46 protein-coding genes and 2 pseudogenes (1 of these 48 running past the window's edge) are annotated in these 57,671 nt (G+C 65.0%); 28 read left to right on the top strand and 20 right to left on the bottom strand.

All coding sequences use genetic code 11. The annotated features are described in order from the left end of the window. The 4 genes in view from BFL43_RS09050 to BFL43_RS09035 are tightly spaced (at most 11 nt apart) and all read right to left on the bottom strand, a layout consistent with a single transcriptional unit that may run on beyond the window. Window positions 1–242, bottom strand: partial view of an ABC transporter ATP-binding protein gene (locus BFL43_RS09050; protein WP_084835918.1) — the 5' end (the start) only. Its footprint begins 580 nt before the window's first position; the window shows 242 of its 822 coding nt (coding positions 1–242); the start codon lies at window positions 240–242; its stop codon lies off the left edge, out of view. Window positions 243–253: 11 nt separating this feature from the next. Further along, the gene (locus BFL43_RS09045) at window positions 254–1,369 is read right to left on the bottom strand and encodes an ABC transporter ATP-binding protein (RefSeq protein ID WP_084892224.1); all 1,116 of its coding nucleotides are present in this window, start codon (window positions 1,367–1,369) and stop codon (window positions 254–256) included. Beyond that, window positions 1,362–2,351 carry a branched-chain amino acid ABC transporter permease gene (locus BFL43_RS09040; protein WP_084835867.1) on the bottom strand — a complete coding sequence of 330 codons (990 nt, stop codon included), beginning with the start codon at window positions 2,349–2,351 and terminating at the stop codon, window positions 1,362–1,364. Before BFL43_RS09040 ends, BFL43_RS09045 begins: the two co-directional genes overlap by 8 nt. A gap of 3 nt (window positions 2,352–2,354) precedes the next feature. Further along, window positions 2,355–3,677, bottom strand: coding sequence for a branched-chain amino acid ABC transporter permease (locus tag BFL43_RS09035; protein WP_084892223.1), 1,323 nt, complete (start codon window positions 3,675–3,677; stop codon window positions 2,355–2,357). A gap of 226 nt (window positions 3,678–3,903) precedes the next feature. On the opposite strand from BFL43_RS09035, the gene polA reads away from it, so the two are divergent. The 9 genes and pseudogenes from polA (at window position 3,904) to BFL43_RS08990 (ending at window position 15,693) form a co-directional block, all read left to right on the top strand. Beyond that, window positions 3,904–6,648 carry a DNA polymerase I gene (gene polA, locus BFL43_RS09030; RefSeq protein WP_084892222.1) on the top strand — a complete coding sequence of 915 codons (2,745 nt, stop codon included), beginning with the start codon at window positions 3,904–3,906 and terminating at the stop codon, window positions 6,646–6,648. A gap of 113 nt (window positions 6,649–6,761) precedes the next feature. Further along, complete coding sequence (locus tag BFL43_RS09025) at window positions 6,762–7,184, top strand: YciI family protein (protein ID WP_084892242.1); 423 nt, start codon at window positions 6,762–6,764, stop codon at window positions 7,182–7,184. A gap of 7 nt (window positions 7,185–7,191) precedes the next feature. Further along, a pseudogene (locus BFL43_RS09020) lies at window positions 7,192–8,462 on the top strand (RNA polymerase sigma factor). A gap of 57 nt (window positions 8,463–8,519) precedes the next feature. Next, complete coding sequence (locus tag BFL43_RS09015; protein WP_084835862.1) at window positions 8,520–8,813, top strand: hypothetical protein; 294 nt, start codon at window positions 8,520–8,522, stop codon at window positions 8,811–8,813. Continuing rightward, window positions 8,810–9,634 carry a hypothetical protein gene (locus BFL43_RS09010; protein WP_084892221.1) on the top strand — a complete coding sequence of 275 codons (825 nt, stop codon included), beginning with the start codon at window positions 8,810–8,812 and terminating at the stop codon, window positions 9,632–9,634. Before BFL43_RS09015 ends, BFL43_RS09010 begins: the two co-directional genes overlap by 4 nt. A 65-nt stretch (window positions 9,635–9,699) precedes the next feature. Continuing rightward, window positions 9,700–11,628, top strand: coding sequence for a fumarate reductase/succinate dehydrogenase flavoprotein subunit (locus BFL43_RS09005; RefSeq protein WP_084892220.1), 1,929 nt, complete (start codon window positions 9,700–9,702; stop codon window positions 11,626–11,628). Window position 11,629: 1 nt separating this feature from the next. Beyond that, entirely contained in the window at window positions 11,630–12,376 is a 747-nt protein-coding gene (locus BFL43_RS09000) for a succinate dehydrogenase/fumarate reductase iron-sulfur subunit (RefSeq protein WP_084892219.1), read from the top strand. Between the two features lie 114 nt (window positions 12,377–12,490). Further along, window positions 12,491–14,317 (top strand): maltose alpha-D-glucosyltransferase, encoded by a 1,827-nt coding sequence (treS, locus tag BFL43_RS08995; protein WP_084892240.1) that lies wholly within the window; start codon window positions 12,491–12,493, stop codon window positions 14,315–14,317. Continuing rightward, on the top strand, window positions 14,314–15,693 hold the full coding sequence (locus BFL43_RS08990; protein ID WP_143695204.1) for a phosphotransferase: 1,380 nt from the start codon (window positions 14,314–14,316) through the stop codon (window positions 15,691–15,693). Before treS ends, BFL43_RS08990 begins: the two co-directional genes overlap by 4 nt. Here BFL43_RS08990 and BFL43_RS08985 read toward each other — a convergent pair. Together BFL43_RS08985 and BFL43_RS08980 are read right to left on the bottom strand one after the other, a co-directional pair. Continuing rightward, window positions 15,685–16,209 carry a 2'-5' RNA ligase family protein gene (locus tag BFL43_RS08985; protein ID WP_084892218.1) on the bottom strand — a complete coding sequence of 175 codons (525 nt, stop codon included), beginning with the start codon at window positions 16,207–16,209 and terminating at the stop codon, window positions 15,685–15,687. The two genes, BFL43_RS08990 and BFL43_RS08985, sit on opposite strands and share 9 nt — an antisense overlap. 43 nt (window positions 16,210–16,252) lie before the next feature. After that, the gene (locus BFL43_RS08980) at window positions 16,253–18,550 is read right to left on the bottom strand and encodes a molybdopterin-dependent oxidoreductase (protein WP_084892217.1); all 2,298 of its coding nucleotides are present in this window, start codon (window positions 18,548–18,550) and stop codon (window positions 16,253–16,255) included. Window positions 18,551–18,618: 68 nt separating this feature from the next. On the opposite strand from BFL43_RS08980, the gene BFL43_RS08975 reads away from it, so the two are divergent. Together BFL43_RS08975 and BFL43_RS08970 are read left to right on the top strand one after the other, a co-directional pair. Then, a complete protein-coding gene (locus BFL43_RS08975) occupies window positions 18,619–19,698 on the top strand; it encodes an isocitrate/isopropylmalate family dehydrogenase (protein ID WP_143695203.1) in 1,080 nt (359 codons plus the stop codon). Window positions 19,699–19,734: 36 nt separating this feature from the next. After that, entirely contained in the window at window positions 19,735–20,604 is an 870-nt protein-coding gene (locus tag BFL43_RS08970) for an alpha/beta fold hydrolase (protein ID WP_240498153.1), read from the top strand. A 50-nt stretch (window positions 20,605–20,654) separates the two neighbouring features. Here BFL43_RS08970 and BFL43_RS08965 read toward each other — a convergent pair whose 3' ends face one another. Continuing rightward, entirely contained in the window at window positions 20,655–21,464 is an 810-nt protein-coding gene (locus tag BFL43_RS08965; RefSeq protein WP_240498154.1) for a class I SAM-dependent methyltransferase, read from the bottom strand. A gap of 153 nt (window positions 21,465–21,617) precedes the next feature. Between BFL43_RS08965 and rpsA the strand changes: the two genes are divergently transcribed. From rpsA to coaE, 3 genes are all read left to right on the top strand, one after another. Continuing rightward, the gene (gene rpsA / locus BFL43_RS08960) at window positions 21,618–23,108 is read left to right on the top strand and encodes a 30S ribosomal protein S1 (protein ID WP_084892215.1); all 1,491 of its coding nucleotides are present in this window, start codon (window positions 21,618–21,620) and stop codon (window positions 23,106–23,108) included. Window positions 23,109–23,241: 133 nt separating this feature from the next. After that, the gene (aztD, locus tag BFL43_RS08955; protein ID WP_240498152.1) at window positions 23,242–24,495 is read left to right on the top strand and encodes a zinc metallochaperone AztD; all 1,254 of its coding nucleotides are present in this window, start codon (window positions 23,242–23,244) and stop codon (window positions 24,493–24,495) included. Window positions 24,496–24,565: 70 nt separating this feature from the next. Next, complete coding sequence (gene coaE / locus BFL43_RS08950) at window positions 24,566–25,483, top strand: dephospho-CoA kinase (RefSeq protein ID WP_084892213.1); 918 nt, start codon at window positions 24,566–24,568, stop codon at window positions 25,481–25,483. 5 nt (window positions 25,484–25,488) lie between these two features. Here the strand turns inward: coaE and BFL43_RS08945 are convergent, their stop codons facing one another. Continuing rightward, window positions 25,489–26,007 carry a DUF402 domain-containing protein gene (locus BFL43_RS08945; RefSeq protein WP_084892212.1) on the bottom strand — a complete coding sequence of 173 codons (519 nt, stop codon included), beginning with the start codon at window positions 26,005–26,007 and terminating at the stop codon, window positions 25,489–25,491. Window positions 26,008–26,083: 76 nt separating this feature from the next. Between BFL43_RS08945 and uvrB the strand changes: the two genes are divergently transcribed. Further along, window positions 26,084–28,243 carry an excinuclease ABC subunit UvrB gene (uvrB, locus tag BFL43_RS08940; protein ID WP_084892211.1) on the top strand — a complete coding sequence of 720 codons (2,160 nt, stop codon included), beginning with the start codon at window positions 26,084–26,086 and terminating at the stop codon, window positions 28,241–28,243. Between the two features lie 211 nt (window positions 28,244–28,454). Continuing rightward, entirely contained in the window at window positions 28,455–28,901 is a 447-nt protein-coding gene (locus BFL43_RS08935; RefSeq protein WP_084835914.1) for a universal stress protein, read from the top strand. Here BFL43_RS08935 and BFL43_RS08930 read toward each other — a convergent pair. From BFL43_RS08930 to BFL43_RS08910, 5 genes are all read right to left on the bottom strand, one after another. Beyond that, window positions 28,889–31,087, bottom strand: a complete 2,199-nt coding sequence (locus BFL43_RS08930; RefSeq protein WP_168176580.1) for a PhoH family protein — start codon at window positions 31,085–31,087, stop codon at window positions 28,889–28,891. The genes BFL43_RS08935 and BFL43_RS08930 overlap by 13 nt on opposite strands. 211 nt (window positions 31,088–31,298) lie before the next feature. Further along, window positions 31,299–31,556 (bottom strand): HPr family phosphocarrier protein, encoded by a 258-nt coding sequence (locus BFL43_RS08925; protein ID WP_084892209.1) that lies wholly within the window; start codon window positions 31,554–31,556, stop codon window positions 31,299–31,301. Window positions 31,557–31,602: 46 nt separating this feature from the next. After that, window positions 31,603–33,648, bottom strand: a complete 2,046-nt coding sequence (locus tag BFL43_RS08920; protein WP_084892208.1) for a fructose-specific PTS transporter subunit EIIC — start codon at window positions 33,646–33,648, stop codon at window positions 31,603–31,605. Window positions 33,649–33,728: 80 nt separating this feature from the next. Then, on the bottom strand, window positions 33,729–34,709 hold the full coding sequence (locus tag BFL43_RS08915) for a 1-phosphofructokinase family hexose kinase (RefSeq protein WP_084892207.1): 981 nt from the start codon (window positions 34,707–34,709) through the stop codon (window positions 33,729–33,731). Further along, window positions 34,706–35,473: a DeoR/GlpR family DNA-binding transcription regulator gene (locus BFL43_RS08910; protein WP_084892206.1), complete on the bottom strand. Its 768-nt coding sequence runs from the start codon at window positions 35,471–35,473 to the stop codon at window positions 34,706–34,708. The genes BFL43_RS08915 and BFL43_RS08910 overlap by 4 nt, the downstream gene beginning before the upstream one ends. Before the next feature lie 161 nt (window positions 35,474–35,634). On the opposite strand from BFL43_RS08910, the gene BFL43_RS08905 reads away from it, so the two are divergent. Further along, on the top strand, window positions 35,635–37,320 hold the full coding sequence (locus BFL43_RS08905; RefSeq protein WP_084892205.1) for a putative PEP-binding protein: 1,686 nt from the start codon (window positions 35,635–35,637) through the stop codon (window positions 37,318–37,320). Between the two features lie 54 nt (window positions 37,321–37,374). Here the strand turns inward: BFL43_RS08905 and BFL43_RS28510 are convergent, their stop codons facing one another. Next, window positions 37,375–38,679, bottom strand: coding sequence for a DoxX family protein (locus tag BFL43_RS28510; protein WP_084892204.1), 1,305 nt, complete (start codon window positions 38,677–38,679; stop codon window positions 37,375–37,377). 135 nt (window positions 38,680–38,814) lie between these two features. Between BFL43_RS28510 and BFL43_RS08895 the strand changes: the two genes are divergently transcribed. Then, complete coding sequence (locus BFL43_RS08895) at window positions 38,815–39,348, top strand: hypothetical protein (RefSeq protein WP_143695202.1); 534 nt, start codon at window positions 38,815–38,817, stop codon at window positions 39,346–39,348. A gap of 3 nt (window positions 39,349–39,351) precedes the next feature. On the opposite strand, the gene BFL43_RS08890 is transcribed toward BFL43_RS08895, so the two are convergent. Beyond that, window positions 39,352–40,026 carry an MBL fold metallo-hydrolase gene (locus BFL43_RS08890; RefSeq protein WP_084892202.1) on the bottom strand — a complete coding sequence of 225 codons (675 nt, stop codon included), beginning with the start codon at window positions 40,024–40,026 and terminating at the stop codon, window positions 39,352–39,354. A 37-nt stretch (window positions 40,027–40,063) separates the two neighbouring features. Then, window positions 40,064–41,032 (bottom strand): helix-turn-helix domain-containing protein, encoded by a 969-nt coding sequence (locus BFL43_RS08885; RefSeq protein ID WP_084892201.1) that lies wholly within the window; start codon window positions 41,030–41,032, stop codon window positions 40,064–40,066. 70 nt (window positions 41,033–41,102) lie between these two features. Between BFL43_RS08885 and BFL43_RS08880 the strand changes: the two are divergent. The 4 genes and pseudogenes from BFL43_RS08880 (at window position 41,103) to ilvD (ending at window position 47,958) form a co-directional block, all read left to right on the top strand. Beyond that, window positions 41,103–42,411, top strand: a pseudogene (locus BFL43_RS08880) (MFS transporter). Window positions 42,412–42,443: 32 nt separating this feature from the next. Continuing rightward, a complete protein-coding gene (locus tag BFL43_RS08875; RefSeq protein ID WP_084892200.1) occupies window positions 42,444–43,103 on the top strand; it encodes a YoaK family protein in 660 nt (219 codons plus the stop codon). A 170-nt stretch (window positions 43,104–43,273) separates the two neighbouring features. Then, entirely contained in the window at window positions 43,274–46,228 is a 2,955-nt protein-coding gene (gene uvrA, locus BFL43_RS08870; protein WP_084892199.1) for an excinuclease ABC subunit UvrA, read from the top strand. Window positions 46,229–46,269: 41 nt separating this feature from the next. Then, the gene (gene ilvD, locus BFL43_RS08865) at window positions 46,270–47,958 is read left to right on the top strand and encodes a dihydroxy-acid dehydratase (RefSeq protein ID WP_084892198.1); all 1,689 of its coding nucleotides are present in this window, start codon (window positions 46,270–46,272) and stop codon (window positions 47,956–47,958) included. A gap of 24 nt (window positions 47,959–47,982) precedes the next feature. Here the strand turns inward: ilvD and BFL43_RS08860 are convergent, their stop codons facing one another. Beyond that, complete coding sequence (locus BFL43_RS08860) at window positions 47,983–48,327, bottom strand: DUF1844 domain-containing protein (protein ID WP_084892197.1); 345 nt, start codon at window positions 48,325–48,327, stop codon at window positions 47,983–47,985. Between the two features lie 355 nt (window positions 48,328–48,682). Between BFL43_RS08860 and infC the strand changes: the two genes are divergently transcribed. From infC to pheT, 6 genes are all read left to right on the top strand, one after another. Then, complete coding sequence (gene infC, locus BFL43_RS08855) at window positions 48,683–49,318, top strand: translation initiation factor IF-3 (RefSeq protein WP_084892196.1); 636 nt, start codon at window positions 48,683–48,685, stop codon at window positions 49,316–49,318. Between the two features lie 37 nt (window positions 49,319–49,355). Further along, a complete protein-coding gene (gene rpmI, locus BFL43_RS08850) occupies window positions 49,356–49,550 on the top strand; it encodes a 50S ribosomal protein L35 (protein WP_084835834.1) in 195 nt (64 codons plus the stop codon). A 68-nt stretch (window positions 49,551–49,618) separates the two neighbouring features. Next, window positions 49,619–49,999, top strand: coding sequence for a 50S ribosomal protein L20 (gene rplT, locus BFL43_RS08845; protein ID WP_084835833.1), 381 nt, complete (start codon window positions 49,619–49,621; stop codon window positions 49,997–49,999). Between the two features lie 17 nt (window positions 50,000–50,016). Next, a complete protein-coding gene (locus BFL43_RS08840) occupies window positions 50,017–50,856 on the top strand; it encodes an RNA methyltransferase (RefSeq protein ID WP_084892238.1) in 840 nt (279 codons plus the stop codon). Between the two features lie 48 nt (window positions 50,857–50,904). Continuing rightward, window positions 50,905–51,936 carry a phenylalanine--tRNA ligase subunit alpha gene (gene pheS, locus BFL43_RS08835; RefSeq protein WP_084892195.1) on the top strand — a complete coding sequence of 344 codons (1,032 nt, stop codon included), beginning with the start codon at window positions 50,905–50,907 and terminating at the stop codon, window positions 51,934–51,936. A gap of 51 nt (window positions 51,937–51,987) precedes the next feature. Then, window positions 51,988–54,465 carry a phenylalanine--tRNA ligase subunit beta gene (pheT, locus tag BFL43_RS08830; protein ID WP_084892194.1) on the top strand — a complete coding sequence of 826 codons (2,478 nt, stop codon included), beginning with the start codon at window positions 51,988–51,990 and terminating at the stop codon, window positions 54,463–54,465. Here the strand turns inward: pheT and BFL43_RS08825 are convergent. The 3 genes from BFL43_RS08825 to BFL43_RS08815 all read right to left on the bottom strand — a co-directional run bounded on the left by BFL43_RS08825 (window position 54,450) and on the right by BFL43_RS08815 (window position 57,547). Further along, window positions 54,450–55,880, bottom strand: a complete 1,431-nt coding sequence (locus tag BFL43_RS08825) for an MFS transporter (RefSeq protein WP_240498151.1) — start codon at window positions 55,878–55,880, stop codon at window positions 54,450–54,452. The genes pheT and BFL43_RS08825 overlap by 16 nt on opposite strands. A 195-nt stretch (window positions 55,881–56,075) precedes the next feature. After that, window positions 56,076–56,831, bottom strand: a complete 756-nt coding sequence (locus BFL43_RS08820) for an ABC transporter permease (RefSeq protein WP_084892193.1) — start codon at window positions 56,829–56,831, stop codon at window positions 56,076–56,078. Beyond that, window positions 56,831–57,547, bottom strand: a complete 717-nt coding sequence (locus tag BFL43_RS08815; RefSeq protein WP_084892192.1) for an ABC transporter ATP-binding protein — start codon at window positions 57,545–57,547, stop codon at window positions 56,831–56,833. Before BFL43_RS08815 ends, BFL43_RS08820 begins: the two co-directional genes overlap by 1 nt. Window positions 57,548–57,671 lie beyond the last annotated feature (124 nt).

Genomic DNA, 57,671 nt, shown 5'->3' with positions numbered 1-57,671 from the left:
AACAGCGTCTTGAGCAACGTCGACTTGCCGGCACCGTTGGGACCGATGATGCCGACGATCTCGCCGTCGTCGAGGTAGAAGTTGCACTCCTCGAGGATGTTGATCCCGGGAAGGTAGCCGGCCGTGATGTCGTCGGCACGCAGCAGCGCGTTGACGGCCTGCTCACGATGCACCTCGGGAGTCGCGGCCAGTTCGGCGTGCGTCAGTTCTTTGTCGGGTTGTGCTGTGGTCGATTTGGACATGTCGGGACCGCTCATGCCTTGTCCTTTCTGTCCGTGGTGCCCTGGGATGTGTCCCGGGTGGGGACGATCGGTTCCGACAGGTCGCCGCCTGCCTTCAGGGTCTGTTCCATGGCTGCTTCGACCTCTTCGGCCAGCGCTGCCGTTTCGCCGACGGGGTTGCCGTCGGCGTCGAATTCGAGCGCCTGATCGTGATGGCCACCGAGGTATGCGTCCACGACCGCTTCGTTGTCTCCGAGCCGTTCGGGGAGTGACTCGGCGATCACCTTGCCCTGTGCCATCACCACCACCCAGTCGCTGATGTCGCGGATGACGTCCATGTCGTGTTCGACGAACACCACACTCATGCCTTCGTCGCGCAACGACTTGATGTGTTCGAGCAGGCTCTGGGTCAGCGCGGGGTTCACGCCGGCCATGGGCTCGTCGAGCATGACGACCTCGGGATTGGTCATCAGCGCACGTGCCATCTCCAGGAGCTTGCGCTGACCACCCGACAGCGAACCGGCATAGTCGTCGGCCTTGGTGTCGAGCTTGAACCGCTTGAGCAATTCGTACGCGCGCTCGGTCGTTTCGGCCTCCTGCTTACGCCAGACCCAGGGTGCGAGCGCCGCGAACATGTGCTCACCCTTCTGGTGGCGGGCGCCGAGCCGAACGTTGTCGAGCACTGAGAGCTTCGACAGCGCCTTCGTCAACTGGAACGTCCGAACCATCCCGTTGCGCGCAACCTTGTGCGGCACAACCCGTCCCATCGGGTGACCATTCAATTCCCATGTCCCGGTATCGGGTTTGTCGAAACCGGTGATGAGGTTGAAGAACGTGGTCTTGCCGGCACCGTTGGGTCCGATCAGACCGGTGATGCATCCGCGCTGGATTTCCAGGTGGTGCACATCGACGGCCTTGAGACCACCGAAGGTACGGGTGATCCCGTCGACGGTGATGATCGGGTCGGGCTTACTGGATCCGGCTTCCGGGCTCACGTCGGCGAAGATCGCCGCACGTTCTTCGGCGCCGAGCACCTTCAACTCCGCCAGCGTAGCCGGAGCCGCCGCTGTGGTGAGGGTGGTTTTGTCGACGCTCAGGTCGGGCTCGCCGGAGCTGTCTCCGTCTTTCACATGACGTCCGTCAGGCATCGAGCTGCACCTCCCGCTTGTTGCCCAGAATTCCTTGCGGTCTGAAGACCATCATCAGGGCTATCGCCAATCCCAACAAGACGTAGCGGATGGCGCCGACCTGCTGCTGGCTTAGATCGAACCACGCGTCGGGACCGGACGTGACCTGCCGCAGCAGGGCATCGGGGATCGCCAGCAGGAACCAGAAGAGCATGGCTCCGACCACCGGACCGAAGACTGTTGCCGCGCCGCCGAGGATGAGTGCTCCGTAGGCGAAGAACGTCTGGGCCGTCGAATAGAAGTCGGGGTTGATCGACTGCGTCTGCAGTGCGTTGTAGACGCCGGCGATACCGCCGATGCAGCCACCGAGGATCAGGGCCTGCATCTTGTAGAAATAGGCGTTCTTACCAAGCGAGCGGGCGGCGTCCTCGTCCTCGCGGACGGCCTTGAGTACGCGACCCCACGGGCTGCGGACCAGGAGCCAGACCAGCAGGCAGAGCAACAGCACGATCGCCCAGCCGACCACCATCGCCCACAAGTCGGTGCCCTGGAACTTGACTCCGAAGAAGTCGTACTGCTTACCGTTGTCGAACGGGCTGTACTCGAAGAAGCCCGAGGCGTATCCGAAGATGCCGTTGGTGGAGTGGGTCAGATCGTCAGCGGCGGTCGACCGGAACACCAGACGCAGGATCTCCGAGGCGGCGATCGTCACGATCGCCAGATAGTCCGCCCGCAGTCGCAGGGTGGGGAAGCCGAGTACCAGGGCCAAGACCCCGGCCGCGACGATGCCGACGATGGCGCCTATCCACAGAGGTTGGTCGTAGTTGTCGGCCATGATGCCCACGCCGTACGCACCGAGCAGGGCGAAGCCGATCTGACCGAAGTTGAGCAGTCCGGCGTAGCCGAAGTGCAGGTTGAGGCCGATGGCCAGCAGCGCGTAGAAGATCGCTGACGGACCGACCAGCTGGGCGATCGAGATCTGAAGTGCGGAAATGATGTCCATGTGTCAGCCGATCCTCGCTTTGGACCCGAGAATGCCCTGCGGTCTGATGGTGAGAATGATGATCAGGACCAGCAGGCCACCGATGTACTTGAGATCGGGATCGATCCAGTACGTCGACAGCTGCACCAGCAGACCGACGATCACACAGCCGAGGAGCGCACCGTAGGCGGTACCGAGTCCGCCGAGCGTGATGCCCGCGAACATGAGCAGCAGGAGTTTGAAACCCATCTCCCATTGAACGCGTCCGCCGAGTTCGGACATGGCGAACAGCACGCCACCGAGTGTCGCGAGCCCGCCGGCCATGGCCCAGACGAACAAGATGACACGGTCCACGTTGATACCTGACGATGCCGCGAGGTCGCGGTTGTCTGCGACGGCGCGCATGGCCTTGCCGATTCGCGTCTTCTGCAACATGACGGCCACCGCGACCAGCACGACGAGGCTGATGATGATGCACCAGAGGTTGACCGGCGTGATGGCGAAGGCGCCCGAACCGATCTGCTTCTGCACCTGGTAGTCGTCGAAGGGTTCGGCGCGATCGGAGAAGAAGATCAGGATCAGGTAGCGCATGACCAGCGCGAGACCGATCGAGACGACCAGCATGGCGATGAGCCCGGATCGGCGTCGTCGCAACGGTCGCCAGATCCCGAGTTCGTTCAGGATGCCGATGCCGATGCCGACCACGATCGCGAGGATCGTCGCGGGTATCAGCTGGATGCCCATCTTCACGTTGAAGAACCAGGCGACCACGGCGCCGAGTGTCACCAGTTCGCCGTGGGCGAAGTTGGTGAGGCCGGTGGTACCGAAGATCAGGCTCAGCCCGACGCCACAGATGGCGATGATGAGACCGAACCGTAGACCGTCGATCGTCAGTCGCGTCAGTTCCTCTGCAGCGGACACCTCGTTGGCGGTCCGTTCGGCACCGAACAAGAAGATGACCGGTCGCGGTGAGCCCTCGACGACCACGACGGCGACCGTGTCCTTCTGGATGTCGACACCGTCCGGAATGGTGGTCTTGTCGATTACGACCGAGTAGTTGCCCGGCGGGACGTTCACCTCCCAGGTGCCGGTATTCGACGAGGTGGCCGATTCGACGATCGCGCCGGCCCCGTCTTTCGCGTCGACCTTGACGCCGGCAACGGGTTCGGAACCATTACGCAGGGTTCCGAAGACGCGCACGGTGTCGTCGGTGGTGGGGGCCGGTGCCGCGGCTGCGATACCTGAGCCCATGAGTCCGGCGAACATGAGTGACGCAAGCAGGGTGAGCAGAGCGCCCGCCCCCAGCCTGGCTCCTATTACCCGTGCTCGTTGAGCAGGACGGGGCATCACGCTTGAATCCTCCCGAAGGTGGTCGTCGCCCGGCGGTGGTGCCGGACATCAATAAGTCGTCTGGGCGGACTCTATAACCCGTAACCGCACTCGGCAGGCTTTCTAAGTTTCCGCCCAGTTACTGTTGAGTTACCGGACCTGTGACCTCGAAAAACGCTGTGCGATCTCACCTTTTTGGGCCGTACCGGCGGGCCTGTCACCCCCGCTCCATACACTTGGCACCGTGAGTCCTGCACAGACAAGTCAGCCCGGCCGTTCCACGGCGAAGTCCTCGACGAAAGCGGCGGAGCCGCCGACGCTGATGTTGCTCGACGGGCACTCGCTGGCGTTCAGGGCGTTCTTTGCCTTGCCCGCCGAGAACTTCAAGACGGCGTCGGGGCAGACCACCAACGCGGTGTACGGGTTCACCTCGATGCTGATCAATCTGCTGCGCGACGAGAACCCTTCACACATCGCTGCGGCGTTCGACGTCTCGCGCCAGACCTTCCGCGCCGAGGTCTTCCCGGAGTACAAGGCGCAGCGCAGCTCGGCCCCGGATGAATTCCGTGGCCAGGTCGACCTGACCAAAGATGTGTTGGGCGCGATGGGGATTCCGGTGCTCTTCCGCGAAGGTTATGAAGCCGATGACATCATCGCCACGCTGACCACGCGCGCGGAGGAACAGGGGTTCCGCGTTCTGGTGGTCACCGGCGACCGGGATTCTCTGCAGCTGGTGACGGACAACGTCACCGTGCTCTACCCGAAAAAGGGTGTTTCCGAGCTGACCCGGTTCACCCCGGAGGCGGTCGAGACGAAGTACGGGCTGACGCCTTCGCAGTACCCCGATTTTGCCGCCCTGCGCGGCGACCCCTCCGACAACCTCCCCGGTATCCCGGGGGTGGGGGAGAAGACGGCGACCAAGTGGATCCGCGAATACGGATCGCTCTCTGGTCTCGTCGACAACGCAGATCAGGTCAAAGGCAAAGTGGGAGAAGCATTCCGCGCCCACATCGCCAGTGTTCAGATGAACCGCCAACTCACCGAACTCGTGCGCGACATGGACCTGCCGTTACAGCCCGATGAGCTCGCGCTGGCCCCCTGGGACCGCGACAAGATCCACCAGTTGTTCGACGACCTCGAGTTCCGGGTGTTGCGCGACCGGCTGTTCACCACCCTGACCTCGGCCGCGCCCGAGGCCGAATCCGGGTTCGATCTCCGGGGCAGCCTGCTCGGCGCCGGGGAGGTGGCCGCCTGGCTCTCTGCGCATGCTGCGCCCGGGACCGGTCGCAGTGGACTGACGATCCTCGGGCCGCGGCAGGTATACGGCTCGGATGTCACCGGTATCGCGATCGCGGCGGCCGATGGCGAGTCGGGATACCTCGATCCTGCGGAGATCGGTCCCGAGGACGAGACGGCACTCGCCGACTGGTTGGCCGATGTCAACGTTCCGAAGGCGATCCACGAGGCCAAGTGGGCCTTTCACGCGTTGCGGGGTCGGGGATGGCACCTCGGTGGCGTCACCAGCGACACCACCCTGGCGGCCTACCTGATCCTTCCAGGGCAGCGGTCGTTCAATCTCGACGATCTCGCGTTGCGATACCTGCGCCGGGAACTGCGCGCCGACGCCGTCACCGACGACGGACAGATGTCACTCCTCGACGAGGACTCCGGCGCGCAGGCCGCGGCCGATCAGGCGATGTTGCAGGCACAGGCCGTCGCCGAACTGGCCGACCGGTTCGATGAGGAACTGGCCAAGATCGATTCCGGTTCACTGCTGACCGACATGGAGTTGCCGCTGCTGTTCGTGCTGGCCGAACTCGAGGCTGCCGGTATCGGGATCGACGTCCCGCACCTCGAGGACCTCGAATCGGGGTTTGCTGCACGCGTCCGGGAATCGGCCGAACTCGCCTACGAGGTGATCGGTAAACAGATCAACCTGGGCTCGCCCAAGCAGCTGCAGGTCGTGCTGTTCGACGAGCTCGAGATGCCGAAGACCAAGAAGACCAAGACCGGCTACACCACCGACGCCGACGCACTGGCCGGATTGTTCGAGAAGACCGGACATCCGTTCCTCGAGCACATGCTGGCCCATCGCGATGCGACCAGGCTCAAGGTCACCGTCGCGGGGCTGCTCAAGACGGTCGCCGACGACGCCCGGATCCACACGACGTTCAACCAGACGGTCGCTGCGACTGGGCGGCTGTCGTCGACCGAACCGAACCTGCAGAACATCCCGGTCCGCACCGATGCCGGACGTCAGATTCGTCAGGGATTCGTCGTCGCCGACGGGTACGACTCCCTGATGACCGCCGACTACAGCCAGATCGAGATGCGGATCATGGCGCACCTGTCCAAGGACACCGGGCTGATCGAAGCGTTCAACACCGGCGAAGACCTGCATAGTTTCGTGGGGTCGCGGGCGTTCGGCGTTCCGATCGAAGAGGTCACGCCGGACATGCGTCGCCGGGTGAAAGCAATGAGCTATGGCCTTGCCTACGGCCTGAGCGCGTTCGGTTTGTCGGCTCAGCTCAAGATCAGCACCAGCGAGGCAAAGGAGCAGATGGAGGCGTACTTCACCCGTTTCGGTGGGGTGCGTGACTATCTCCGCGAGACCGTCGAGGAAGCGCGTCGAAACGAATACACCTCCACGTTGTTCGGGCGTCGCCGCTACCTCCCCGATCTCAACAGCGACAACCGGCAGCGTCGCGATGTCGCCGAGCGGGCGGCCCTCAACGCGCCCATCCAGGGCACCGCTGCCGACATCATCAAAGTCGCGATGATCGACGTTCAGCGATCGCTGGCCGAGGAGAAGCTGTCTTCGCGCATGTTGCTGCAGGTGCACGACGAACTCGTCTTCGAGGTGGCCACGGGTGAGCAGGAGCGCCTCGAAGCACTCGTGCGCGCCAAGATGGGCGGCGCGATCGAACTGTCCGTGCCTCTCGATGTGTCCATCGGCTACGGCAGATCGTGGGATGACGCCGCTCACTGACAGTCCCTGAAAAGTTTTTTCGAAACCGTGTCGATCTGGTCGATGCTCGTTCGACGAATGGGTGAGGACCACAAACGGAACCTCGGATGCACCTACCGAATGAGGAGAAGACCATGCGTTACATGCTGATCATGCGGGACACCCAGGAAGCCATCGACGCGAGCAAGGAGGTTCCCTTCGAAGAGATCATCGCCGCGATGGGGGCCTACAACGAATCGCTGATGAAGGCCGGCGTCCTGCTGTCCGCGGAAGGGCTGGCAGACGCCTCCGAGGGATTTGTCGTCGACTTCGACTCCGACCCGCCGGTGGTGACAGACGGACCGTACGCCGAGGTGAAAGAACTCTTCAACGGGTTCTGGATCCTCGAGGTCTCGGGCAAAGAAGAAGCTGCGCAATGGGCATCGCGGTGTCCGCTGGGGCCGGGTTCGAAGCTCGAGGTGCGCCGCGTGGCCTCCATCCACGACTTCCCGAAGGACAACGAATGGATCCAGAAGGAAGAGCAGTGGCGCGAGAGGCAAGAGAGTACTTCCAACTGAAGCATCGATGAGCACGCCGGAGGCGATCGGTCGCACGATCGACGCGGTCTGGAGGATCGAGGCCGCCAAGATCGTCGCCACGCTCAGCCGGATGGTCGGAGAGGTGGCCTGGCCGAAGATCTCGCGCAGGAAGCACTGGTCGAGGCAATGTCGGCGTGGCCGACCTCCGGGGTGCCGCGTAACCCGGGCGCATGGCTCACCACGGTCGCCAAGCGCCGGGCGGTCGATGGCTGGCGGCGCCAGGAACGACTCGATCAGAAGTACGTCGCCATTGCCCGCGATCTCGAGACGCGGCCTGACGCAGAACTCGGCTGGGATCCCGACCACATCGACGACGACGTGCTGCGGCTGGTGTTCGTCTCGGCGCACCCGGTGCTGGCACGCGAAGGGCAGATCGCACTCACGCTGCGGGTCGTCGGAGGCCTGACGACAGACGAGATCGCGCAGGCATTCCTGACCTCGACGGCCACGATCCAGCAGCGGATCGTCCGAGCGAAGAAGACACTCAAAGCGGCAGACGTGCCCTTCGAGGTGCCGCCCCGCGAGGAGTACCCGAAGCGGCTGTCGGCGGTGCTCAGTGTTCTCTATCTCATCTTCAACGAGGGGTATTCGGCCTCCTCAGGGGATCGCTGGATCCGGTCGGAGCTGTGCGGCGAGGCGCTTCGGCTCGGCAGGATCCTGACCGGGCTCGTATCGGACGAACCGGAGGTGCACGCGCTAGTCGCGTTGATGGAGTTCCAGGCGTCGCGGTTCGGTGCGCGGACCACCAAGGACGGGACCCCCATCCTGCTCTCCGATCAGGATCGCAGTCGCTGGGATCAGGCGCAGATCCGCCGCGGTGTGCAGGCCCTGGCCCGCGCCGACGATTGCGGGCGGGGCAGAGGCCCGTACGGCCTGCAGGCGGCACTTGCCCAGTGTCAGGCCACCGCGCCTACCGCGCAGGACACCGATTGGCAGCGCATCGTGATCCTCTACGAGGCGCTGGGCCGGATCGCGCCGTCGCCTGTCGTCGACCTCAATCGCGCTGTCGCGGTGTCGATGGCGTCTGGGCCTGGGCCGGCGTTGCAGATCGTGGACGAGTTGGTCGCGGCGGGTGCCTTATCGCGTTCCCATCTGCTGCCTGCGGTCCGGGGCGAGCTGCTGGCCCGGTTGCATCGCGACACGGAGGCGCGGGCGGAGTTGTTGGTGGCGGCCGAGATGGCCGGAAACCAAAGGGAGAGCATGGTTCTGCGCGCCAAGGCGGCCGCGTTGGGCGACACGTTCGGTGAAAACCGTTGACTGAGGTGACCCGAGCAGTAATGTGGTGTGAGTCACATAGCCCTCGGAGGTAACGCCATGGCATCTGCCGGAATGAACGAACTCCATCGCAGCATCGGAGCTCTGCGGCACCACATCGTCGCACTGAAGTTGCAATATGGGGACGTCGACTCCGTGCGACGCATGACCAACGATCTCGACCGCCTCGAGATCGATCTGCACGACTTCGAGAAGTCGCCGCCCCCGCTGATGCGCCCACCGGTGAACAAGAACGACGTCGTCTATGTCCCCGACAGCAAGTCCGACGAGTCGGCCTGGCTCGGCGCGCAGGATGAGGGGTTGGGGTTCCACTCGCGTGAGCGGACGAAGTGAGCGCCCCCGCAACTGAGCGGGAAAAAACTGGGGTCTTCTCACCCGGCCGAGCACGAATACTCGTACGCACACTGCGCAAGGACCGCTGGTGGTTGTCTCCGCTGCTGACCGCGGTGGGTCTTTCCGCGTTCGTCATTTACGCGACGGTGAGATCATTTGTCCGCACCGCCTATTGGGTCGAGGACTACCACTACCTGACGCCGTTCTACTCACCCTGTCTGAGCGAGTCCTGCGTTCCCGGGTCCAGTCACTTCGGGACGCCCTTCCCGGAACTGCCGATGATCATCCCCCTCGGGTTCGTGGTCCTACCGTTCCTGCTGGGGTTCCGGCTGACCTGCTACTACTACCGCAAGGCCTACTACCGCTCGTTCTGGTTCTCCCCTCCGGCCTGCGCCGTCGCCGAGCCGCACAGCAAGTACTCCGGCGAGACCAAACTGCCGCTCATCATCCAGAATGCGCACCGGTACTTCTTCTACGCCGCGGTCATCGTGTCGCTGATCAACACCTACGACGCAGTGACGGCCTTCCATGCCAAGGGGGGCGGGTTCGGAATCGGGCTCGGGAACGTGATCTTGATCGGCAACGTGATTCTGCTGTGGGTTTACACCATCTCCTGCCACTCGTGCCGTCACGTCACCGGTGGCCGCCTCAAACACTTTTCGGCGCACCCCGTCCGCTATCGGATCTGGACGCAGGTGTCCAAGCTCAACGCCCGGCACATGCAGTACGCGTGGATCACCTTGGGGACCCTGGTGCTCACCGATTTCTACATCATGCTGGTGTCCAGCGGGACCGTCTCCGACCTGCGATTCATCGGTTGACGATCATCCCGGAAGTCTTGCTGCGCTGCTGAATTCATTGCTATCTGCGAGGAGTCGATCAATATATGACCGAAGTCGAACGCCACCGGTACGACGTCGTCGTGATCGGTGCCGGCGGTGCCGGCTTACGTGCGGTGATCGAGGCCAGGGAACGCGGTCACTCGGTGGCGGTGGTGTGCAAATCGCTGTTCGGCAAGGCGCACACCGTGATGGCCGAGGGTGGTTGTGCGGCGTCGATGGGCAATGCGACCTCCAAGGACAACTGGCAGACCCACTTCAAAGACACCATGCGCGGCGGAAAGTTCCTCAACAACTGGCGCATGGCCGAACTCCACGCCAAAGAGGCCCCGGACCGGGTCTGGGAACTGGAAACCTACGGCGCCCTGTTCGATCGGACCGAGGACGGCAGGATCGCGCAGCGAAACTTCGGTGGCCACACCTACGCCAGACTTGCCCACGTCGGCGACCGCACCGGTCTGGAACTGATCCGGACGATGCAGCAGAGGATCGTCGCGCTGCAGCAAGAAGACTTCGCCGCGACCGGGGATTACGAGGCCCGGATCAAGGTGTTCGCCGAATGCACCATCACCGAACTGCTCAAGGATGGCGACGCGATCTCGGGAGCTTTCGGCTACTGGCGCGAATCCGGCCGTTTCGTGCTGTTCGAGGCGCCGGCGGTGGTGCTGGCCACCGGTGGTATCGGCAAATCGTTCAAGGTGACGTCGAATTCGTGGGAGTACACCGGGGACGGCCACGCGCTGGCGTTGCGCGCCGGTGCGAGTTTGATCAACATGGAGTTCATCCAGTTCCATCCGACCGGGATGGTCTGGCCGCCCAGCGTGAAGGGGATCCTCGTCACCGAGGGCGTTCGCGGCGACGGCGGGGTCTTGAAGAACACCGACGGAAAACGCTTCATGTTCGACTACATCCCACCCGTCTTCAAAGGCCAGTACGCCGAGACCGAAGAAGAAGCGGACAAGTGGCTGGCGGACAACGACAGTGCCCGGCGGACCCCGGATCTGCTTCCGCGCGACGAGGTCGCCCGGGCCATCAACGAAGAGGTCAAGGCCGGCCGCGGCACCGATCACGGCGGCGTCTACCTCGACATCGCGTCGCGGATGCCCGCCGACGAGATCATCCGCCGGCTGCCGTCGATGCACCATCAGTTCAAAGAGCTCGCGGACGTCGACATCACCGCCGAACCGATGGAGGTCGGGCCCACCTGTCACTACGTGATGGGCGGCATCGAGGTCGACCCGGACACCGCGGCCGCGCGAGTTCCGGGGCTGTTCGCGGCCGGGGAGTGCTCGGGCGGCATGCACGGATCAAACCGATTGGGCGGCAACTCGTTGTCGGATCTGCTGGTGTTCGGCCGCCGCGCCGGACTGGGTGCGGCGGCCTACGTCGAGGGCTTGGAGAAGCGGCCTGAAGTCGCAGCCGAGGACATCGATCGAGCCGCGACGTTCGCACTCTCACCGTTCGACCCGCCGGCCGAGGGCAGAGCGGAGAACCCCTACACGCTGCACACGGACCTGCAACAGTCGATGAACGACCTCGTGGGGATCATCCGCAAAGCCGAGGAGGTCGAGGAGGCGATCGAGGTGCTCTCAGGTATCCGCGACCGTCTCGCAGGCATGCAGGTCGAGGGCCACCGGCAGTTCAACCCCGGCTGGCACCTCGCGGTGGACCTACGGAACATGCTGCTGGTCTGTGAGTGCGTGGCGAAGGCCGCGCTCCTGCGGACAGAGAGCCGGGGCGGTCACACCCGAGATGACCACCCGGGAATGGACTCGGACTGGCGTAACACCCTGCTGGTCTGCACTGCGGACGGAAACGACGACTCGCCGGTGCCCGAGGTGACGGTGGTCAAGGAAGAGCAGACACCGATGCGTCCGGAGTTGCTGGAACTCTTCGACTTCTCCGAAATCGAAAAGTACTACACAGCAGGGGAAATCGCAGGGCACCCTGACGCCGGCGGGACCAAGGAGAACTGAGATGGGCTACGACGCGAAGTTCAGGGTATGGCGCGGCGACACCGACGGTGGCGATCTGCAGGACTACACCGTGCAGGCCAACGACGGTGAAGTCGTCCTCGACATCATCCACCGACTGCAGGCCACCCAGACGCCTGATCTCGCCGTCCGCTGGAACTGCAAGGCAGGCAAATGCGGCTCGTGCTCGGCGGAGGTGAACGGCAGGCCCAAGCTGCTGTGCATGACCCGGATGTCCACGTTCACCGAGGACGAGGTCATCACGGTCACCCCGATGCGAACGTTCCCGGTGATCCGAGACCTCGTCACCGATGTTTCCTTCAACTACCAGAAAGCTCGCAAGATCCAGTCGTTCACTCCACCCGAAGGGCTGAAGGCGGGGGAGTACCGCATGAAGCAGGTCGATGTGCAGCGGTCGCAGGAGTTCCGCAAGTGCATCGAGTGTTTCCTGTGCCAGGACACCTGCCATGTCGTGCGTGATCACGAGGAGAACAAAGAAGCCTTCGCCGGCCCGCGGTACCTGATGCGGGTGGCCGAGCTGGACATGCATCCGCTCGACGTCGCCGAACGTCGGAATTCAGCCCAAGAAGAGCACGGCCTGGGGATGTGCAACATCACCAAGTGCTGCACCGACGTATGTCCCGAGCACATCAAGATCACCGACAACGCCCTCATCCCGATGAAGGAACGTGTTGCGGACCGGAAGTACGACCCGCTGGTCTGGTTGGGCGACAAGCTCTTTCGACGCTGACGGAGCCATGCGTTAGTTTCGGCTCGAACTGGGTACTCGCGCCCGCAGGACCAACTACGTCCCTGGCACGTAGGGTTGATCGAGTACACCGTAGAGCCGACAGTCGAGGTGCGCATGCCGTTGGAGAACCCGCAGGACGAAGCCGAACACACCGCCGACGGCCATCTGGTCGAGGCGCAATCGGAGGACTTCGACCACGCCAAACCGCTGCGGGTCGACAACGACTGGTTCAAGAAGGCCGTCTTCTACGAGGTTCTCGTGCGGGCGTTCAACGACTCCAACAACGACGGCGTGGGCGATCTGCGGGGACTCACCGACAAACTCGACTACCTGTCGTGGCTCGGCGTCGACTGCCTGTGGTTGCCACCGTTCTACGACTCCCCGCTTCGTGACGGCGGATACGACATCAGGGACTTCCGGACGGTGCTGCCGGAGTTCGGCACCGTCGACGACTTCGTCGAACTGATCGATCAGGCTCACCGGCGTGGGATCCGCATCATCACCGACCTGGTCATGAATCACACGTCCGACAGTCACCAGTGGTTCCAGGAGTCGCGGTCCGACCCGGACGGACCCTACGGCGACTACTACGTCTGGGCCGACGACGACACCGGCTATCCCGAAGCGCGCATCATCTTCGTCGACACGGAGATCTCCAACTGGACGTGGGATCCCGTTCGCGGTCAATACTATTGGCACCGGTTCTTCTCGCACCAACCCGATCTGAACTACGACAATCCTGAAGTCGCCGACGCGATGATCGACGTGTTGCGGTTCTGGCTCGACCTCGGCATCGACGGGTTCCGACTCGACGCGGTGCCCTATCTGTTCGAGCGCGACCAGACCAACTGCGAGAATCTCGGGGAGACCCACGTCTTCCTCAAACGCTGCCGCAAGGTGGTCGACGAGGAGTATCCCGGCCGAGTCCTGCTCGCCGAGGCGAATCAGTGGCCTGCCGACGTGGTGGCGTACTTCGGCGAACCCGATGTCGGCGACGAGTGCCACATGGCCTTCCACTTTCCCCTGATGCCCCGCATCTTCATGGCGGTGCGCCGGCAGAACCGCTTCCCGATCTCGGAGATCCTGGAGCAGACGCCGCCGATCCCGAAGTCTGCGCAGTGGGCGATCTTCCTGCGCAACCACGACGAGCTCACGCTGGAGATGGTGACCGACGAGGAACGCGACTACATGTACGCCGAGTACGCGAAGGATCCGCGCATGAAGGCGAACATCGGCATCCGGCGCCGACTCGCGCCGCTGCTCGACAATGATCGCAACCAGCTCGAACTGTTCACCGCGTTGCTGCTGAGCCTCCCGGGGTCGCCTATGCTGTACTACGGCGACGAGATCGGGATGGGCGACAACATCTGGCTGGGCGATCGGGATTCGGTGCGCACGCCGATGCAGTGGACTCCCGATCGCAACGCCGGCTTCTCGCGGACCGATCCCGGCCGGATGTACCTGCCGGTGATCATGGATCCCACCTACGGATTTCAGTCCGTGAACGTCGAGGCACAGATGAACGCGACGAACACATTGCTGCACTGGACCAGACGCATGATCGAGGTCCGCAAACAGCACCCCGCATTCGGTCTGGGCACGTTCACCGAGCTGGGTAACAGCAACCCGTCGGTGCTGACATACCTGCGGGAGTTGGCACCGTCGAACCAGGAGCGCCGCACCAGCGACGTCATATTGTGCGTGAACAACCTGTCGCGTTTTCCGCAGGGCGTGATCCTGGACCTGTCGGCGTTTGAGGGCCGGATCCCCGTCGAGCTGACCGGATCGATCCCGTTCCCGAAGATCGGACCCGATGGCTACATGATCACCCTGCCCGGCCACGGCTTCTACTGGTTCGCGCTACAGCCCGACCCATCTGATTCGAATGTGGCCCAGGGATATCCACTCAGCAGTGAGGCCGAGGCGGCGGTTCGACCATGAGCATCGACGTACCCAGCGACCAGCAGCTCGCCGAGGCGCTCCAGGAGTGGCTTCCTCATCAACGATGGTTCTCGGCCAAGGACCGTGGCATCACGCAGGTATCGATCTCGACGCGTGTGCCGCTGACGGCCGACGACGGATTCGCCGGCGAGCACGTCCTCGTCGAGGTCGAGTTCGAGAGCGGGCCGTCGGTTCGTTATCAGGTTCCGCTGGGTTTTCGCACGCATCTGTCCGAGCCGCTGCTGTCCTGGGCTCTGCCCGAATCGGCGACCGGCGGTGTGGCCGCATACGACGGCCTGCACGATCCTGACGTGATTGCTCGCTATCTGACGGCGCTGGGTGCGCAGGAGCACATCGGGGACCTGCGTTTCGAGACCATTCCGGGCGTGACGATCGATACCGCTGAAGCTGGTCATGTGCTCGGTGCCGAGCAGTCGAACACGTCGTTGGTGTTCGGCGAATCGTTGTTGTTCAAGGTTTTCCGGCAGCTCGAGGCCGGGATCAACCCCGACGTCGAACTCCACCGCGCGCTCAGTGAGGTGGGCTGTGAATACGTCGCCGACCTTCGCGGGTGGGTCGAGGCAGACGTCGATGGGGAGCCGACGACCCTGGCGATGGCTCAGGACTTCATCGAAAACGCCGCGGACGGCTGGAGTATGGCCATGATCAGCGTGCGCGACCTGTTCACCGAGGCAGACCTGCACGCGGCGGAGCTCGGTAGTGATTTCGCCGGTGATGCCGAACGACTCGGCGTCGCTGTCGCGCACGTGCATGCCGACCTGGCCCGAAGTCTGGGCACCGAGGAGCGCGCGCCGGGGGAGAGTGCGATCGACGACATGCGGTCGCGACTCGACGTCGCGTCCGAAGCGATTCCCGAACTCGCAGAACACCGTGCCGCGATCGCGGCCGTGTACGACGAGGCAGCGCAATCCGGGCCCGACACGGTGCAACGCATCCACGGAGATCTGCACCTCGGTCAGGTGCTGAGGACCCCGTCGACCTGGTTGCTCATCGACTTCGAAGGTGAACCCATCAAGTCGGTCGCTGAGCGCCGTAAGCCCGACAGTCCGCTCCGTGACGTCGCCGGAATGCTTCGTTCCTTCGACTATGCAGGTCAGCATCTGTTGGGCCAGGGTGCACCGAATGTGACTGCGCAGCGAGCATTTCGAGCGGTCGAATGGGTGGACCGGAACGCCTCGGCGTTCTGTGAGGGATACGCCTCGGTGACCGGGGCAGATCCGCGCGACCGGTCAGCACTCCTGCGTGCCTATGAACTCGACAAGGCCGTCTACGAGGCGGGGTACGAGGCCAGGCATCGGCCGAGTTGGCTGCCGCTGCCCCTCAACGCCATCGGTCGGCTCACCGCGTCACAGTAGGTAGAACTCCTCGCGGGTGTCGCTGTTCCACCGCCGGAGTCCTGTCACGGTGGCGGTGAGGATCTCCGGTGCAAAGCTCAAAGTGGTGAGGGCGTAACCGATCTGGTCGTCCGCCAGGCGGCGTGCAAGCGTTACGTGGGGCGTCCAGGCCCCGGGTTGGATATGCGGCAGTGGCTCGCCGCTGATGTGACCACGCGACAACTCGAAGATGTGGGCGTGTAGATCGCACAATTCGCGGGACGGGACCACCAGCCGGGCTGCCGTCGCGCGGCGACCACGGAACAGGAGCATCGCGCCGATGTTCACCTCCATGCCGGGCACGTCGGTGAGGGCGGCCAGATCACGATCGATGGCACCGTCGATGGAGTCGGCGGCGACGAGCGTGACATGTGGCCGGTTCGACTCCGAGCGCGTGCGGCCCTGGCTCGGCAAACCGGCCGCTGCCAGGGCGTCCCACTGCGAGATGATGGCCGCATCCGTCGCCGCGTCGAAGATGAGTTCTATCGAATGTGCCACGGGTTCACCCTAAAACATTCCCACGGTCGACGGCGGCTACGGATCAGGTCGGGGACATCCAGCGGTGCTGATCATGGACCACGACGTCGGGAACCTCACCGCGGTAGACCTCGACCTCGACACGTACCAACTGCCCGGTTGATCCCTGCGCGAGTTTCGACGAGCCGGTGTCTCGGGTCAGCACGTTCGGATTGCCGTGAATGCAAGCGGCGACGTCCGGTGAGCTGTAGTCGAACCAGGCGCCCGTAGAGATCTGTACGACGTTGCCGGAAACGCGGTCGTCGACGACTGCGCCGGCCAGCATGTCACCGGTGTCGCTGCGTACCAGCACGATGTCACCTGTGGTGATCCGACGGGCTGCCGCGTCCACCGGGTTCAGCCGGATCGGCTCGCGTCCCAGGACTTTGGACTCGACACTGACTGCGCCGTTGTCGAGCTGGCTGTGCAAACGCGAGGCAGGGTTGTTGGCCACAAGGCACAACGGGTACGGGCCTGATCCCACATCGACGGTCTCGGCAGGTGCGAGCCACGTCGGATGGGGCGGGCAGTCGTCGTAGCCGAAGCCGGCGATCGTCGACGACGAGATCTCGATCCGGCCGCTCGGTGTCGCGAGCCGATACTTCTCGGGATCGCTTCGGAAATCTTCGAACAGAACATGTTTCGCGTCTGCGCCCGGCAGGTCGAGGTGACGTGATGCCCAGAACTCGCCGAAGTCCTGGGCGGGGGTGAACCGGTCGGGGATCGCCTCGCGCCAGCGCTCGTAGATGTGCTCGAGCCAACCCCACTCGTCGCGGCCCTCGGTGAACTGTTCCTCGACGCCGAGCCGCTTGCTCAGTTCGGTGAGAATTGCGTAGTCGCTCAACGACTCACCGACAGGCGGAGAGATCTGCTGCATCGCGGTCATGATCTCGTCGTACCGTCCGCAGCCGATGTCGTTGCGTTCCAGCGTCGTCGTGACCGGGAGGACGATGTCGGCGTGCCGTGCCGTCGCAGTCCAGAACGGTTCGTGTACGACAACCGTGTCGGGCTGCTGAAATCCGGCGCGCAACCGCACGAGATCCTGATGGTGATGGAACGGGTTGCCGCCCGCCCAATAGATCAGCTTGGTGTCGGGGTAGACCCGCGACTGGCCGTTGTACTCATAGCCGGCACCGGGTTCGAGCAACATATCCGAGATGCGGGCGACCGGAATGAAGTCGCTGACGGAATTTACGCCCTGATGGAATGTCGGCAACGGATAGGGGAGTTTGCCTGCACCCATGCCGCCGGTCGAGCCGTATCCGTGACCGAATCCCCCTCCGGGGAGACCGATTTGACCCAGGAACGCGGCCAGCGCGATCGACGCCCACAGGGGCTGTTCGCCGAACCGCGCCCGCTGCAACGACCACGAGGTGGTCACCAGGGTCCGCCCGGCAGCCATTCGGCGGGCGAGGTCACCGATGGTCGAGGCGTCGATCCCGCAGATGTTCGCTGCCCAGCCCGGGGTTTTCGCGATCCCATCTGTTTGTCCGCGTAGGTAGCGGGCGAACTCCTCGAATCCGACGGTGTATCTGTCGACGAACTCGAGGTCGCAGAGCCCTTCGTTGAGCAAGACCCAGCACAGGGCCAGCATGAGCGCGGTGTCGGTGGCCGGGTTGACGGGGATCCACTGGGCGTCAGTCACCGTCGCCAGATCGTCGGCAAGAGGACTGATGGTCACGAACTCGGCGCCTCGGGCGCGGGCACGCTCCAGCGATTCCCGCACCGTGTGCCGACTGATACCGCCGGCGTTGATCTGGACGTTCTTGGCCGGTATCCCTCCGAAACACACGAACAGGTCAGTGTGTTCGCTCAGCACGTTCCAGGTTGTGGGTCGATACAGCGGCGCCTCGTCGCCGACGATGTGCGGCAGCAGCACGCTCGACGCTCCGTGACTGTAACTGTGCACCGATCGGGTGTAACCCCCGATGGTATTCAGGAATCGGTGAATCTGGCTCTGTGCGTGATGAAACCGGCCTGCACTTGCCCACCCGTAGGATCCGCCGAAGATCGCAGGGTTGCCGTACGTGCTGCGGACCCGCTCGAGTTCGCCTGCGAGGAGGTCGAGAGCGCGGTCCCAGCTCACTTCGACGTACTCGTCGGATCCGCGGCGAGCCGACGGCCCCGGACCGTCCTCGAGCCAGCCCCGTCGAACAGACGGATGTAGCACGCGGACACCTTTGTCGAGTGATGCCGGAATGTTGCGGAGGAGCTCCGACGGGTCGGGATCGGCAGGGTCGGGCGTCACAGACAGTCCCTGCTCGTCGAGCGATGCCGTGAACGCACCCCAGTGCGAGCTGTTGACCAGTTCTTCTGCAGCCATGCCCTAATTCTTTCACCGGTGCTGATCAGATTCTTTCACCGGTGCTGATGAATGGAACGATCACGGTCATGGCGAACAGATATCCCATCGGGCTCATCGACGGCGACGGGATCGGCCCGGAGATCGTTCCTGCGGCGGCGCGGGTGGTTGAACAGGCGCTGACCAGCGTAGGACGCTCGGTCGACTGGGTGTCGCTCGAGATCGGGCGCGCGTCCATCGAGAAAAACGGCACGGCGATCCCCACGGCCACCCTGGCCGCTCTCGACGATCTGGACCTCTGGATCCTCGGACCACACGACTCGGCGGGCTACCCACCGGAGCATCGCACCGGGCTGACGCCGGGTGGGGTGATCCGCAAACGCTACGACCTCTACGCGAACATTCGTCCCGCCTTGGCGCATGTCGGGGTGAGCGCCGTCAACCCTGATCTCGACCTCGTCATCGTGCGGGAGAACAGCGAGGGGCTGTACGCCGACCGGAACATGGCCCGCGGCACGGGGGAGTTCATGCCCACCCCCGACGTCGCGCTCTCGGTCGGCGTGATCACCCGCACAGCCACGGAACGAATCGCGGTGTCCGCGTTCGAGCTTGCGCGCTCCCGCCGCAAGCACGTCACCATCGTCCACAAGGCGAACGTCCTGTCGATGACCACAGGGTTGTTCCGCGACGTCTGCCTCGAGGTCGCGGAACGTTATCCCGACGTGCGGGTCGACGACGAACACGTCGACGCCATGGCCGCGCATCTGGTGCGTCGAGGCCGGCAGTTCGATATCGTCGTCACCGAGAACCTGTTCGGCGACATCCTCTCGGACCTGGCAGCTGAACTGGCCGGGTCTCTGGGCATTGCGGCGTCGATCAACACCTCGGCCACCAAGGCGATGGCGCAAGCGGCCCACGGTGCCGCACCCGACATCGCCGGTCGCGGGGTCGCGAATCCTGTCGGCATCATCGGATCGGCCGCGATGCTGCTCGAGTGGCAGGCGCTGCGGAGCGGGGACGAGGCGCTGGTTACTGCGGCCGGCAACATCCGCGGCGGGATCGGCGCGGCATTGGCCGCCGGGATCGCGACCGCCGACCTGGGCGGAACCGCCACCACCGACGGTTTCACCGGCGCGGTGCTCAGTGCGCTGGAAGACCCCGAGCGCTAATCTGCCAACGAACATTGACATGACGAGGGGGCACGGGTGACCGAACGAGAAGATGTGGTTTTCGCGTCCGGGCAGGGGAGTGCGCGGGCACAGTGCGCAGCATGGCTGTACCGGCCGGCGGGCGGCCTTTCCGGGCGCACGCCGCTCATCGTGCTGGCGCATGGTCTCGGGGCGGTGCGCACCATGCGTCTCGACGCGTATGCCGAGCGATTCGTGGCAGCCGGATATGGGGCGCTCGTCTTCGACTACCGGCACTTCGGCGACAGTGAGGGTTCCCCCAGTCAGCTGCTGAGTATCGGGAGGCAACGCCAGGATTGGCACGCGGCGATCGCCTACGCGCGCACGCTCGACGGCATCGACCCGGACAAGATCTGCATATTCGGGACATCCTTCGGCGGTGGGCACGTACTCGCCGTCGCCGCCGATGACGCCCGGTTGGCCGCCGTCATATCGCAGTGCCCGTTCACCGAAGGCCCCGCCTCAGCGCTCACCCTCGGGCCTCGCGCGACCATCGGGGTCACCCTTGCCGCCGTCCGTGACCTGGTGGCAGCAGCACGTGGGCGGGACCCGGTGCTCGTACCCCTCGCCGGTGATCCCGGTGAGACGGCGCTGATGAATGCCCCGGACGTCGTCGACGGCTACCTCGGACTGGTTCCCGAGTCCGAGACCATCGTCAACGGCGTCGCCGCACGGGTCGGTCTTGCCATCCCGTTGGCGCGACCGGGACGTGCGGTGAAGAAGATCTCGGCGCCGGTGCTGTTCTGTGTCTGTGACACCGACACCGTCGCACCCCCCCGGTCCGACATTGAAATATGCCGCCACGGCCCCGAACGGCACCGTCCGGCGGTATCCGTTCGGACACTTCGACATCTACGTCGGCCAGGCCTTCGAACTGGCCATCGCTGATCAGATCGAGTTCCTGCACCGCGAGGTGTCTGTCTGACCCTTCGGAGGGGCTAGGTGGGCTTGCGCGTGCAGAAGATCGCTGTACCAGGGAAGTAGTGACCACGGAGCGGGCTCCATTGGCCCCACTCGCGGTCGAAACCCTCGGGCCACTCGGGTTCGATGAGGTCGTCGAGGATCAGGCCGGCGGCACGGATCTCCCTGATCCGGTCGCCGAGGGTGCGGTGGTGCTCGACGTAACTGACCGTCCCGTCGTCCTCGGTTTCGACGTAGGGCGTGCGGTCGAAGTACGGCAGGATCACTGTCAAACCCGTGGGCCCGGGGTCGTCGGGGAAGGCCCACCGCATCGGGTGATTGACCGAGAACACCCAGCGACCTCCCGGCCGTAGTACCCGGGCCACCTCGCTTATCACCCGTGCCGAGTCGGAGACGAATGGCACCGCACCGAACGCCGAGCACGCGAGGTCGAAGACCTCGTCGCCGAACGGGAGGTCCTCCGCTCCGGCTTGCACCAATCCGGGCTGCGGCCCACCCCGCGCCATCGCCTGCTGGCCGCGCCGGAGCATCTCCCGAGACAGGTCCAATCCGACCGCATGTGCGCCGTGTCCGCTGAGCCACCGACTGCATGGCGCGGAGCCGCATCCGATCTCCAATACGGCCTTGCCTGCGACGTCACCGAGCAGTTCGACATCGTCTTCGCGCAGCCCTTCAGGGCACCACACGAAGTCTCCGTCGACGCTGTCGGCGCCGAGGAAGTCGCCGTGCGAACCGTGGTAAGAGTCGGCGTCGGCGTCCCACCAGCGACGATTCGCCGAAACGCTGGTTTTCGAGTCGACGCCCGAGCGCAGATACGGGTACGACACGGAGGTATTTGCCCAGTCCAGCGGGGCTGGCGTATCCTCAGACACGCGCGTGCCTGAGCTCGCGTGGTTCTTCATGCCGGTCACTCATCTGTGGCCCCTGTTGATCCCGCATTACTGTCCCTACAACCCAACCTGTCCGGAGCCATCTAACATATGCCGTCCACGACCATTACCTCACCACAAGTAGCCGTTAACGATATCGGCTCGGCTGAGGATTTTCTTGCCGCCATCGATGCCACTATCAAGTACTTCAATGATGGCGACATCGTCGAGGGCACCATCGTCAAGGTTGACCGCGACGAAGTGCTGCTCGACATCGGTTACAAAACCGAGGGAGTGATCCCGTCCCGCGAACTGTCCATCAAGCACGATGTCGACCCCAGCGAGGTTGTCAGCGTCGGCGATGAGGTGGAAGCACTCGTCCTCACCAAGGAGGACAAAGAGGGTCGGTTGATCCTGTCCAAGAAGCGCGCTCAGTACGAGCGTGCGTGGGGCACCATCGAAGAGCTCAAGGAAAAGGACGAGGCCGTCAAGGGCACCGTCATCGAGGTCGTCAAGGGCGGCCTGATCCTGGACATCGGTCTGCGCGGATTCCTCCCCGCATCGCTGGTGGAGATGCGTCGCGTGCGCGATCTGCAGCCGTACATCGGCAAGGAGATCGAAGCCAAGATCATCGAGCTCGACAAGAACCGCAACAACGTCGTGCTCTCGCGTCGTGCGTGGCTCGAGCAGACCCAGTCCGAGGTGCGTAGCGAGTTCCTGCACCAGCTCCAGAAGGGCCAGGTCCGCAAGGGCGTCGTGTCCTCGATCGTCAACTTCGGCGCATTCGTCGATCTCGGCGGCGTCGACGGTCTGGTGCACGTCTCCGAGCTGTCTTGGAAGCACATCGATCACCCCTCCGAGGTTGTCGCCGTGGGCGACGAGGTCACTGTCGAGGTCCTCGACGTCGATCTGGACCGCGAGCGCGTGTCGTTGTCGCTCAAGGCCACTCAGGAAGATCCGTGGCGCCAGTTCGCTCGTACCCACGCCATCGGCCAGATCGTGCCCGGCAAGGTCACGAAGCTGGTTCCGTTCGGTGCATTCGTGCGGGTCGAAGAGGGCATCGAAGGCCTCGTCCACATCTCGGAGCTGGCCGAGCGCCACGTCGAGGTGCCGGATCAGGTTGTCGCCGTCGGTGACGACGCGATGGTCAAGGTCATCGACATCGACCTCGAGCGTCGCCGGATCTCGCTGAGCCTCAAGCAGGCCAACGAGGACTACACCGAAGAGTTCGATCCGTCGAAGTACGGCATGGCCGACAGCTACGACGAGCAGGGCAACTACATCTTCCCCGAGGGCTTCGATCCCGAGACCAACGAATGGCTCGACGGATTCGAGAAGCAGCGGGAAGCGTGGGAGTCTCGCTACGCCGAAGCCGAGCGTCGCCACAAGATGCACACCGCCCAGATGGAGAAGTTCGCAGCTGCCGCCGAGGCCGCTGCCAACGCTCCGACCGATTACTCGTCGGATTCCGCTGACAAGGGTGGTGACGACGCCGCCACCGCGACGTCCTCGTCGTCTTCGTCCGCTCCGAAGAGTGGTGGATCGCTTGCCAGTGACGAGCAGCTCGCTGCTCTGCGCGAGAAGCTGTCCGGCAACGCCTGATAGACATCTAGACAACGAAACGCCCTCCGCCGCAAGGTGGGGGGCGTTTTGTTGTCACTGATGTGCTCCCCGGTGCAAGCCATGCACGTATGGCTTTTTGACAATGATTGTCGTTAACTACGACAATTCCGACGTGAACATCAAACGTGGGCTGCAAGCCCTTTCTCTTCTAGCGGTCGGTACGGTCCTGGTGGCCGGCTGCGGTTCCAGTGGCGATGGCGGAGATTCGTCGGCCGGTTCGACTTCGGTCGGTTCGAGTTCTGCAGGGCCGGATTCGAAAGGCGTAGAACAGGAGTCGGCTCACCCGCGCCTGGCGGTGAGCTACGACGGAGGCGTCGCCGTGCTCGACGCCACGACGCTGGATCAGGTCGCCACCCTGCCGGCCGAGGGCTTCATTCGGCTCAACCCCGCCGGTGACGGTCGGCACGTATTCGTCTCCGAATCAGAGGGATTCCGGGCGCTGGACCTCGGAACGTGGAGCCGGTCTCACGGGGACCACGACCACTACTACACTGCAGAGCCGGCGCTGACGGACATCCGTTTCGGTGGTGAGGAGCCGGGACACGTTGTGGTGCATGATGATCGGACCACCCTCTTCTCCGACGGCACCGGCGAGATCGACATCGTCGAGCTGGCGGAACTGCTGCGGGGCAAAGGCGTTGCCACCAGCCACAAGGTGGAGCCGCACCACGGCGTCGCGGTTGCGCGTGAAGACGGGACCACTGTGGTCTCTGTCGGCAATGAGGAGGAGCGTACCGGGGTGCAGATTCTCGATGCCGACTTCCAGCAGATCGCAGCCAACGATCAGTGTCCGAACCTGCACGGCGAAGCTGCCGTCGCCAATGGCGTGCTCGCGTTCGGCTGCACCGACGGCATCCTGATCGTCCGTGGCAACGAAATCACCAAGGTCCAAAGCCCAGATGTGTACGGCCGCATCGGCAATCAGGCCGGTTCCGAGGCCTCGCCTGTGGTGCTCGGCGACTACAAGGTCGACAAGGACGCCGAGTTGGAACGTCCCACCCGCGTGAGCCTCACCAACACCGATACCGGCGAGCTGAAGTTGGTCGAACTCGGGACCAGCTACACATTCCGCTCGCTTCAGCGGGGTCCGCAGGGCGAAGCTCTGGTCCTCGGTACAGACGGTGCCATCCACGTGATCGATCCGATCGCCGGGACGGTCACCAATAAGATCGCCGTCATCGGAGAGTGGACGGAGCCAGAGGATTGGCAGGAAGCGCGACCGGCTCTGTTCGTCGAGGATTCGACCGCCTACGTGAGCGATCCCGCGAACAAGAAGCTGTTCGCTGTCGATCTCGGGTCGGGAGCTGTGTCCAAGGAGACCACGGTCGACTTCACGCCGAACGAACTGACCGGCGTCACCGGCTGACAGCAGTGAACGGGGTCCTCGCGCGCACCCTGCGGGGTGCGCGCGAGAACCCGTCTGTGACACTCATCTCGTGATCCGAGTAGGCCTGACCGGTGGTATCGGCGCCGGGAAATCGACAGTCGCACGCACGCTGACCGAGCGGGGCGCGTACCTCATCGACGCGGACGTGATCGCCCGCGAGGTGGTCGCGCCAGGAACCGACGGGTTGGCGCAGCTCGTCGCGGCCTTCGGCGAGGACATTCTCCAATCAGACGGTGCGCTGGACAGGACGGCGCTGGCCGCGAAAGCGTTTGTCGACGACGAACAGCGCAAGAAACTCAACGGGATCACCCACCCGCTCGTCGGCGCACGGGCGTTCGAGTTGCTGGAAGCGGCGCCCGCCGACGCGATCGTGCTGCAGGACATCCCGCTGCTCGTCGAGAACGGCAGTGCACCCTTCTTTCATCTCGTGGTGATCGTGCACGCCGACGAGGACGTACGACTGGCCCGCCTGACCGGCCAGCGCGGTATGCCGGAAGACGACGCTCGGGCGCGCATCAAGTCGCAGGCGAGTGTTGAAGATCGGCGGGCCGTGGCCGACGTCTGGCTCGACAACAGCGGAACCCCGGACGATCTCGCGGCCCTCGCCGCCGCGCTGTGGGACGAACGGCTCGTGCCCTACGAGGGAAACCTCCGCAATCGTATCTGCGCACCCCAACCGTCCGACGAGGTCGATGTGCGCCCGGAATGGACGCTGCAAGCAATCAGGCTGACCAACCGGTTACGGGTGATCGGCGGGGACAAGATCGCTGATGTCGTCCATATCGGACCGACCGCGGCAGCGGAAGGCCCGGCGCCGGACGTGCTCGAGTTCGAGGTCCGGTTGGCGGACGGAAAGACGCCCGCGGACGTGACCGAGCTACTCGCCGACGGCGGCTTTCCCGAGCGCAGCGCGGGAGTCCACGCCAACGCAGATCCAGGCCGAGCGGTCACCATCTCCGTCACCTGACCCCACTATCGGAGGTCCCAGGTGAGGGCTGCGCCTTCGGAGGCGAGCCACGCCTGGACGTCGTTGCCGTGAGACGCTGACCCGACCATGGTGCGGGTGGCGATGTGGACCGCGGCCTCGGCCTGGTCGTGGGGGAGTAACCAGGCGGCGTGGGCGTCGAACAGTTCGTCGACGTCTTCGAGTTCGAGCCCTCGTCCCGGCCGGTCGATCAAGTCGAGATACCAGTCCTCCGAGTGCCAGCGTCCGTCGGCGTCGGGGCCGGTGAACCTGCCGATGTCGAGGTAGAGGTGCTGGTCCCGTTCGTGCCCGGGCCGGTAGTGGAAGATGGTGGCCCGTAGTCCGAAGGCGGGGAGCAGCCACGATTGCAGGCGGTCGAACTCGTGATGGTCGGCGAACCGGTCCATGTAGAGCCCGAAATCGGTGGTCCGGTAGGTCTCGACCTGGCGCACGAACCCCTTCGGATCGGTGTTGGTCTTCGCCGGTACGTCGAAGGTCTCGTGTTTGGGTGGGTGCAGCGCCGCCATCGCGACAACCTATCCCGGGACGGGCGTTCGCTGTCGGCGCACGCGCGATGTCGGAGGTCGCGTTTACTCTGGCTGTATGGCTTTTGCAGCAGAACATCCGATCGTCGCGCATTCGGAATTCCGGCCGGTGGGGGACATCGAACGGACGGGTGCCGACTTCCAGGTGATCAGTGATCACCAACCCGCGGGCGACCAGCCGACCGCGATCGCGGACCTCGAGAGGCGTCTGCGTGAAGGTGAGAAAGACATCGTCCTGCTCGGCGCCACCGGCACGGGTAAGTCCGCGACCACGGCCTGGTTGATCGAGAAGGTCCAGCGGCCCACCCTGGTGATGGCGCCGAACAAGACCCTGGCCGCCCAGCTCGCGAACGAACTGCGAGACATGTTGCCCAACAACGCCGTCGAGTACTTCGTCTCGTACTACGACTACTACCAGCCCGAGGCGTACATCGCGCAGACGGACACCTACATCGAGAAGGACTCGTCGATCAACGACGACGTCGAGCGTCTGCGGCACTCGGCGACGTCGAGCCTGCTGTCGCGGCGCGACGTCGTGGTGGTGGCGTCGGTGTCGTGCATCTACGGCCTCGGTACCCCGCAGTCGTATCTGGACCGCTCGGTGAACCTCGAGGTCGGCCAGGAGGTCGACCGCGACGCGCTGCTGCGGTTGCTGGTCGATGTCCAGTACTCCCGCAACGACGTCAGCTTCACCCGCGGAAGCTTCCGGGTACGCGGCGACACCGTCGAGATCATCCCGTCGTACGAGGAGCTCGCGGTGCGGATCGAGTTCTTCGGCGACGAGATCGAGGCGCTCTATTACCTGCACCCGCTCACCGGCGACGTCGTGCGTCAGGTGCAGGAGCTGCGCATCTTCCCGGCCACCCACTACGTCGCAGGTCCGGAGCGCATGGAGAGGGCGATCGAGTCGATCGAGGCGGAGCTCGAAGCGCGCCTCGCCGACCTCGAGGGCAAAGGCAAGTTGCTCGAGGCGCAGCGGCTGCGGATGCGGACGACCTACGACCTCGAGATGATGCGCCAGGTCGGATTCTGCTCCGGCATCGAGAACTATTCGCGGCACATCGACGGCCGCGGGCCCGGAACCGCGCCGGCGACACTGATCGACTACTTCCCTGATGACTTCTTGATGGTGATCGACGAATCCCATGTGACGGTTCCGCAGATCGGCGCCATGTACGAGGGTGACATGTCGCGTAAACGCAACCTGGTCGACTTCGGTTTCCGGCTGCCGTCCGCCGTGGACAACCGGCCGCTGACGTGGAGCGAGTTCGTCGACCGGATCGGTCAGACCGTCTACCTGTCGGCGACACCCGGCAAGTACGAGCTGGGTCAATCGAACGGTGAGTTCGTCGAGCAGGTCATCCGGCCGACCGGTCTCGTCGATCCGCAGGTCATCGTCAAACCGACCAAGGGGCAGATAGACGACCTGATCCACGAGATCCGCGAGCGGACGGCGAAGGATGAACGCATCCTCGTGACCACACTCACGAAGAAGATGTCGGAGGACCTCACCGACTACCTGCTCGAGCTCGGTATCCGCGTGCGGTATCTCCACTCGGAAGTCGATACGCTGCGGCGCGTTGAACTCCTGCGCCAACTTCGTACGGGCGAGTACGACGTCCTGGTCGGAATCAACTTGCTGCGTGAGGGTTTGGACCTTCCGGAGGTGTCGCTGGTCGCCATCCTGGACGCCGACAAGGAGGGTTTCCTGCGCAGCACCACCAGCTTGATCCAGACCATCGGCCGTGCGGCTCGTAACGTATCCGGTGAAGTGCACATGTACGCCGACAAGATCACCGATTCGATGCGCAATGCGATCGACGAGACCGACAGGCGGCGCGAGAAGCAGGTCGCCTACAACAAGAAGATGGGCGTCGATCCGCAACCGCTGCGCAAGAAGATCGCCGACATCCTCGACCAGGTCTACGAAGAAGCCGAGGACAACGCGGTGGCCGTCGGCGGCTCGGGGCGCAATTCCAGTCGTGGTCGACGCGCGCAGGGCGAACCGGGTCGAGCATCGGGTTCCGCTGGGGTATTGGACGGCAGGGACGTGTCGGCGATGCCGCGCGCAGATCTCGCCGACCTCATCGGTTCCCTGACCGACCAGATGATGAATGCGGCCCGAGACTTGCAGTTCGAACTCGCAGGGCGACTGCGCGACGAGATCGCCGACCTGAAGAAGGAGCTGCGCGGGATGGACGCCGCCGGTATCCGGTAGGCAAAAGTATGTGTGACCGGCGTGACCATCAACTCAACGTCGCTGGTCAGCGTAGTGGTCCGACGGCGCGTCGCCGGATACCGAGTAATCGAACGCGCGTTACGGGATACCCTCTCGGAGGAAGACGACGCCGGAGGGCGGAGCTCTATCGCAAGTGCTCGCACACAGGTGTGAGCCAGCTGCCAGAACAGACACACTTATGGAGGAATGGATGAGCGCATACCAGACCGTCGTTGTGGGAACCGATGGTTCTGAATCGTCGATGAAGGCCGTGGAGAAGGCGGGGGCCATCAGCGGTGATTCGGCGAAGTTGATCATTGCCTGCGCCTACTTTCCGACCGATGACCGCGACGTTTCCGCAGTTTCGGACGTGCTGAAAGAAGAGGCGTATCAGGTTCACGGATCCGCGCCCACCGAAGAGATCTTGCGGACCGCCAAGGAAAGGGCAGTAGCTGCCGGCGGTGGGAACATCGAGACCCGCCCCGTGGTCGGGTCGCCGGTGGACGCACTGCTGAACCTCGTCGCCGACAGCAAGGCGGGTCTGCTCGTCGTCGGCAACAAGGGCCTGAACTCCATCGCCGGCCGACTGCTGGGTTCGGTCCCGGCGGACGTCGCCCGCAAGTCGAAGTGCGATGTCCTGATCGTTCACACGGTCTGAGCGCGAACCCGTAAGGGCTCGGGCAGCTCAGCACTGTGCACGATGGCCAGTTGCTGAGTTGCCCGGGTCAGCGCCACGTAGAGATCACCCCAGCCGCGCTGTGATTGCGCGACGATCTGGGCCGGCTCTATGACGACAGTCCGGTCGAATTCCAGACCTTTGCATTGCGCGACCGTCAGAATCGACAGTTCCGGCGTCACGTCTGCGTCCGCGCCGCGGGCGCGGATCTGTTCGACCAGGGCGTCGGGAGCGATGATGGCGGTGATCCCGTCCAGCTCCTCGTCGGCCAGTCGCAGGGCAGCGGAAACGAGGCCATCGGCCGAGGTGTGCTCGAAGGTCGGCGGCCTGCCGCTGGTGCGAATCGACGTCGGTGCGGACATCGTCGGGTCGATCTGCTCGAGGATCGGCGCTGCGACTTCCATGATCTCCCGCGGCGTGCGGTAATTGACCGTCAACTCGAACTTGCGCCAACGCTTCGCCACGTACGGCGTCAGAACTGCGTCCCACGACGTGGTGCCCGCCGGGTCGCCGGTCTGCGCCGTATCGCCGATCACCGTCATCCAGCGATTCGGTATGCGCCGCATGATCATTCGCCAAGCCATCGCGGAGAGCTCCTGGGCTTCGTCGACGATGACATGGCCGAACGTCCAGGTGCGGTCGCTGTAAGCCCGTTCGGCCGTGGTCAGTGCGACCCGGTTCGTCTGACGGGCGGCGAGTTGTTCGGCGTCGATGAGGTCGTACGCCATCAGGATCTCCGGGTCCAGCTCGTCTTCGAGATCCTGTGGGGCAGAGCCGGTCAGGATGTCGAGTGCGTCCTGGGCATCCGAGAGTTTCTGCCGCCACTGCGCGCGCTCGCGCTCCTCATCCCCGTCGTCGTCCACGCCGATGATCTCGGCGAGCTCGTCGAGTAGCGGCGCATCGGCGGCACTGAACTGGTTGCGCTCGTCGCGCAGTACCGCCGTGCGGTCGGCGGCAGACCAGTTCGGTGTCGCGGAAGCGATCCGATCGGGGGAGGTCAGCAGATCGGACAGCACCACCTGCGGTGACAATTGCGGCCAGAAGTGGGACAGCGCGGCGACGATCTGCGGATCGGCCTTCATCTCGTCACGGATGTCGGCGATGTCTTTGTTGCTCAACAGCTGTGAGCCGTCGAGCAGGCTGGAACCGATGCGATCGGCGTGCTGCTGCGCGAGAGAATCGAACGCGGAACGCAAGAAGATCGACCTGGCGTGGTTGTGCGGGCGCCTCGACGATCGGGCCCGGCCGCGGGCACGCTGAATCAGTTTGCTGCTGATGGTCAGCTGATATCCATCGAACTTGAGGTGGATGGGGGATTGCGGCAGTTCTTGGCGGTCCCGCACCGCGCGCCCCAGCACCTCGACGATGTCGAGACTCCCCTTGAGGGTGGCAGCGGCCGAATTGTCGGTCAGCTGCGCGCGAACGCCGGGATACATGTCGCCGACGGTGGACAGCAGCACACCGCTCTCGCCGAGCGACGGCAACACCTGCCCGATGTAGTTCAGGAAGGTCGTGTTGGGTCCCACAATGAGAACGCCGCTGCGAGCGAGGGTTTCGCGGTAGGTATAGAGCAGATACGCCGCCCGGTGCAGTGCGACGGCCGTCTTTCCGGTACCAGGACCGCCCTGCACCACCAGGACCCCACGGTGGGTGGACCGGATGATCTCGTCCTGCTCGCGCTGGATCGTCTCGACGATGTCCGTCATCTGCCCGGTCCGGGCGGCGTTGAGCGCGGTGATGAGCGCAGATTCATTGACCACGTCACCGTGCCCGGTGCTGTCGGCATCGGTCAGCTCTGCGACGTCGAGACGCTCCTCGTTGACCGCCGTGATCGTGCGGTTGCGAGTGCGAACGTGACTTCGGGTACTGACACCTTCCGGCGAGGCCGGGGTCGCGAGGTAGAACGGCCGGCTCATCGGGGCACGCCAGTCGAGCAGCAGAGTGCTGTCCTGATCGTCGTCGTCGAGGATGCCGATGCGACCGATGCGGCGGACTTCGTCATCCTCGAGATCGAGGCGCCCGAAGTACAGGTTGTGTTCCGCCGAATCGAACTTGGTCAGATCGTCGGTGTACAGCCGCTCGTAGGACTCTCGCTCCGATCGGGCCTGGGGCGTCCCACCGGTGTTCCGCAACGCAGACGACAGCCGTGACTGCGTATTGCGTCGCATCCGATCAAGCCGGCCATACACCCGGTCGAGATGTTCTTGTTCGGCCTCGAACACGGTCCTCCTCGATAGCTGCCGCGCGGGTGGTGATGACTGCGCCCTCGGCTCTGGTTTTCCAACAAGCAAAAATTAGTGCCAAAGGTTAACGCGGTGGGCGGGGAAAACGTTCCCCGCCCACCGCGTTGGTCAGACAATTCTAGCCGTGCCGCACGATTCAGGCGTCGAGGTCGGAGGCCACGAGCTTGACGATGGTATCGAGGGCGCCCTGATCTTCGCTCTCGACGGTGACCTCGGTGCCGGCCGTGGCACCCAGGGTCATGATGAGCAGCGCCGAGCCGGCGTCTACCGGCTCGCCGCCCGCGACAGCCAGCGTCACGGGGGCTCCGGCGTCGGCAACGGCCTCCGCGATCACTGCTGCTGGGCGGGCGTGCAGTCCGACGGATGATCCGACAACAACATTGGTGCTTGGCATTTCGATTCTCCTAGTTGGTTGAGCTTGAACGTGATGTGACGGGACGTCAGGCGGCGGCGAGGACCTTGTCCTCCGAGGCGACCTTGGCCTTGGGCTTGATCAGTTGTTTGGCAGCGACGACACAGAGTGCCGCCACGGCAGTGCCTGCTGCAAGTGCGAGGAAGAACCAGACGATCCCGCCGATCGCGAACGAGACGAAGATCCCGCCGTGCGGTGCGCTGAGTGTGACGTCGAACGCCATGATCAGGCCGCCGGTGACCGCGCCGCCCGCCATCATCGACGGGATGACCCGAAGAGGATCAGCCGCAGCGAACGGGATGGCCCCTTCGGAGATGAAGGATGCACCCAGAAGCCAGGCCGCCTTGCCGTTCTCGCGTTCGGCCGGGGTGAACAGCTTTGGCCGGATCGTCGACGCCAACGCCATGGCCAGCGGCGGAACCATACCGGCCGCCATCACGGCCGCCATGATCCGCAGGGATGCCTCGTCGGTGACGGACAGTCCGGCGACGGCGAACGCATAGGCAGCCTTGTTGACCGGCCCACCGAGGTCGAAGCACATCATCAGGCCGAGGATGACGCCGAGCAGGATGACAGACGAACCGGTGAGTCCGTTGAGCCAGTCGGTGAGTCCATCGGTGATCGCGGCCAGAGGCTTGCCGAGCACGATGAACATGAGCAGACCGACCACCAAGGATGCGAACAGCGGGATGACCACCACGGGCATCAGGCCGCGTGCCCACTGCGGAACGCCGATCCGGCCGATCCACAGTGCCGCGAAGCCGGCGATGAGACCACCGACGAGCCCGCCGAGGAAGCCGGCGCCGACGAACACGGCCACTGCACCCGCGGTGAAACCTGGTGCGAGGCCTGGTCTGTCAGCGATCGCAAAAGCGATGTAACCGGCCAGTGCAGGTACCAGGAATCCAAAGGCGAGGGAGCCCAGCTGGAACAGCACCGCTCCGAGGTAGGTCTTCAGGCCGCCGTCGGGAAGGGCGAAGATCGAGTTGTCGAGCGTGATCGTCTCTGCCTTGTCCGAGATCTCGTAGCCGGCGAGGAGGAAGCCGAGTGCGATGAGCAGGCCGCCTGCGGCGACGAACGGAATCATGTAGCTCACACCGGTCAGCAGGATCTGCCGGAGCCGGGTGCCCCAGCCGACGTCGCCGGAGGACGAGCTTCCCGAGTCCGCCACCGCATCGCCGGCCACCTTTGCCGCGCTGGGGTCGAGTCCGGCGCGCAGCGCTTCGGTGATCATCGCGTCGGGTTCGTTGATGGCCCGCTTGACGCCGGAGGCGACGACGGGTTTCCCCGCGAAACGCTCCTTGCCCTTGACGCCGACGTCGGTCGCGAAGATGACCGCACCTGCGGCCGCGATCGTCTCGGCCGGCAGGGGTGTGCTGCCCGACGAGCCCTGGGTCTCGACATGGACGGTCACGCCGGCGCGCTCACCGGCGGCAACCAGGGAGTCCGCTGCCATGTACGTGTGCGCGATACCGGTCGGGCACGCGGTGACCGCCACGATCGTCTTGTTGGGAGCAGAGTGGGAATCGTCCTGGGCGGGGGCGGAAGGCGGGGCTTCTGTCGGCGCGGCCGGGGTCTTCTTGGTCGGTGCCGCAGGCTTCAGCACATCTTCGACCAGTGCGACCACGTCGTTCGGCGTGGCGGCAGCGCGCAGCGATGCCACGAACTCGGGCTTGACCAACGCTCGGGCCAGGCTCGAGAGCAGCTTCATGTGCTCGGCGCCTGCACCGTCGGGTGCGGCGATGAGGAAGACCAGGTCCGCGGGGCCGTCGGGGGCGCCGAAGTCGACCTTGGGACTGAGCCGCGCGAATCCGAGGGATGCCGCGGCGATGGAGGCATCACGGCAATGCGGGATGGCGATTCCTCCGGGTAGGCCTGTGGCCGACTGGGCTTCCCGGGCCAGGGCCGCAGCCTTGAGCGCCGAGGCGTCGTTGGAACGGCCGTCGGCGGCGAGGCGCGACGCGAGTGCGTCGATCACCGCTTCTTTGCTGTCGCCCAGATCTGCGTCGAGCGCAATCAGTTGCGGGCTGATGATCGCCGGCGCCGAGCCGGTGCTGATCGTCGGATTGGACATTGCGATTTCCCTTTTTCTTTGGTGATCCGAAGCTGGCGGTTGCGGATCTGAAGCTGTCGAGTGGGTGGCGGGGCCGGCCATCAGTGGTTGCCGATGAGCGGGGTGAGGGCTGTGACGGTCACGGCCTCGGGATTGGTGTGGTGCGGACTGGGCAGCGCCGTGCCCGGCAGCGCAGCAGCGGCACTTCCATAGGCGACCGCTCTCGCGAGGCGGTCGGCCGGTCCGGCGTTCTCCAGATCGGCGAGTAGATATCCGGCCAACGACGAATCGCCGGCGCCGACCGTGCTGCGAGGCGCGATCGGAGGTGTGGTGGCATACCAGGAGCCCTCGTCGGTGACGAGTACCGCGCCGGCGGCGCCGAGCGTGGCGAGCACGGCTCGCGGTCCGCCCCCGTCGATGAGGGACCGTGCCGCGCGAGCCGTCGGCAGCGGGTCACCCTGCTCGGCGGCCGCCTCGAGCGCGAGACCGTCGACCCCGGTGAGCTGCCCGAGTTCTTCGGCGTTGGGTTTGATCAGATCAGGTGCGGCAACAGAGAATTCGGCGGCGAGGGCGAGTAGCGGGGCATCGGAGGTGTCGACCGCGATCTGCGCAGTTCCCGAGCGCAACGTCGCGACGAGTTCGGCGTACCAGCGGTCGGGCACACCGGGCGGCAACGACCCGGACAGGACGACCCAGGCCGCGGTAAAGGCGAGATCTTGCAGGCAGGTCGTCAAAGCGCTGATCGACTCCGGGGGCAGCGTGGCTCCGGGTTCGTTGATCTTGGTGGTCGTTCCGTCCGGCTCGGTGACAGTGAGGTTCACGCGTGCCGCGCCGGGGTAGGCGATACCGCGATGATCGATGCCGGCTTCGGAGAGTGCGACGAGGATCGGTTCGCCCTGATTACCGGGAAGCACTGCGGTGGAGGGTTTCCCGGCTGAGGTGATGACCCGTGCGACGTTGACGCCCTTGCCGCCCGGATGGGTCGTCGCGCCGGTGGCGCGGTGGACGGCGCCGCGCCGGAGCGGTTCGGTGAGGCTGACCGTGCGGTCGATGCTCGGGTTGGCAGTGAGGGTGATGATCATGCGGTCACGACCTCGATGTCGTTGTCGGTGAGTTCTTTACGATCGCGGTCGGCGATGGCAGCGTCGGTGACGAGCACGTCGATGCGGTCGATGGGGGCGAAGCTGATCAGGTCTTCTCGGCCGACTTTCGACGAATCGGCAACCACGACAACACGATGCGCACTTTCGACCATGGCCCTCTTGACGGCTGCCTCGTCGCTGTCGGGGGTGGACAGGCCATGCCGGAGACTGATGCCGTTGGTTCCGACGAAGGCGACGTCGAGACGCATGGAGCGCAGTGCCCGGATGGCGTCGTCGCCGACCACGGCCTGGGTGATGCCGCGGACCCGGCCGCCGAGGAGATGCAGTCGCGTCCCGCCGAGTCCGGCGACGCGTGCGGCGACCGGGATCGAGTTGGTGACGACCACGAGGTCGCTGTCGGTGGCCAGATGTGCGGCCAGCCGTGCGGTAGTGGTGCCGGCGTCGACGAACACGCTCCCACCGACCGAGGGCAGCTGATCGATGGCTGCCTTACCGATGCGCTCTTTCTCGGCCGTGTAGGCGTGCTCGCGTTCGTCGGTTCCGAGCTCGATGGTCGTGAACGCCGATGCGGGGACTGCGCCGCCGTGCACCCGGCGGATGACACCGGAGCGGTCCAACGTGGCGAGATCGCGGCGCACCGTCTCGGTGGTGACCCCGTACAGCTCGGACAGATCCGCGACCGACATGCGGCCCTTCTGCGCAATCAGTGCGGCCATTTCCTGCTGCCGCTCCTCTGCGTACATACTGTCCTCCAATGTGGGGCTGTGTTGATTCGCTACGTTGCTTTATGTTGTTTTATGCCCGTTCGTATTGCTTTGTCAAGGATTTTAGGTAATCTGTGTCACAGGGTCAGATATGAGTGGTCGTACGCACATCACTCTCAGGGATCGTTCAAGGAGGTCGTATGACTACATCCACGCTGGTGGAGAGCCCACGAGGAGTGCTGCAGGGCACTCCTGTGGTTCCGGGAGTGGTGGCCGGGCCGGCGATTGTGCCCGCGCCCCGCGTCCAACCGCAGATAAATACAGATGTGGTGCCCGAGGAGGGTCGCGACGCCGAACTGCAAGCCTTCCGGTCCGCGAGCGCCGCCGTCGCCAAGCGGCTGCAGGACCGTGCAGCCGTGTCCAGTGGTTCGGCATCAGAGGTGCTCGCCGCGAACGCCGCGATGGCGGCTGACCGTGGCTGGCTCGGCGCCGCTGAAAAGCTCATCACTACTGGTAGCTCTGCCACCTCGGCCGCACTGGCCGCCACCGAACAGTTCGCCACCCTCTTCACCAAGCTCGGCGGGTTGATGGCCGAACGGGTGACCGACCTCCGCGACGTCCGTGACCGGGTGCTGGCCGAGCTCGTCGGCGCGCCCGAGCCCGGGATCCCGGTGCCCGAGGTGCCGTCGATCCTGCTCACCGACGATCTCGCGCCCGCCGACACCGCAGGCCTCGACCCCGCGATGATCGTCGGACTGGCGACCTCACTCGGAGGGCCGACCAGCCACACCGCGATCATCGCCCGGCAGCTGGGGATTCCCTGTGTCGTCGCGGTCGCGGGTCTGGAAGCCGTCGAGACCGGTACCCCGGTGATGCTCGACGGCGAGGCCGGTGAACTGACTGTCTCGCCCGATCCGCAGGCCGCTGCCGAGGCCGTCGCGCGGTATCGCGTGACGGCGGAGCGAACTGCTGCCTGGACGGGTCCGGGCGCGACGTCCGACGGCCATCGGGTGGATGTGCTCGCCAACGTGCAGGACGGCGCCGGTGCGCGGGTCGCTGCCGGGACCGCGGCCGGTGGTGTCGGACTCTTCCGCACCGAGCTCTGTTTCCTGGACCGGGAGACCGAACCGACCGTTCCGGAGCAGGCGGCCATCTATCGCCAGGTGCTGGATGCGTTCCCCGAGAAGAAGATGGTGATCAGGACCCTCGATGCGGGTTCGGACAAGCCGCTGCGGTTCGCGGAGCACCCGGATGAGGCCAATCCGGCTCTGGGCGTGCGAGGAATTCGTATCGCTGCGAAAGACAGCGGGATTCTGGATCGGCAGCTCGACGCGATCGTCGATGCTGCAGAGGGGCTGGAAAGTGCGCCCTGGGTGATGGCGCCGATGATTGCGACGGCAGCCGAGGCGAGGTGGTTTGCCGGAAAGGTGCGCGAGCGAGGCCTGGTCCCGGGCGTGATGATCGAGGTCCCCGCTGCGGCACTGTTGGCCGAGCGAATCCTCGAACATGTCGACTTCTTGTCCGTGGGCACCAACGACCTCGCGCAGTACACGATGGCGGCGGACCGGATGTCGGCCGAACTGGCCGAATTGACCGACCCTTGGCAGCCCGCAGTGCTCTCGCTCGTGGCAAGGACCGCTGCAGCAGGTGCGGCGGTGAACAAGCCCGTCGGGGTCTGCGGCGAGGCGGCGGCCGACCCGCTGCTGGCCTGCGTCCTGGTCGGCTTCGGGATCACGTCCCTGTCGGCAGCGGCATCGGCGGTCGCCGGCGTCGGTGCGAAGCTCGAATCGGTGACCCTCGACGACTGTAAGCGCGCGGCGGCAGCGGTCTTGGAGACCTCTGATCCGACAAGTGCGCGAGCAGTCGCCCGGACCGAACTGGGCTGAACTACTCGCGCACTGGTCGAAACAACTACAGGTCGAACGGATCGACCCAGTGGATCACTGGAACTTGGCCGCGGCCTTCTGTGCCTTCTTCGCCTGCTTCTTGGCCCGACCGGACAGCTTCACGCTCTCTTCGGCGGCCCGCTCGGCAAGCTCTGCCGCGTAGACGCGGGCGGAGTCGGCGACCTCGGGAGCCTTGTCGCGAGCCGCCGCCAGGTACTGCTCGGCGTAGCCGTTGGTCGACTGCCATGCCTTCGACGCCGAATCTGCGAAGTCGGCACCGCGGTCGGCAGCGACGCCCTTGGCGTTCGCGCCGCTCTTGAGAGCTTGCGCGGTGAGCTTGGTCTGCTTCTTGGCAGCCACCTTGCTCAATTCGGCCTGCTTCTTGGCGGCCGCCTTGAGCAGCTCCGTCTGCTTCTTGTCGGCCCGCTTGCTGAGCTTGGCCTGCTTCTTGCCGGCTTGCTTTGCCAACTTGGCCTGCCGCTTGGAGGCAGCCTTGCTCAGTGCGGCGGTCTGACCGACCGCCACGTCGGCGAACTTGCTGCCTTTCTTGGACGCGACATCGGCGAGTTCCGATGCCCGCTCGGAAGCGACACCCGCGAGCACAGCACCACGCTTGGTCGCGACGTCCGCGAACTCAGAACCGCGCTTGGCTGCGACCTCGGCAAACTCTGAACCGCGTTCGGAGGCGACGTCGGCGAACGCGGCTGCCTTCTCGGAGGCGATCTGTGCCAGCTCAGACGCCCGGTCGGACGCGACGTCCGCGAACTTGCCGCCGCGATCGGCAGCGACCTCGGCCAGTTCACTCGTGCGTTCGGAGACCACTTCGGCGAGGTGCGAGGCCTTGTCCGCGAGCGCATCGGTGGACCCGGAGGAACCCGACGGCAGCACTGCGACGACCTTGTCTCCGGCGACGGCGGCGGCCTTACGACCCCGCCATGCCAGCGACGGCTTGCCCTCGGTGTCGACCGTGGCGATCAGCAACCCGCCCAGGAGGCCGAGGTTCTTGATGAAGTGGGCCTGCTGCCCGGCGCGCTCGTGGGGGTCGGTCTCGTTCCAGAAGTCGTTGCCCGCCAGTGTTGTGGGAATGACGACACCGGCCAGGGTCAAGGAGGCCAGGCGCGGGAACTTTCCGGTGGCGAGGGCGAGACCACCGATGATGTGCACGGCTCCGTTCACCCGCACGACGACCTGCGCGTCTGCGGGGATCAGGTCGGCAACCTGTGGTGGGAGCTGGGTTTTTGCTTTGTCGACGAACGGCTGCGCGGTTTCGGCTAGCTGTTCTGGGCGTCGGATCGCATCTATCCCAGTGGCGATGAACGCGCTCGCGAGCAAGGGACGGGCAATTCGGCGGATCAGCATTGAAAGGGCCTCCTCAAGACATTGGTTTGTATCGAACCTGCTTAACGGACGGACTCCGTCGAGCCTATAGGCCTGGCGGGGCGGGGGTACCCAATAGTCCGCTTGGCTAGTCCTGAAACGATGGAAGGAAGGGCATTGCCGATCACTCGCACGGATGTCGGATGCTGGATCATCAAGTGCAATCCGGTCACCGGAACCGACTACTTCGGAACGCTCGACCAGAAACCTTCGACGGGCGTGTCGTCGAGCGTTCCACACGCGGACAGCTGGTGTCTGAGTGCCCGATCGGGGCGCCGCAGTCTGGTGCGCGAGGGCGACCTCCTCGCACTGTGGGTCACGGGTCCGAAGTACCCCGGCATCTACGAGTACGGGTGGGTCACCGGCGTGCGGCCCGAGGAACCGATCGCCGATTCCGAGTTGGTCGGCGGGACGGGCACGCCACCGGACAAGCTCCACTACGAGGCGATTCGTCTGGGACGCAACGGTCACATCGCTCGATCGCTGATGCAGGCGACGCCTGAACTGGCCGCGTGCGAGCAACTCCGCGCGCCCATGATGTCGAACCCGAGCTACTTCACCAACGCCGAGGTGAGGGGACTGGCCCGGCTCATCGCGGCGCGCCAACCGGCTGAGCACCTACGCGCCGCGCGGTGGGACACCCTGCTGTAGCGATCACCAACGGCGCTCGCGCCACTCCTCGAGGTGGGGACGCTCGGCACCGATCGTGGTGTCCAGACCGTGACCGGGGTAGACGACGGTGCTGTCGTCGAAACGGTCGTACAACTTCGTCTTCACATCGTCGATCAGCGAGTCGAAGTCCTCGGGCGTCTGGGTTTTACCCACGCCGCCCGGAAAGAGCGAGTCGCCGGTGAACAGGTGGGTGACGTCGTCGTCGAAGAACAACGCGATCGAGCCGTCGGTGTGGCCTTTGAGGTGAATGGCCTCGAGGCGGAGGTCGCCGACTTCGATGACGTCACCCTCATCGATCAGCCGGTCGGTCTGCACCTGGATGGGTTCGGCATCGATTCGGCCGGCAGCGGTGGGCAGCCCGGTCGCCTTGACCACCTCCTCGAGGGCGATCCAATGGTCGGGGTGCCAGTGAGTGGTGAAGATCAGCTTGATGTTGCCGTGGGACTTGATCAACTCGATGAGGGTGTCAGCATCGTTCGCGGCGTCGATCAGCAATGCCTTACCGGTGCTCTTGTCGGTGATCACGTAGACGTTGTTGTCCATCGGGCCGACGGACAGCTTGACGATTGTCGCTTTGGGAGTGGACTTGCGTTGTGGCACTTCGGATTCGCTGAAGTCGCCGGTGTAGGTGTCGGAGATCGGGGCCGCTGCGCTCATGGCGACAACCCTATCGGTTGCGCTCTGGGCATGCGCCTCACTCGCCGCTGAAAGTGCGCCGGTATCGCGTGGGCGACATCCCGAGATGCTTACGCAGTTGGTGCCGTAGGTTCGCGCCGGTGGCCAGGCCGGACCGCCTGGCCACCTCGTCAATCGGCAGGTCGTGGGACTCGAGCAGTTCGCGGGCCCGATGCATTCGTTGTTTGCGCACCCACACCGCGGGGGTGTCGCCGGTCTCCTCCCGAAACCGGCGATTGAAAGTGCGCACGCTCATGTTCGCGCGCTCGGCAAGCTGCGCCACCGTGAGCGGTTCGGTGAGATTTCCTGCCGCCCAACTCCGGGTCGCCGATGTCGAATTGTCGGTACTGTCCGGCACTGCCGAGTCGATGAACTGCGCCTGCCCACCATCGCGCCACGGCGGCACCACGCAATACTTGGCCACCCGATTGGCGACCTTGGTCCCGTGGTCGGTACGGATGATGTGCAGACAGAGGTCGATGCCCGCGGCCAGGCCGGCCGACGTCAACACATCGCCATCGTCGACGAACAGGACGTTTTCGTCGAGTTGCACCGAAGGATAGAGCCGCCTCAGGTCAGCGGCCTTGTCCCAGTGGGTCGTGGCCGGTCTGCCGTCGAGAAGGCCTGCCGCCGCGAGTGCGAAGGCGCCGGTGCAGATCGACACCATGCGGGTACCGGGCCGAATGAGGTCGAAGGCCGCGCGCAGCTCGTCGGGGAACGTCCCGTCATAGCGCACCTGCTCCATCCTTGTCCCCGGGACGATCACGGTGTCGGCGTCGGCGAGTGCCTGGGATCCGCGGGCGGGCACGATGTCGTAACCGGACAGGGTGCTCACCGCGCTGCCGTCCGACCCGATCATCTCCACGACGTAGAGCGGGGTGCCGGCATCGTCGGCTGCCTGGCCGAACACCATCGACGGAATGGTCGCGTCGAACCCGACGACGGGCGCGAGCATGAGCACCGCGATCCGGTGCGGTGGTGACGACATGGCAGTAATTCTACAGATATTGTCATTTATGCCAATAGCGTCGTGAGTCCGAACCGGTCAGAGTTGAGCGGTGACATCAGTCCGTCGAACGTCTGTGAGCGCTGATCGGCCACGCCTGCATTGGGCGTGGATCGTTGCCGCGGTGAGCTTTGTCGCGCTGCTCGCAGCGGCCGGTTTCCGGTCGGTGCCGAGTGTGATGATGGATCCGTTGCACAATGGAGTTCGGCTGGTCGCACGGGACCGTCGGGCTCGCGATGTCGATCAACATGACGCTGTTCGGGCTCACGGCGCCGTTCTCGGCCGCCTTGATGGATCGGTTCGGGGTCCGGCCGATCCTCGCCGGAGCCCTGACGCTGATCGCCGTCGGCACCGCGCTCAGCGTTTTCATGACCGAGAGCTGGCAGCTCCTGCTCCTCTGGGGCGTCTGCGTCGGCATCGGCACGGGTTCGATCTCGATGGGTTTCGTGGCGACCGTGGCCACCCGCTGGTTCGTGGAGCGTCGAGGTCTCGTGACCGGTGTCCTGACCGCGGCGAGCGCGACCGGGCAGCTGATCTTTCTGCCGCTGGTCGCCCAGATCACGACCAGGCACGGATGGCGTCCCGCAGCAGTGGTCGTTGCCGCCGCGGCCCTCGCAGTGGTCCCGTTGATCCTCTTCTTCATGCGAGATCACCCTGCTGACAAGGGGATCGGCCCCTACGGCGCGCCGTTGCAGGCGACTGCGCCGAAAGCAGTCGGCGGCAGCTTCCGGGCGGCGTTCGACGGGCTCGTCATGGGGGCGCGCACCCGGGTGTTCTGGCTGCTGGCGGCCTCGTTTGCGATCTGCGGTGCCACCACCAACGGACTGATCGGAACCCACTTCATCCCGGCTGCGCATGACCACGGGATGCCGACGACGGTGGCCGCGAGTCTGCTCGCCACGATCGGTGTCTTCGACGTGGTCGGCACCATCTTCTCGGGATGGCTGACCGACCGCGTCGACCCGAGAGTGCTGCTGGGCGTCTATTACGTCGGCAGGGGAGTGTCGTTGCTCGCTCTGCCGGTCTTGCTCTCGCCGCACGCCGAGCCGAGCACCTGGGTGTTCATCATCTTCTACGGGCTGGACTGGGTGGCCACCGTGCCCCCGACGATCGCGCTGTGCCGCAATCACTTCGGGGGCAACACCCCAGTTGTCTTCGGCTGGGTCTTCGCCTCACATCAGCTCGGTGCCGCCGTTGCGGCGTTTGGTGCCGGCTATCTCCGGGATGAGCACGGCGGATATGACATGGCGTTCTACGCAGCATCGGGACTGTGCCTGGTGGCCGCACTGCTCTGCGTCGGCATCCGCCGTCGGCCCGCACCTGCGGAGGACGTGGAGGCACCGACCCCGGCGCATACTTGAGCCCAACCGGTCGTCGGGGTCGAAGGAGTCGCGTGCGCACGATCAATCGTGGGGAGCTTGCGCTGGCGGCTGCCCTGTCCGCGGTCGCGGGGTATGTCGACGCGGTGGCATTCGTGCATCTGGGCGGCTACTTCGTCTCCTTCATGAGCGGGAACACGACGCAGATGTCCGCGTCGGTCGTCGACGCCATGACGGGTCCGGCGCTCAAGTGCCTGTCGATCATCGCGCTGTTCGTCGTCGGGGTGATGGCCGGAACGATCGTCCGGAGACTGACCGGGGAGGCTCGCGGCAGGTCTGCGGTGATGCTGTCGGTGTCGGTCGCGCTGGGAGTTGCCGCGGTGCTGGGTTCGGTGTGGTCGGGTTACGCGGCGCTGATGGTGGCGGCGGTCGCGATGGGCATGCTCAACTCCGTGTTCGAGAAGTCCGGCGAGGTCTCGGTCGGGCTGACGTATATGACCGGCACTCTGGTCAAGGCCGCCCAGCGACTGGTGGATGCGGCATTCGGGGGAGAGCGCTGGGTATGGGCGCGGCACCTGCTGCTGTGGCTCGCGATGGCGGTGGGGGCGTTGATCGGCGCGGCCGCCTACCGGGGAATGGACCTGGGGTCGCTGTGGTTTCCCTTTGTGACCGTTGCCTCGCTCACGGCTGTGATCGTGTTCGTCCCCGCAGGTCAGAAGGTTGTCGGGGCATAGTCTTCAGCTGCGGGCGGTTCGTCGGGTTCGCCGCCGCCGGTACCTTGTCAGAGGGTGCCTCTAGCATTGCCGGGTACGCCTGCGGCAAACACCAAGGCCGACGCAGTCGCCGCTGAAGCCCCCAGCGCCGACAGTCGGCAACACCTGATTCGACACCGAAAAGGACCACAGTGGCTGATCGCCTCATCGTGCGCGGAGCCCGCGAGCACAACCTGCGTGGCATCGACGTAGACCTGCCCCGCGAAAGCCTGATCGTTTTCACGGGCCTATCCGGGTCGGGAAAATCCAGCCTGGCCTTCGACACCATCTTCGCCGAGGGCCAGCGCCGCTATGTCGAGTCGCTGTCGGCGTACGCGCGACAGTTCCTCGGTCAGATGGACAAGCCGGACGTCGATTTCATCGAAGGTCTCTCGCCCGCGGTCTCCATCGACCAGAAGTCGACCAACCGCAACCCTCGGTCGACGGTCGGCACCATCACCGAGGTCTACGACTATCTGCGTCTGCTCTACGCCCGCGCAGGCAAGGCGCACTGCCCCGAGTGTGGTTCCGCGATCGAGAAGCAGACCCCGCAGCAGATCGTCGACCAGGTGCTCGCGATGGAACAGGGCATCAAGTTCCAGGTGCTCGCGCCTGTGGTCCGTACCCGCAAGGGCGAGTTCGTCGACCTGTTCGGCACCCTTCAGACACAAGGCTTTTCAAGGGCCCGCATCGACGGGGTCGTCTACCCGTTGACCGACCCACCGAAGCTCAAGAAGCAGGAAAAGCATGACATCGAGGTCGTGGTCGACCGGCTCTCGGTGAAGGCCACGGCCAAGCAGCGCCTCACCGATTCCGTCGAGACCGCACTCGGCCTCGCCGACGGTGTCGTGGTGCTGGACTTCGTCGATCTGGAAGAGAACGACCCGGATCGGGAGCGCCGCTTCTCCGAGCGGATGGCCTGCCCGAACGGCCATCCGATCGCCATCGACGATCTCGAGCCACGGTCGTTCTCGTTCAACTCGCCCTACGGTGCATGTCCGGATTGCGACGGCCTCGGGATCCGCAAAGAGGTCGACGAAGAACTCGTCGTCCCCGACGCAGACCTGTCGCTGGCCGACGGCGCGATCGCGCCGTGGTCGGGCGGGCACAACGCCGACTACTTCCTGCGTCTGCTCTCCGGTCTCGGCGACGAGATGGGTTTCGACACCAAGACGCCGTGGAAGAAGCTGCCGCTCAAGGCGCGCAAGGCGATCCTGAACGGCAGTGAGCACCAGGTGCACGTCCGGTTCCGCAACCGCTACGGCCGCACGCGCTCGTACTACACCGAGTTCGAAGGTGTGATGTCGTTCCTGCACCGCCGCATGGAGCAGACCGAGTCCGAGCAGATGAAAGACCGCTACGAGGGCTACATGCGCGACATCCCGTGCCCGGCGTGCGCCGGCGCCCGGTTGCGTCCGGAGATCCTCGCGGTCACGCTCGATCACCATCGCTACGGCGAGAAGTCGATCGCGGAGGTGTGCGCACTGTCGGTCGCCGAGTGCGCCGACTACCTGTCCGACCTCAAGCTCGGCAGCCGTGAGCAGGCCATCGCCGGTCGCGTGCTCAAGGAGGTGCAGTCGCGCATCACGTTCCTGCTCGACGTCGGCCTGGAGTATTTGTCACTCTCGCGCGCCGCGGGGTCGCTGTCCGGCGGTGAGGCGCAACGTATCCGCCTCGCCACGCAGATCGGTTCCGGTCTGGCCGGGGTGCTCTACGTCCTCGACGAGCCGTCGATCGGTCTGCACCAGCGTGACAACCGGCGCCTCATCGACACCCTGACCAGGCTGCGGAACCTGGGTAACACGCTGATCGTCGTCGAGCACGACGAGGACACCATCCGGTCGGCGGACTGGATCGTCGACATCGGTCCCTACGCCGGGGAGCACGGCGGCCGGGTCGTGCACAGCGGTAGCTATGAGGATCTGCTCAAGAACGAGGAGTCGCTGACCGGCGCCTATCTGTCCGGCCGCGAGTTCCTCGAGGTCCCCGCCATCCGCAGGCCCATCGACCGGAAACGGCAGCTGACCGTCGTCGGTGCGCGCGAGCACAACCTGCAGGGCATCGACGTGGTGTTCCCACTCGGTGTGCTCACCGCGGTCACCGGTGTGTCCGGCTCGGGCAAGTCCACTCTCGTCAATGACATCCTCGCCACGGTGATGGCGAACAAGCTCAACGGCGCCCGCCAGGTGCCAGGACGTCACACGCGTATCAACGGCATGGACAACCTGGACAAGCTCGTGCGGGTCGACCAGTCTCCGATCGGCCGCACCCCGCGGTCGAACCCGGCGACGTACACCGGTGTGTTCGACAAGATCCGCACCCTGTTCGCCGCGACCACCGAGGCGAAGGTGCGTGGTTACCAACCCGGCCGGTTCTCGTTCAACGTCAAGGGCGGCCGCTGCGAAGCGTGCACCGGCGAGGGCACCATCAAGATCGAGATGAACTTCCTGCCCGACGTGTACGTGCCCTGCGAGGTGTGCCACGGCGCGCGGTACAACCGCGAAACGTTGGAAGTCCACTACAAGGGCAAGACCATCTCCGAGGTCCTCGACATGCCGATCGAGGAGGCCGTCGACTTCTTCGAGGCCATCACCTCCATCCATCGGTATCTCAAGACCCTCAACGACGTCGGCCTGGGTTATGTCCGCCTCGGGCAGCCGGCCCCGACACTCTCGGGTGGTGAGGCGCAGCGCGTGAAGCTGGCCGCCGAACTCCAGAAGCGGTCGACCGGACGCACGGCGTATGTACTCGACGAGCCGACGACGGGTCTGCACTTCGAGGACATCCGAAAGCTGCTCAAGGTGATCAACGGCCTGGTCGACAAGGGCAACTCGGTGATCGTCATCGAGCACAACCTCGACGTCATCAAGACCGCCGACTGGGTCATCGACATGGGACCCGAAGGTGGATCCGGTGGCGGCACGGTCGTCGCCGAGGGCACCCCCGAGGACGTCGCGGCGGAGCCGGCCAGCCACACCGGACGCTTCCTGGCGGACATCCTCACGCCCGCCGAGGCCGCGACACCCGTGAAGGCGAAACGCAAAGCTCCCGCACGAAAGACGGTTGCGAAGCAGACTGGACGTAAGCGAGCAGTCGCCGCGAGCTGAGTCAGCCCCTCGGACCGCGCATCAACTCTAGGAGCCAGTACATGGTCGACATGAAACCCCGTAGTCGCACGGTCACCGACGGAATCACCGCGGCTCCCAGCCGCGGCATGCTCCGTGCGGTCGGCATGGGCGACGAAGACTGGGACAAACCCCAGATCGGCATCGGGAGCTCGTGGAACGAGATCACCCCGTGCAACCTGTCACTCGACCGGCTGGCGCAGGCCGCCAAAGAGGGAGTGCATGCCGGCCTCGGCTACCCGCTGCAGTTCGGCACCATCTCCGTGTCCGACGGCATCTCGATGGGACACGAGGGTATGCACTTCTCGTTGGTTTCGCGGGAAGTCATCGCGGACTCGGTGGAGACCGTCATGCAGGCCGAGCGCCTCGACGGATCAGTGCTCCTCGCCGGTTGTGACAAGTCGCTGCCGGGGATGCTCATGGCGGCCGCCCGCCTCGACCTGGCGTCGGTCTTCCTCTACGCCGGCACCATCGCGCCCGGTTGGGTCAAGCTCAGCGACGGATCCGAACGCGACGTCACCCTGATCGACGCATTCGAGGCCGTCGGGGCATGTCGGGCCGGGAAGATGTCCGAAGACGATCTCGGCCGCATCGAACGTGCGATCTGTCCCGGTGAAGGTGCGTGCGGTGGCATGTACACCGCCAACACGATGGCGTCCATCGCAGAAGCGCTGGGTATGAGCCTGCCCGGGTCGGCGTCGCCGCCGGCGGCGGACCGTCGCCGCGATGCCTTCGCACATCGCTCCGGTGAGGCCGTCGTCAACTTGATCCGCCAGGGCATCACCACGCGAGACATCATCACCAAGGCTGCTCTGGAGAACGCCATCACCATCACGATGGCGCTCGGCGGCTCGACCAACGCGGTGCTGCATCTGCTGGCCCTCGCGAGCGAGGCCGAGGTCGAGTTGCATCTCGACGACTTCAACAAGATCGGTGACCGCACCCCGCACCTCGGCGATCTCAAGCCGTTTGGCCGCTATGTCATGAACGACTTCGACCGATACGGCGGCATCCCCGTGATCATGAAGGCTCTGCTCGATGCCGGACTGCTCCACGGCGATGCACTGACCGTGACCGGCAAGACCCTCGCGGAGAACCTCGGCGAGATGGACATCGCCCCACTCGACGGCAAGGTCATTCGCGCCCTGGACAACCCGATCCACAAGACCGGCGGGATCACCATCCTGCACGGTTCGCTCGCGCCGCAGGGCGCCGTCGTCAAATCGGCGGGCTTCGACGCCGACACCTTCGAAGGGCCTGCCCGAGTCTTCGAACGGGAGCAGGGTGCGCTGGCTGCGCTGGCGGACGGCGTCATCAAGGCGGGCGACGTGGTGGTCATCCGCTACGAAGGACCCAAGGGTGGCCCCGGCATGCGTGAGATGTTGGCCATCACCGGCGCGATCAAGGGCGCAGGCCTCGGCAAAGACGTCCTGCTGCTGACCGATGGTCGGTTCTCCGGCGGCACGACCGGCCTCTGCATCGGCCACATCGCACCCGAGGCGTCCGACGGGGGACCGGTGGCGTTCATCCGCGACGGCGACACCATCCGCGTCGACATCGCGGGCCGCACCCTCGATCTCCTCGTCGACGACGACGAGCTGGAGGCGCGCAAGCAGGACTGGCAGCCACTCGACCACAAATATCAGCGTGGCGTGCTGTCGAAGTACGCGAAGCTCGTCCGCTCGGCGTCGGTCGGCGCCGTTACGCACTGACCCCCCGGCCCCACCAAAACCGGGCTAAACGGGGCCGGTCTGCTTCTCGCCGGGCCCCTGACCGGGTTCGTCCGGATGCGCGCTGGCTTCCCGGAACGCGAGTTGCAGACTCTTGAGTCCGTCGCGGAGGGCCGAGGCGTGGATCCCGAGGTCGGATACCGACGCCTGGATCAACCCGGCGAGCGCGGTGATCAGTTTGCGGGCCTCGTCGAGATCCAGATGGGGACTCGTCGACGGGTCGGCCTCGGACAGGCCGAGCTTCTCGGCGGCTGCACTCATGAGCATCACCGCGGACCGCGTGATCACCTCGATCGCCGGGATTTCGGCCAGGTCACGCACGTCAGGCTCGGAATTCATGTTTTCCGTCATGCCTGTTAGACTTTCACCTACGACCGCCCTGGCTCACGCCGGGGTTGCAAGTGGAGTTCACACTCCCACCGCTCGACATCGTACGTTCGCGAGAACCAACGAACAGTTGAACGGTCCGGTTTTGTCGCCGGAGATGCCGCACCGCGGAATATCTCCGGTGGTCTCTGAGTTGGAGGCTTTGATCGCTGTGACGCGATAGGTGACATGAACCGGTCGGTGTGGGCCCCGTCGATGACATTCATCGATCCGGGGCCTTTTCGCTGAGGATCTGTCTCACCAGTTGCGGCCGCGGTCAAACTGAAAACGTCTGCCACGAGGAACCACCTACGTACGCGGACACAAATGAGGAGGCCCCATCAGCACTGAGACTCGTATCAATGAGCGTATCCGCGTACCTGAGGTCCGTCTTGTCGGACCCAACTCGGAGCAGGTCGGCATCGTCCGTGTGGAAGATGCCCTGCGCTTGGCAATCGAGGCCGATCTCGATCTGGTCGAGGTAGCCCCGAACGCCCGCCCACCGGTCTGCAAGATCATGGACTACGGCAAGTTCAAATACGAGGCGGCACAGAAGCAGCGCGAATCGCGTCGCAATCAGCAGATGACCGTCATCAAGGAGCAGAAGCTCCGCCCGAAGATCGACGACCACGATTACGAGACCAAAAAGGGTCACGTCATCCGCTTCCTCGAAGCAGGGTCGAAGGTCAAGGTGACGATCATGTTCCGTGGACGCGAGCAGTCGCGACCTGAGCTCGGTTACCGACTGTTGCAGCGCCTCGGCGCCGACGTCGGAGACTTCGGCTTCGTCGAGACCTCTGCCAAGCAAGACGGCCGCAACATGACGATGGTCCTGGCCCCGCACAAGGGTGCCAAGACCAAGGCACAAGCCCAGAAAACCCACCCCCCGCAAGAGGCACATCCGCGCCCCGCACCGGGCCCGGCCGGCGAAGCGAAGCCAGACTCAGGAACGGCCCCGGCCGCTCCAACGAGCTGATCGCACTCACAGGTCGACGACACAGGAAGGCATTTCCATGCCCAAGAGCAAAACCCACAAGGGAACCGCGAAGCGTTTCAAGGTGACCGGCAGCGGCAAGATCGTTCGCCAGCGGGCGAATCGTCGCCACTTGATGGAGCACAAGCCCACCAAGCGAACCCGTCGACTCGATGGCACCGTCGTCGTTTCCGAGAAGGATGTTCCCCGCATCAAGCGGTTGCTGAACATCTGATTGCGCTTCGAACCAGACCACCCCGCTGCCGGTTCCCGGTGGCCAATTACTAAGAGGTAAATCAAGCTATGGCACGCGTAAAAAGGGCAGTGAACGCCCAGAAGAAGCGTCGTTCAACCCTGGAGGCTTCCAAGGGTTACCGCGGACAGCGTTCGCGGCTCTACCGCAAGGCCAAAGAGCAGCAGCTCCACTCGCTGACCTACGCCTACCGTGACCGCCGCGCCCGCAAGGGCGAATTCCGCAAGCTGTGGATCTCGCGGATCAACGCTGCGGCCCGGGCCAACGACATCACCTACAACCGCTTCATCCAGGGTCTGAAGATCGCTGGTGTCGAGGTCGACCGCAAGATCCTCGCCGAGATCGCCGTGAGCGACCCCGAGGCCTTCACGGGTCTGGTTGCTGTTGCCAAGAAGGCCCTGCCTTCGGACGTCAACGCTCCGGCCGCCTGATCGAGCCCGCCATAAACATCCCCGCGCCGGACGTTCTCACCGAACGTTCGGCGCGGGTTGTTTCGTTTGCCAAGCTGCACCGGTCCGCAGGCCGTCGTAAGGCCGGGGCGTTCCTGGCCGAAGGGGCCAACGCCGTCGAGTCGGCGCTTGCCACCCGGCGCGCGGAAGTACTGCTCGCCACCGAAGACGCGCTCTACCGGTACCCGGACCTCATCGCGACCGCCGCAGGCGGTGGGGTTGAAGTCGTTCGCATCTCCGACGGAGCCGCCGGCAAACTCGCCGAGACGATCACGAGCGCGGGGCTTTTCGTGGTCTGCGATCTGCTCGATGTGTCGATGAAGTCGGTGCTCGAGGGCACGCCGCGACTGCTGGCAGTTCCTGTGGAGATGACCGACCCAGGCAATGCCGGGACTCTGATCAGGACAGCCGACGCCATGGGGGCGGATGCGGTCATCCTCGCCGGAGACAGCGTCGACCCCCACAACGGCAAGTGTGTCCGGTCCACCGCAGGCAGCGTGTTCCACATCCCGATCGCCCGGGAACGCGACACCGATGAGGTGCTCTCGGCGCTGAGTGCAGCCGGGGTGGCGATCTGTGCGACCGCGGGTGATGGGGAGCTGAGTCTGTCCGACGCCGCTGAGGTGCTCGCCGGCCCGACCGCCTGGCTGTTCGGGAACGAAGCGCACGGCCTGTCGCCGGAGGTGTTGGCCCGTGCCGACCACCGGATCTCCATACCGATCCACGGCCGCGCGGAGAGTCTCAACCTGGCCGCGGCGGCAGCGATCTGCCTCTATGCCAGCGCCGATGCCCGGAGCCGGGCCGACTACCCTCGAACCGGACCAAACCCGACCCACTGACCCGTACTTCAGCCCAGAAGTCACAAACCTTAGGGAGTTACCGCAGCCGTGGCCGACGTCGACGAACAGACACTGGCGAGTGCAGTTGATGCTGCTGTCGCGGCATTTTCGGACGCCGCGACATTGCCGGACCTCGCAATCGCGAAGACCGAGCATCAGGGTGACAAGTCGCCCATCGCACTGGCGCGTCGCGAGCTCGGTTCGCTGCCGAAGGAGAAAAAAGCAAAGGTCGGCAAGCTCGTCAACGTTGCTCGTGGACAAGTGCAGAAGGCGTACGAGGAGCGACTCGCTGCGCTGACAGCCGAGCGTGACGCCGCGGTCCTGATTGCCGAAACGATCGACGTCACGCTGCCCACCGCCCGCCGCCCTCTTGGCGCCCGCCACCCGATCACCGTGATCGGCGACCAGGTCGCCGATGTGTTCGTCGGCATGGGCTGGGAGATCGCCGAGGGTCCCGAGGTCGAAACCGAGCATTTCAACTTCGACGCACTCAACTTCCTGCCGGATCATCCCGCTCGGTCGATGCAGGACACGTTCTACATCGCTCCGCCCGAGTCGCGTCAGGTCCTTCGGACGCACACCTCACCGGTGCAGGTGCGGGCGATGCTCTCGCGGGAGCTGCCGATCTACGTCGCGTGTCCGGGGAGGACGTTCCGGACCGACGAACTCGATGCCACCCACACGCCGGTCTTTCATCAGGTCGAGGGTCTCGCGGTCGACAAGGGCCTGACGATGGCGCATCTACGCGGCACGCTCGACCACTTCGCAAAGGCGCTGTTCGGTCCGGAGACCGTGACGCGGATGCGGCCGAGCTACTTCCCGTTCACTGAACCCTCGGCCGAGGTCGACGTCTGGTTCACCGGCAAGAAGGGCGGGGCAGGCTGGGTCGAGTGGGGTGGCTGCGGCATGGTCCATCCAAATGTACTGCGGGCCAGTGGCATCGACCCCGAGGTCTATTCCGGGTTTGCTTTCGGGATGGGTCTGGAGCGCACCTTGCAGTTCCGCAACGACCTGCCGGACATGCGCGACATGGTCGAGGGCGACGTCCGCTTCACCGTGCCTTTCGGCCCCGGTGCCTGAGCGCCCCGCCAAGCCAGAGTCCGCAGAACAAACGAAAGAACTGAGTTTCCAGTGCAACTAGCGCAGTCGTGGCTGACCGAGATCCTGCAACATGGCACTCCCGGGTGGACGAGGCCGTCGGCGGAGATCGACGACGCCTTCGTGCGAGTCGGTTTCGAGATCGAAGAGATCACGCCGTTGCCGGTCATCACCGGACCGCTGGTCATCGGCAGGGTCGAGCACATCGAGCAGCTCACCGAGTTCAAGAAGCCGATCCGGTTCTGTCAGGTCGACGTCGGCGAATCCGAACCCCGTGGGATCGTCTGCGGTGCCCAGAACTTCGCCGAAGGCGATTTGATCGTCGCAGCGCTGCCCGGCAGTGTGCTGCCGGGCGACTTCGCGATCGCTGCGCGCACGACCTACGGCAAGACCTCCGACGGCATGATCTGTTCGGTGTCCGAGATGGGAATCGGCAACGATCACAGTGGGATCCTGGTCCTGCCGCCCGAGATCGCCGCGCCCGGTGCCGACGCCCGTGAGGTTCTCGGCCTCGACGACACGATCATCGACGTCAACGTCACGCCCGACCGGGGTTATGCGTTCTCCGCACGCGGCCTCTCGCGTGAACTCGCCTGTAGCTTCGACCTGCCGTTCGTCGATCCGGCCACCGCGCCGTCGATCCGGACAAGCGTCGGAGAATCGGGTTGGCCCGTGCACCTCGACCCCGAATCAGGCGCCACCCGGTACTGCGCCCTGGTGGTTCGCGGGATCGATCCGACAGCACCGAGCCCGTGGTGGATGGCCAAGCGGCTCATGCTCTCCGGAGTGCGGCCCATCTCGGCAGCAGTCGACATCACCAACTACGTCATGCTGGAACTGGGTCAGCCGCTGCACGCGTTCGACGCGGGCAAGATCTCCGGCGACATCCGGGTTCGGCGCGCGAACCCGGGGGAGCAGCTCACCACCCTCGACGACACCACGCGCACGCTGGATCCCGAAGATGTTGTCATCACCGACGACAGCGGCCCCATCGCCCTCGCCGGTGTGATGGGCGGCGCCGCGACCGAGATCGGTGCGCAGAGTGCCGATGTGTTGCTCGAGGCCGCAACCTTCGATCCGGTCGCGGTCTTCCGCACTGCCAAGCGGCACCGGTTGACCAGCGAGGCGAGCAAACGCTTCGAGCGGGTGGTCGACCCGAATGTGACCGACATCGCAGCGCTGCGCGCTGCCCAGCTCCTCGTCGAGATCTGTGGGGGGACAGTTGAATCGACGTACACCGATGCCGGTTCGGTACCGCCACCTGCGACGGTGTTGATGGCCGAGCAGGCACCATCGGCGACGGCCGGCATCGAGTACCCGGTCGGAGTTGCCCAACAACGACTCGTCCAGGTGGGCGCGGCGGTCGAGTCGGCAGGCGAGATGCTGACGGTGACCCCGCCCAGTTGGCGTCCCGATCTGCGACAGAGCGCGGATCTCGTCGAAGAGGTATTGCGACTCGAGGGTTACGAGAACATTCCCGTTCGACTGCCGACGGCGCCAGGCGGACGTGGCTTGGCTCCGCGGCAGATCCGGCGGCGTAGCGTCGGCCGCAGCTTGGCGTTGTCCGGATATGTCGAGGTACTGCCGTACCCATTCATGCCTGCAGGAGTGTTCGATCTCTGGAACCTGCCCGCGGATGATCCGCGTCGCGCCGCCGTCACGGTCCTGAACCCACTCGAGTCCGACCGGCCGGCACTGAACACCACTCTGCTGCCGGGACTCCTCGAGATGGTCGGCCGCAATCTGGCTCGCGGACAACGGGATCTGTCGATGTACACGATCGGTCAAGTGGTTCTCGGTGGCGGGAACGTGCGTCCCGTTCCACAGTTGCCCGTGGACCGTCGGCCGTCCGCCGAGCAGATCACAGAGTTGGTCGAATCTCTTCCGGCGCAGCCACTTCATGTGGCAGCGGTACTCACAGGACTGCGGGAACCGGCCGGGCCGTGGGGCAAGGGCCGTGCCGCCGACACCACCGACATCTTCGATGCTGTCGCCATCATCGGTCAGGCCGCGGGCGTCGAGTTGACTCTGAAGTCGGCAGCGGAAGTGCCGTGGCATCCGGGCCGGTGTGCGCAGATCCTCGCCGGCGGCACCGTGGTCGGCTGGGCAGGTGAGCTGCATCCGGCAGTGCTGGAGAAGTCGCATCTGCCGGCGCGATCGCTGGCTCTCGAGATCGATCTCGATGCGGTTCCGGTGAACTCCGAGCTCGTGTCCCCGAGGATTTCGCCGTATCCGCCTGTGTTGCAGGACCTTGCGGTGGTCGTCGATGCTGACGTGGCCGCCGAGGATGTCCGCGCCGCACTGCGCGAAGGCGCCGGGGACCTGCTCGAGAGCATCGGACTGTTCGACGTGTTCACCGGCGACCAGGTCGGAGAGGGGCGCAAGTCGCTCACATTCTCGCTGCGCTTCCGCGCGACGGACCGTACCCTCACCGAGGACGAGGCCACAGCCGCCCGCGACGCCGCCCTGGCGAAGGCGACGTCAGCGGTCGGCGCTCAGATGCGTGGCTGACCCTCGGCCGACCTGACCAGTTCCCCAGGTGGCGAGGGGTTCTTGTTATCTGAGGCGCGGTGACCGCGCAGGGTCAGCGCCGAGACCACTGCGCCTACAGTGGCCAATCCCGCCGAGACCCACAAGGCTTTGTCGAGACCTGCGACGTAGGCGTCTTGGTCCATCCCGGAGAACACGGCCTCCGCTGGTAGCAACGCACCGAGTGCTGCGACGCCCACCGCGATACCCGTCTGCCGGAACGCATCGTTGATGCCGGCCGCGAGCCCGGAGTGCTCTGCTGCGCTGGCATCGAGAACGAGACCGCTCATCACCGGGTTGAAGATTCCGGCGCCGATCATGGCCACGAGCATGCCCGGCAGGATCGTCCATCTGGAGCTGTCGACGTCTGCCACTGTGGTCATGGCGAGCCCGACCCCCACGAGCAGCAGCGAACCGGAGAGCAGAATCCACGCAGGCACACGCTGCCCGAGCTGCGCGGTCGCGCCGGCGACGATGAACATCGCGGCGGTGGCAGGCAGGTACACCAGGCCCGCCTCGATCGGGCTCATGCCGAGCACGCTTTGCAGATAGACGGTGGTGTACAGGAACACCGAGAACAGGGATACGGAGATTGCGAAGGCGGCGATCTGGGCGCCGGTGAAGGCTCGGCTGCGGAACGACTCGAGGGGGAGCATCGGCTGGGTCACCCGCATTTCGACGACGAGGAAGGCCGCCGAAGACACTGCTGCGATCGCGAACGATGCCACCGTGACCGTGTCGGTCCACCCATGCTCGTTTCCGCGGAGCAGCGCCAGCACGAGGGTCGCCAGCCCGACCGATGCGAAGACCTGCCCGCCGATGTCGAGGCGACGGAAGTCCGGGTCACGTGATTCGGGTACCCACGTCATCGTCGCGCACAGCGCGAGAATGCCGATCGGAAGATTGACGACGAAGATCGCCCGCCAGTCCAGCCACTCCGTGAGCATGCCGCCTGCCAATGGCCCCAGCGCGAATGCGCCGCCGATGGTGGCGCCATAAGCAGCCAGTGCACCTGCGCGATCCTTACCCGGCGCGAACACGTCGGCGAGCAGCGCCAGCGAACACGCGAACAAGATTGCGCCACCCAGACCCTGGATTGCGCGGGCGACATCGAGGGTGACGATGTCGGGAGCGATCGCACACACCACGGATGCCGCGGTGAACACGATGATTCCGACGACAAAGACGTGTTTGCGGCCTCGCCGGTCAGCCCACGAGCCTGCGCTCAGGACCACGGTTGCCAGTGCGAGGGTGTAGGCGTCGACGACCCACTGCAGGCTGGTCATGCCGGCGTCGAGGTCGACGGCGATGGATGGGAGGGCTGTGTTCACGACGGCGATGTCGAGCATGAGCATGGCTGTGGTGACACAGACGACCACAAGGGTCGCTCGTCTCACCGTCGCTGAGTATGTCGTTCTTGGGCAGGTATGCGATGTCATGAGTTCCAAGCTGCGCCACACCGCTTGGCGTCTTCTTGGTCATCTTCTTGGAGTCGTCGACCGTACGAACGACAGCCCACGATCATCCCGTCAGACGGTCAGACGGTCAGGGAGTCAGGGGGTCAGGGGGTCAGGGGGTCAGGGAGTCAGGGGTCAAGGAGTCACGCGACGCAGGGTGGCTGCGCCCAGACCCAACGCGACCATCGAAAAGGCGGCCACCACAACCAGATCCCGCCACATGGTGCCCGTCGCATTCGAATGCTCCGCCACCTGCTGCAGAGCGTCGACGACGTAGGTCAGGGGGAGCACGTCGCTGATCCATTGGAGCCAGTTGGTCATCTGATCTCGCGCGACGAACAGGCCACACAGCAGCAGCTGCGGGATGACGACGACGGGGATGAATTGGACGGCCTGGAACTCGGTGCGGGCGAAGGCGGAGAAGAACAGGCCCAATGCGACACCGAGGACTGCGGCCAAGACGGCGATGAGGACCACCCAGAGCGGACTGCCCGCGATGTCGAGGTCGAGCACCCAGAATGTGAGTGCGCTCGCGAGCGCCGCCTGCACGGCGGCGGCCAGCGAGAACGCCGCGCCATATCCGGCGAGGAGGTCGAGTTTGCCCAGCGGCGTCGTGAGCAGGCGTTCGAGTGTTCCGGAGGTGCGTTCGCGGACCATCGCGATGGATGTGGTGATGAACATCAGGACGAAGGGCAGCAGTCCGAGCATGATCAGCCCGACCTTGTCGAACATCGTGGTCCCTGGCCGGGGCCCGGGTTGCGAGTCGAACATGAAGTACAGCAACACCATCAAGACACACGGAACCACGAGGATCATCGCGACCGTGCGGCGGTCGTCGAGCAACTGGCGCAGGATCCGGATCGTCGTCGACCGGAACAATGCGGGGTGCACTAGGCCGCTCCCTCGGTGATGAGTTGCAGGAACGCTTTCTCCAGGTTGTCCTGTCCGGTCCGGCTGCGGAGTTCGGCGGGTGTGAGCGCGGCGAGGATCAGGCCGTCGCGCATGAGGATCAGATTGTCGCAGCGGTCTGCCTCATCCATCACGTGGCTCGAGACGAGCAGGGTGGTGCCGCTCGCGGCGAGGTCGTGAAATCTGTTCCAGAGATCTTCGCGCAGAAGCGGATCGAGGCCGACGGTCGGTTCGTCGAGGATCAGCAGGTCTGGCGAGCCGACGAGAGCGCAGGCGATCGAGACCCGGCTCCGTTGACCACCGGAGAGGTCGAGCGTCTTGCGCGCTTCGAGTTCGGTCAGACCCACTGCTTCGAGGGCGTCGCGGACGCCGGCGGAGTTGCCGTAGAGGTCTGCGAAGTACCTGACGTTCTGTCCGACGGTCAGGTCTGTGTAGACCGACGGGGCCTGTGTCACGTATCCCACCGACCGTCGTAGCCGGGCACTCCCGGCAGGCAGGTCCAGGACGGTGACCGTCCCGGAATCAATCCGCTGGGTGCCGACGATCGCACGCATCAAGGTGGTCTTGCCGCAACCCGAAGGTCCCAACAGGCCCGTGATCGAACCTGTCGGGACCTTGATGTCCACCCCGTGCAACACCGGATGACCACCACGGATGACCCGCAGGCCGTCCACGGCGATTGCCGAAGATGTCGTCATCGGTCATTCATACCGCTCACCACGCGAACTCCGCAGAGGTTCGAAGTGCCAGGCTCCGCCGAGGGACTGTCTGAATAACGGTTGATCCGGTCATTGGTTCAACACGCCGAGCTGAGCTTGGCGG

The organism is Williamsia sp. 1135 (genome assembly GCF_002095395.1).
Classification (GTDB): Bacteria; Actinomycetota; Actinomycetes; order Mycobacteriales; family Mycobacteriaceae; genus Williamsia.
The sequence above is the reverse complement of the archived record's forward strand: the minus strand, read 5'-3'. Positions and strand labels throughout refer to the sequence as shown.

Coding starts and splice junctions, on each gene's coding strand:
- rplT (WP_084835833.1), top strand. CDS start 49,619: ATGGCACGCGTAAAAAGGGCAGTGAACGCCCAGAAGAAGCGTCGTTCA.
- treS (WP_084892240.1), top strand. CDS start 12,491: ATGCCGTTGGAGAACCCGCAGGACGAAGCCGAACACACCGCCGACGGC.
- BFL43_RS08935 (WP_084835914.1), top strand. CDS start 28,455: ATGAGCGCATACCAGACCGTCGTTGTGGGAACCGATGGTTCTGAATCG.
- BFL43_RS08915 (WP_084892207.1), bottom strand. CDS start 34,709: ATGATCATCACCCTCACTGCCAACCCGAGCATCGACCGCACGGTCAGC.
- BFL43_RS08945 (WP_084892212.1), bottom strand. CDS start 26,007: ATGGCGGCGCTGCACCCACCCAAACACGAGACCTTCGACGTACCGGCG.
- BFL43_RS09025 (WP_084892242.1), top strand. CDS start 6,762: ATGCGTTACATGCTGATCATGCGGGACACCCAGGAAGCCATCGACGCG.
- uvrB (WP_084892211.1), top strand. CDS start 26,084: ATGGCTTTTGCAGCAGAACATCCGATCGTCGCGCATTCGGAATTCCGG.
- BFL43_RS09040 (WP_084835867.1), bottom strand. CDS start 2,351: ATGGACATCATTTCCGCACTTCAGATCTCGATCGCCCAGCTGGTCGGT.
- ilvD (WP_084892198.1), top strand. CDS start 46,270: ATGGTCGACATGAAACCCCGTAGTCGCACGGTCACCGACGGAATCACC.
- BFL43_RS28510 (WP_084892204.1), bottom strand. CDS start 38,679: ATGCTGATCCGCCGAATTGCCCGTCCCTTGCTCGCGAGCGCGTTCATC.
- rpmI (WP_084835834.1), top strand. CDS start 49,356: ATGCCCAAGAGCAAAACCCACAAGGGAACCGCGAAGCGTTTCAAGGTG.
- BFL43_RS08860 (WP_084892197.1), bottom strand. CDS start 48,327: ATGACGGAAAACATGAATTCCGAGCCTGACGTGCGTGACCTGGCCGAA.
- BFL43_RS08975 (WP_143695203.1), top strand. CDS start 18,619: ATGGCGAACAGATATCCCATCGGGCTCATCGACGGCGACGGGATCGGC.
- BFL43_RS09000 (WP_084892219.1), top strand. CDS start 11,630: ATGGGCTACGACGCGAAGTTCAGGGTATGGCGCGGCGACACCGACGGT.
- BFL43_RS08990 (WP_143695204.1), top strand. CDS start 14,314: ATGAGCATCGACGTACCCAGCGACCAGCAGCTCGCCGAGGCGCTCCAG.
- BFL43_RS08910 (WP_084892206.1), bottom strand. CDS start 35,473: ATGTACGCAGAGGAGCGGCAGCAGGAAATGGCCGCACTGATTGCGCAG.
- BFL43_RS08905 (WP_084892205.1), top strand. CDS start 35,635: ATGACTACATCCACGCTGGTGGAGAGCCCACGAGGAGTGCTGCAGGGC.
- BFL43_RS08815 (WP_084892192.1), bottom strand. CDS start 57,547: ATGACGACATCTTCGGCAATCGCCGTGGACGGCCTGCGGGTCATCCGT.
- BFL43_RS08885 (WP_084892201.1), bottom strand. CDS start 41,032: ATGTCGTCACCACCGCACCGGATCGCGGTGCTCATGCTCGCGCCCGTC.
- BFL43_RS08925 (WP_084892209.1), bottom strand. CDS start 31,556: ATGCCAAGCACCAATGTTGTTGTCGGATCATCCGTCGGACTGCACGCC.
- BFL43_RS08980 (WP_084892217.1), bottom strand. CDS start 18,550: ATGGCTGCAGAAGAACTGGTCAACAGCTCGCACTGGGGTGCGTTCACG.
- rpsA (WP_084892215.1), top strand. CDS start 21,618: ATGCCGTCCACGACCATTACCTCACCACAAGTAGCCGTTAACGATATC.
- BFL43_RS09015 (WP_084835862.1), top strand. CDS start 8,520: ATGGCATCTGCCGGAATGAACGAACTCCATCGCAGCATCGGAGCTCTG.
- BFL43_RS08930 (WP_168176580.1), bottom strand. CDS start 31,087: ATGCGACGCAATACGCAGTCACGGCTGTCGTCTGCGTTGCGGAACACC.
- BFL43_RS09035 (WP_084892223.1), bottom strand. CDS start 3,677: ATGCCCCGTCCTGCTCAACGAGCACGGGTAATAGGAGCCAGGCTGGGG.
- BFL43_RS08890 (WP_084892202.1), bottom strand. CDS start 40,026: ATGAGCGCAGCGGCCCCGATCTCCGACACCTACACCGGCGACTTCAGC.
- BFL43_RS08920 (WP_084892208.1), bottom strand. CDS start 33,648: ATGTCCAATCCGACGATCAGCACCGGCTCGGCGCCGGCGATCATCAGC.
- BFL43_RS09045 (WP_084892224.1), bottom strand. CDS start 1,369: ATGCCTGACGGACGTCATGTGAAAGACGGAGACAGCTCCGGCGAGCCC.
- BFL43_RS09005 (WP_084892220.1), top strand. CDS start 9,700: ATGACCGAAGTCGAACGCCACCGGTACGACGTCGTCGTGATCGGTGCC.